The 57671-nt window shown below is 65.1% G+C and carries 49 protein-coding genes and 1 tRNA gene (2 of these 50 cut by a window edge); 20 read left to right on the forward strand and 30 right to left on the reverse strand.

Annotation, left to right across the window (positions count from 1 at the left end):
• Positions 1-253, forward strand: partial view of an outer membrane protein assembly factor BamD gene (locus AAGT95_RS03980; protein WP_110603437.1) — the 3' portion only. 560 nt of this gene lie to the left of the window's left edge; the window shows 253 of its 813 coding nt (coding positions 561-813); its start codon lies beyond the left edge, outside the window; it ends in the stop codon at positions 251-253.
• A 175-nt stretch (positions 254-428) separates the two neighbouring features.
• Here the strand turns inward: AAGT95_RS03980 and AAGT95_RS03985 are convergent, their stop codons facing one another.
• The gene (locus AAGT95_RS03985; RefSeq protein ID WP_342595633.1) at positions 429-2069 is read right to left on the reverse strand and encodes an NAD+ synthase; all 1641 of its coding nucleotides are present in this window, start codon (positions 2067-2069) and stop codon (positions 429-431) included.
• Between the two features lie 94 nt (positions 2070-2163).
• Entirely contained in the window at positions 2164-3246 is a 1083-nt protein-coding gene (thiO, locus tag AAGT95_RS03990) for a glycine oxidase ThiO (RefSeq protein ID WP_110710550.1), read from the reverse strand.
• A 59-nt stretch (positions 3247-3305) separates the two neighbouring features.
• Between thiO and AAGT95_RS03995 the strand changes: the two genes are divergently transcribed.
• The gene (locus AAGT95_RS03995) at positions 3306-3887 is read left to right on the forward strand and encodes a GspH/FimT family pseudopilin (RefSeq protein WP_342595634.1); all 582 of its coding nucleotides are present in this window, start codon (positions 3306-3308) and stop codon (positions 3885-3887) included.
• 16 nt (positions 3888-3903) lie between these two features.
• Here the strand turns inward: AAGT95_RS03995 and AAGT95_RS04000 are convergent, their stop codons facing one another.
• The 16 genes from AAGT95_RS04000 to rplU form a co-directional block, all read right to left on the reverse strand.
• On the reverse strand, positions 3904-4329 hold the full coding sequence (locus tag AAGT95_RS04000; protein ID WP_110603435.1) for a type IV pilin protein: 426 nt from the start codon (positions 4327-4329) through the stop codon (positions 3904-3906).
• A gap of 3 nt (positions 4330-4332) precedes the next feature.
• A complete protein-coding gene (locus tag AAGT95_RS04005) occupies positions 4333-8736 on the reverse strand; it encodes a pilus assembly protein (protein ID WP_342595635.1) in 4404 nt (1467 codons plus the stop codon).
• The gene (locus tag AAGT95_RS04010; RefSeq protein WP_342595636.1) at positions 8726-9262 is read right to left on the reverse strand and encodes a pilus assembly PilX family protein; all 537 of its coding nucleotides are present in this window, start codon (positions 9260-9262) and stop codon (positions 8726-8728) included. Before AAGT95_RS04010 ends, AAGT95_RS04005 begins: the two co-directional genes overlap by 11 nt.
• Positions 9262-10041 carry a PilW family protein gene (locus AAGT95_RS04015; RefSeq protein ID WP_157958289.1) on the reverse strand — a complete coding sequence of 260 codons (780 nt, stop codon included), beginning with the start codon at positions 10039-10041 and terminating at the stop codon, positions 9262-9264. The genes AAGT95_RS04010 and AAGT95_RS04015 overlap by 1 nt, the downstream gene beginning before the upstream one ends.
• Entirely contained in the window at positions 10038-10586 is a 549-nt protein-coding gene (locus AAGT95_RS04020) for a type IV pilus modification PilV family protein (protein WP_342595637.1), read from the reverse strand. Before AAGT95_RS04020 ends, AAGT95_RS04015 begins: the two co-directional genes overlap by 4 nt.
• A 131-nt stretch (positions 10587-10717) precedes the next feature.
• Positions 10718-11674 (reverse strand): 4-hydroxy-3-methylbut-2-enyl diphosphate reductase, encoded by a 957-nt coding sequence (gene ispH, locus AAGT95_RS04025; protein ID WP_110603404.1) that lies wholly within the window; start codon positions 11672-11674, stop codon positions 10718-10720.
• Between the two features lie 51 nt (positions 11675-11725).
• Positions 11726-12193: an FKBP-type peptidyl-prolyl cis-trans isomerase gene (fkpB, locus tag AAGT95_RS04030; protein ID WP_342595638.1), complete on the reverse strand. Its 468-nt coding sequence runs from the start codon at positions 12191-12193 to the stop codon at positions 11726-11728.
• Positions 12190-12747: a signal peptidase II gene (gene lspA, locus AAGT95_RS04035; protein ID WP_342596515.1), complete on the reverse strand. Its 558-nt coding sequence runs from the start codon at positions 12745-12747 to the stop codon at positions 12190-12192. Before lspA ends, fkpB begins: the two co-directional genes overlap by 4 nt.
• Positions 12748-12775: 28 nt before the next feature.
• Entirely contained in the window at positions 12776-15625 is a 2850-nt protein-coding gene (ileS, locus tag AAGT95_RS04040) for an isoleucine--tRNA ligase (protein ID WP_342595639.1), read from the reverse strand.
• Positions 15626-15754: 129 nt separating this feature from the next.
• Positions 15755-16888: a bifunctional riboflavin kinase/FAD synthetase gene (gene ribF / locus AAGT95_RS04045; RefSeq protein ID WP_342595640.1), complete on the reverse strand. Its 1134-nt coding sequence runs from the start codon at positions 16886-16888 to the stop codon at positions 15755-15757.
• Positions 16889-16964: 76 nt separating this feature from the next.
• Complete coding sequence (gene murJ / locus AAGT95_RS04050) at positions 16965-18476, reverse strand: murein biosynthesis integral membrane protein MurJ (protein WP_342596516.1); 1512 nt, start codon at positions 18474-18476, stop codon at positions 16965-16967.
• Between the two features lie 365 nt (positions 18477-18841).
• A complete protein-coding gene (gene rpsT / locus AAGT95_RS04055; protein ID WP_110603393.1) occupies positions 18842-19108 on the reverse strand; it encodes a 30S ribosomal protein S20 in 267 nt (88 codons plus the stop codon).
• A 238-nt stretch (positions 19109-19346) separates the two neighbouring features.
• Complete coding sequence (gene proB, locus AAGT95_RS04060; RefSeq protein WP_110603391.1) at positions 19347-20483, reverse strand: glutamate 5-kinase; 1137 nt, start codon at positions 20481-20483, stop codon at positions 19347-19349.
• A 33-nt stretch (positions 20484-20516) separates the two neighbouring features.
• A complete protein-coding gene (gene obgE / locus AAGT95_RS04065) occupies positions 20517-21710 on the reverse strand; it encodes a GTPase ObgE (protein ID WP_342595641.1) in 1194 nt (397 codons plus the stop codon).
• A 108-nt stretch (positions 21711-21818) separates the two neighbouring features.
• Positions 21819-22076, reverse strand: a complete 258-nt coding sequence (gene rpmA, locus AAGT95_RS04070; protein WP_110603387.1) for a 50S ribosomal protein L27 — start codon at positions 22074-22076, stop codon at positions 21819-21821.
• A 32-nt stretch (positions 22077-22108) separates the two neighbouring features.
• Positions 22109-22420 (reverse strand): 50S ribosomal protein L21, encoded by a 312-nt coding sequence (gene rplU / locus AAGT95_RS04075; RefSeq protein WP_110603385.1) that lies wholly within the window; start codon positions 22418-22420, stop codon positions 22109-22111.
• Positions 22421-22753: 333 nt separating this feature from the next.
• On the opposite strand from rplU, the gene ispB reads away from it, so the two are divergent.
• The 6 genes from ispB to AAGT95_RS04105 all read left to right on the forward strand — a co-directional run bounded on the left by ispB (position 22754) and on the right by AAGT95_RS04105 (position 27338).
• The gene (ispB, locus tag AAGT95_RS04080; RefSeq protein ID WP_342595642.1) at positions 22754-23728 is read left to right on the forward strand and encodes an octaprenyl diphosphate synthase; all 975 of its coding nucleotides are present in this window, start codon (positions 22754-22756) and stop codon (positions 23726-23728) included.
• A 92-nt stretch (positions 23729-23820) separates the two neighbouring features.
• Positions 23821-23897: transfer RNA gene (locus AAGT95_RS04085), tRNA-Pro, on the forward strand.
• 357 nt (positions 23898-24254) lie between these two features.
• Positions 24255-24599, forward strand: a complete 345-nt coding sequence (locus AAGT95_RS04090) for a hypothetical protein (RefSeq protein WP_342595643.1) — start codon at positions 24255-24257, stop codon at positions 24597-24599.
• Positions 24600-24767: 168 nt separating this feature from the next.
• Complete coding sequence (locus AAGT95_RS04095) at positions 24768-25616, forward strand: cytochrome b/b6 domain-containing protein (protein WP_342595644.1); 849 nt, start codon at positions 24768-24770, stop codon at positions 25614-25616.
• A complete protein-coding gene (locus tag AAGT95_RS04100) occupies positions 25603-26385 on the forward strand; it encodes a molybdopterin-binding protein (RefSeq protein ID WP_342595645.1) in 783 nt (260 codons plus the stop codon). The genes AAGT95_RS04095 and AAGT95_RS04100 overlap by 14 nt, the downstream gene beginning before the upstream one ends.
• A 134-nt stretch (positions 26386-26519) precedes the next feature.
• Positions 26520-27338 (forward strand): hypothetical protein, encoded by an 819-nt coding sequence (locus AAGT95_RS04105; RefSeq protein WP_342595646.1) that lies wholly within the window; start codon positions 26520-26522, stop codon positions 27336-27338.
• A gap of 52 nt (positions 27339-27390) precedes the next feature.
• On the opposite strand, the gene AAGT95_RS04110 is transcribed toward AAGT95_RS04105, so the two are convergent.
• Positions 27391-27618, reverse strand: coding sequence for a hypothetical protein (locus AAGT95_RS04110; RefSeq protein WP_342595647.1), 228 nt, complete (start codon positions 27616-27618; stop codon positions 27391-27393).
• Positions 27619-27772: 154 nt separating this feature from the next.
• Here AAGT95_RS04110 and rapA point away from each other — a divergent pair, with 154 nt between their 5' ends.
• Positions 27773-30724 (forward strand): RNA polymerase-associated protein RapA, encoded by a 2952-nt coding sequence (rapA, locus tag AAGT95_RS04115; protein WP_342595648.1) that lies wholly within the window; start codon positions 27773-27775, stop codon positions 30722-30724.
• Positions 30725-30773: 49 nt separating this feature from the next.
• On the opposite strand, the gene AAGT95_RS04120 is transcribed toward rapA, so the two are convergent.
• Positions 30774-31679, reverse strand: coding sequence for a TIGR01777 family oxidoreductase (locus AAGT95_RS04120; RefSeq protein ID WP_342595649.1), 906 nt, complete (start codon positions 31677-31679; stop codon positions 30774-30776).
• 824 nt (positions 31680-32503) lie between these two features.
• On the opposite strand from AAGT95_RS04120, the gene AAGT95_RS04125 reads away from it, so the two are divergent.
• From AAGT95_RS04125 to AAGT95_RS04160, 8 genes are all read left to right on the forward strand, one after another.
• Complete coding sequence (locus tag AAGT95_RS04125) at positions 32504-33421, forward strand: MerR family transcriptional regulator (RefSeq protein ID WP_110603368.1); 918 nt, start codon at positions 32504-32506, stop codon at positions 33419-33421.
• Between the two features lie 126 nt (positions 33422-33547).
• On the forward strand, positions 33548-34984 hold the full coding sequence (gene phrB, locus AAGT95_RS04130) for a deoxyribodipyrimidine photo-lyase (protein WP_342595650.1): 1437 nt from the start codon (positions 33548-33550) through the stop codon (positions 34982-34984).
• Positions 34985-35022: 38 nt separating this feature from the next.
• Positions 35023-35463, forward strand: coding sequence for a nuclear transport factor 2 family protein (locus AAGT95_RS04135; RefSeq protein ID WP_342595651.1), 441 nt, complete (start codon positions 35023-35025; stop codon positions 35461-35463).
• 54 nt (positions 35464-35517) lie between these two features.
• Positions 35518-36306, forward strand: a complete 789-nt coding sequence (locus AAGT95_RS04140) for an SDR family NAD(P)-dependent oxidoreductase (RefSeq protein ID WP_342595652.1) — start codon at positions 35518-35520, stop codon at positions 36304-36306.
• Positions 36303-37631, forward strand: a complete 1329-nt coding sequence (locus tag AAGT95_RS04145) for an NAD(P)/FAD-dependent oxidoreductase (protein WP_342595653.1) — start codon at positions 36303-36305, stop codon at positions 37629-37631. Before AAGT95_RS04140 ends, AAGT95_RS04145 begins: the two co-directional genes overlap by 4 nt.
• The gene (locus AAGT95_RS04150; RefSeq protein WP_110603360.1) at positions 37622-38392 is read left to right on the forward strand and encodes a DUF1365 domain-containing protein; all 771 of its coding nucleotides are present in this window, start codon (positions 37622-37624) and stop codon (positions 38390-38392) included. The genes AAGT95_RS04145 and AAGT95_RS04150 overlap by 10 nt, the downstream gene beginning before the upstream one ends.
• On the forward strand, positions 38389-39666 hold the full coding sequence (locus AAGT95_RS04155; protein ID WP_110603358.1) for an SAM-dependent methyltransferase: 1278 nt from the start codon (positions 38389-38391) through the stop codon (positions 39664-39666). Before AAGT95_RS04150 ends, AAGT95_RS04155 begins: the two co-directional genes overlap by 4 nt.
• A 19-nt stretch (positions 39667-39685) precedes the next feature.
• Entirely contained in the window at positions 39686-40219 is a 534-nt protein-coding gene (locus AAGT95_RS04160; RefSeq protein ID WP_342595654.1) for a DUF2878 domain-containing protein, read from the forward strand.
• Here the strand turns inward: AAGT95_RS04160 and AAGT95_RS04165 are convergent.
• Positions 40210-42045: a putative bifunctional diguanylate cyclase/phosphodiesterase gene (locus AAGT95_RS04165; RefSeq protein WP_110603354.1), complete on the reverse strand. Its 1836-nt coding sequence runs from the start codon at positions 42043-42045 to the stop codon at positions 40210-40212. The two genes, AAGT95_RS04160 and AAGT95_RS04165, sit on opposite strands and share 10 nt — an antisense overlap.
• Before the next feature lie 232 nt (positions 42046-42277).
• Here AAGT95_RS04165 and fabA point away from each other — a divergent pair, with 232 nt between their 5' ends.
• Together fabA and fabB are read left to right on the forward strand one after the other, a co-directional pair.
• The gene (gene fabA, locus AAGT95_RS04170; protein ID WP_110603352.1) at positions 42278-42793 is read left to right on the forward strand and encodes a 3-hydroxyacyl-[acyl-carrier-protein] dehydratase FabA; all 516 of its coding nucleotides are present in this window, start codon (positions 42278-42280) and stop codon (positions 42791-42793) included.
• Positions 42794-42806: 13 nt separating this feature from the next.
• On the forward strand, positions 42807-44024 hold the full coding sequence (fabB, locus tag AAGT95_RS04175; protein WP_110603350.1) for a beta-ketoacyl-ACP synthase I: 1218 nt from the start codon (positions 42807-42809) through the stop codon (positions 44022-44024).
• A gap of 71 nt (positions 44025-44095) precedes the next feature.
• Here the strand turns inward: fabB and AAGT95_RS04180 are convergent, their stop codons facing one another.
• Both AAGT95_RS04180 and AAGT95_RS04185 read right to left on the reverse strand, forming a co-directional pair.
• Positions 44096-44854 (reverse strand): lysophospholipid acyltransferase family protein, encoded by a 759-nt coding sequence (locus AAGT95_RS04180; RefSeq protein ID WP_110603348.1) that lies wholly within the window; start codon positions 44852-44854, stop codon positions 44096-44098.
• Positions 44851-45762: a sugar nucleotide-binding protein gene (locus AAGT95_RS04185; protein ID WP_110603347.1), complete on the reverse strand. Its 912-nt coding sequence runs from the start codon at positions 45760-45762 to the stop codon at positions 44851-44853. Before AAGT95_RS04185 ends, AAGT95_RS04180 begins: the two co-directional genes overlap by 4 nt.
• A 210-nt stretch (positions 45763-45972) precedes the next feature.
• On the opposite strand from AAGT95_RS04185, the gene AAGT95_RS04190 reads away from it, so the two are divergent.
• Positions 45973-46854 carry an SMP-30/gluconolactonase/LRE family protein gene (locus tag AAGT95_RS04190; protein WP_342595655.1) on the forward strand — a complete coding sequence of 294 codons (882 nt, stop codon included), beginning with the start codon at positions 45973-45975 and terminating at the stop codon, positions 46852-46854.
• Positions 46855-46865: 11 nt separating this feature from the next.
• Here the strand turns inward: AAGT95_RS04190 and AAGT95_RS04195 are convergent, their stop codons facing one another.
• From AAGT95_RS04195 to AAGT95_RS04225, 7 genes are all read right to left on the reverse strand, one after another.
• Entirely contained in the window at positions 46866-48935 is a 2070-nt protein-coding gene (locus AAGT95_RS04195; RefSeq protein WP_342595656.1) for an OPT family oligopeptide transporter, read from the reverse strand.
• Positions 48936-49128: 193 nt separating this feature from the next.
• Positions 49129-49590 carry a poly-beta-1,6-N-acetyl-D-glucosamine biosynthesis protein PgaD gene (gene pgaD / locus AAGT95_RS04200; RefSeq protein ID WP_110603340.1) on the reverse strand — a complete coding sequence of 154 codons (462 nt, stop codon included), beginning with the start codon at positions 49588-49590 and terminating at the stop codon, positions 49129-49131.
• Positions 49591-49604: 14 nt separating this feature from the next.
• On the reverse strand, positions 49605-50891 hold the full coding sequence (pgaC, locus tag AAGT95_RS04205) for a poly-beta-1,6-N-acetyl-D-glucosamine synthase (protein WP_110603338.1): 1287 nt from the start codon (positions 50889-50891) through the stop codon (positions 49605-49607).
• Entirely contained in the window at positions 50888-53035 is a 2148-nt protein-coding gene (gene pgaB / locus AAGT95_RS04210) for a poly-beta-1,6-N-acetyl-D-glucosamine N-deacetylase PgaB (protein WP_342595657.1), read from the reverse strand. Before pgaB ends, pgaC begins: the two co-directional genes overlap by 4 nt.
• Positions 53035-55065, reverse strand: a complete 2031-nt coding sequence (pgaA, locus tag AAGT95_RS04215; protein WP_342595658.1) for a poly-beta-1,6 N-acetyl-D-glucosamine export porin PgaA — start codon at positions 55063-55065, stop codon at positions 53035-53037. Before pgaA ends, pgaB begins: the two co-directional genes overlap by 1 nt.
• A gap of 701 nt (positions 55066-55766) precedes the next feature.
• The gene (gene ssb, locus AAGT95_RS04220) at positions 55767-56366 is read right to left on the reverse strand and encodes a single-stranded DNA-binding protein (protein ID WP_342595659.1); all 600 of its coding nucleotides are present in this window, start codon (positions 56364-56366) and stop codon (positions 55767-55769) included.
• A 34-nt stretch (positions 56367-56400) separates the two neighbouring features.
• Positions 56401-57671 carry the 3' portion of an MFS transporter gene (locus AAGT95_RS04225; protein ID WP_110603332.1) on the reverse strand. The gene runs 112 nt beyond the window's last position, so the window shows 1271 of its 1383 coding nt (coding positions 113-1383); its start codon lies off the right edge, out of view; it ends in the stop codon at positions 56401-56403.

Consider the following 57671-nt stretch of genomic DNA (forward strand, 5'->3'; position numbering starts at 1 on the left):
TCTGCGCAAAGGGGCCTATGTCGCGGCCGTCGAGCGCGGCCGCTGGGTGATCGAGCACTATCCCAAGTCCACCGCCACTCGCGACGCCCTGGCGGTGATGGTGGAGGGCTATCTGGGACTGAAGATGCGTGACCGCGCCGAAACCGTGCTGCAGACGCTGATCGAGAACGATCCGGACAATAGCCAGCTCGACGGCGATACCTTCGTGCCCAAGCACGTCAATGTCGACCCGCCGCTGACGGCCAAAGGCTAAAGCCACGAGCCACGAGCCACGAGCCACGAGCCACGAGCCACGAGCCACGAGCCACGAGCCACGAGCCACGAGCCACGTGGCCCAGATTGCGATCTACCAAGAAAAGCGCCAGCGACATTGTCGCTGGCGCTTTTCGTAGCTGCTGTTTAGCGCCCCGAAGCGGCGTAGCCCGTAGCTAGTTTCCCGGCTTCCAGCCGTTGACGATGGGATAGCGGCGGTCGCGCCCGAACCCTCTGAGCGTGACACGCACGCCGACCGGCGCCTGGCGGCGCTTGTATTCGTTACGGTCGACCAGCTTGACCACCTGATAGACGTCGTCGCGCTCGAACCCCGCCTCGATGATCGCTTCCGCGCTCATGTCGCCTTCGATATAGCGTTCGAGAATCGCATCCAGCACGTCGTAGCCCGGCAGCGAGTCGCTGTCCTGCTGATCCGGCGCCAGCTCGGCCGAGGGCGGGCGGCTGATGACCCGCTCGGGAATCGCCGGCTCCTGGGCGTTGCGCCAGTTGGCCAGCCGATAGACCCAGGTCTTGTAGACATCCTTGAGCGCATTGTAGCCGCCGACCATATCGCCATAGAGGGTGGCATAGCCCACCGCCATCTCGCTCTTGTTGCCGGTGGTCTGGACCATCAGTCCCTTCTTGTTGGAGATCGCCATCAGCAGCACGCCGCGCACGCGGGACTGCAGGTTCTCTTCGGTGGTATCCGCCGCCAGCCCGCTGAAGCTCTCGGCCAGTGTCGCGGTGAAGGCCTCGACCATCGGCGCGATCGGCATCACCTCGTAGCCGACGCCGAGCATCCTGGCCTGTTCGGCGGCATCGGCCTGGGATATCTCGGCGGTATAGTGATACGGCATCATCACCGCGTGGACTCGATCCGGGCCCAGCGCATCGACGGCAATGGCCAGCGACAACGACGAGTCGATACCACCGGAGAGCCCCATCACCACGCCCTTGAAACCGCTCTTGTTGACGTAGTCGCGAAGGCCGGTGACCAGCGCGCAGTAGAGATTCTCCTCGGCGCCCAGCAGTGGTTCACGCTCGCCCTCTTGCGGCTCCCAGCCCATGGCATCCCGGCTGAAGCGCACCGGCATCAGCCCGACCTGCCAGAACGGCGCCCGCACGGCGACCTCCCCAGTGGCGACCAGCACCAGCGAGCCGCCGTCGAACACCAGTTCGTCCTGGCCGCCGATGGCGTTGACGTAGACCAGCGGCTTCTCCACTTCACGCGCGCGCTCGGCGAACAGCCGCTCCCGCTCGGCGGGTTTGTCGAGATGGAACGGCGAGGCGTTGAGGGTGACCAGAATATCGGCGCCAGCCTCTGCGGATTGACGCACCGGCGCGCCATCCCACAGGTCCTCGCAGATCAGAATTCCGAGCTTCGCCCCCTTGTGCTCGACGATCAGGGGCTCGTGTCCCGGCTCGAAGTAACGATCCTCGTCGAATACCTGATAATTGGGCAGCGCCTGCTTGGCATATTCGCCGCGCCACTCACCGCCCAGCAGCACCCCAGCCAGGTTGTGACGTCGGCCGTCGCGAACGCCCGGATAGCCGATGATGACGAGGGTCTGCGGCGCGATCCTGTCGATCTTCTGCGCCATCTCTGCCAGGGCGTCCTGCAGTCGCGACTCCATCGCCTCGCGCAGCAGCAGATCCTCCGGCGGATAACCGGTCAGGAACAGCTCGCTGAAGACAACCACATCCGCGCCATGCTCGATGCGTGCCTCACGCACCGCCTCGATGGCCGCCGCGGTATTACCGGCGATATCGCCCACCATCGGGTCCAGTTGCGCCATCACCAGGGTCAGGTCTTGCATGGGTAAACTCGTCTCCAGACAGATGCGGCGCTCAAGCGCCTCGGTGGCCGTCATCCATTTTCGCGCATGCCGGGTACAGAGGCAAAACAGCGCCTCAGATCAGCCGGTACGGGGCCGGATCGACGATCGGCTCGCAGCCGATCAGCTGATCGACCAGCAACCGCGTGGCTGCCGGCGCCAGCACCAATCCGTTGCGATAATGGCCCGCATTGACGTGCAGACCGTCGAAGCCAGGCACCGCGCCGATCGTCGGCACGCCATCCGGCGAGCCGGGACGCAGCCCCGCCCACTGCTGCTCGACCGGACACCGGGCCAACTGCGGGATGATCGACAGGGCGCTGGCATGCAGCGACTCGAGGGCTGCCGACGTGGTCTGCTTGTCGAAGCCGACCTCTTCCAGCGTGGAGCCGGCCAGCACGCGGCCGTCTCCCCGCGGGATCACGTAGCGGCCATCCTTGAGCACGACCCGCTCGACCAGCCCCGCCGGCGCCTTGAAAAGGATCATCTGCCCCTTGACCGGACGCACGGCCAACTCGACCCCGATATCCGCCAGCAGCCCCCGCGACCAGGCCCCCCCGCAGATGATCGTCTGCCCGGCACGAATCGCCCCGGCGGACGTCTCCACCCCCTCGATCACCGATCCGCGCCGGACAAGGCCGGCTACCTCGCACCGCTCATGGATCTCGACCTGCGTCATGCGCTCGAGCCGCGCCCGCAGCGCCTTGACCAGGCGCGGATTGCGGATGCTGCCAAGCGTCGGCATCCACAACGCGTCATCGAAGCCTGGCGCCGCATTGGGCTCTCTGGCGTAGAGCTCCTCGGCGCCGATCGTGGCCAGCGGCTTGGCCACGTCCCGCGCCCAGCGCAGGGCTCGGTCGGCGTCGTCGACGCGCAGGTAGAGCAACCCCTTCTGGCGATACTCCGGGTCGATGCCCGTCTCCTCGAACAGCCGCCCGGCCAGCTCGGGGTAGCGCCCCTCGGACCAGCTGGAAAGGGCCGATATCGCTTTCGAGTAACGCCACGGGTAGAGCGGCGAAACGATACCGCCGCCCGCCCAGGAAGCCTCACGGCCACACTGGCCACGCTCGACCAACGCCACCGAATGGCCGGCATCGGCCAGCTGCAGCGCCGTCATCATGCCGATGACACCGCCGCCCACGATCAAGAAATCCTGCATGGTGTCGATATCCTGACAAAAGGACGATTCTATCATTCGTCCAGAACCCGGACGCCGCAATGGTCTCTCGAGCTTCATCCCTGCAACCCGGCACCGATCATCCGTTGACGAGGCGGCAGCAGCGAGGCTTCACACTCATCGAGCTGATGATCTGCGTGGTCATTCTCGGCATTCTGGCGAGCTGGGCCGCGCCCGGCCTGGCGAACCTGAGCGCCCGCATGACGCTGGACAAGGAAGTGGAACGGGTATGGCAGTTGATAAGAAGGGCAAGACAGGAAGCCGCCACCAGCGGGCAGCCGACCTGGCTCTGCCCGACCGAGGACGGGGTGACCTGCAGCAACAATGGCCAGTGGGACGATACCTTACTGCTGTTCATCGATGGCAATGGCAACGGCCAGCCTGACAATGACGAGCGCATGCTCGCGGTGAGTCGCCCCAACGGGAATCAGGTCAGCATTACCGCCAACAGCTTTGCCAAGGGCATGGGCTACACGCCGCTGGGATTCACCCGGGGGCGACAGTTCGGGACCTTCACCCTCACCAACCCGGCTGCGGCCGGGGGAGGCCACAGGATCGTCGTGCACTTTGCCCGTATTCGGCTCGACACGATCGCTGCCAAGGCAGTGAAAGACGAGAACTAGACCTGACGGGCCAGGCTCAATCGCAACTGCCGGGCGCCGGCGCGCGACTCCCCTGGCTGTCCAGACTCATGATGTCGCACGTTCCACTGGTGCGGCCATCCGCGCGACTGGCAGTGATCAAATAGCGCTGGCCGCCGTCGTCGATCTCCACGACCAGGCCATATCGGGCGGTGCCACTTTCCGGGGACTGACTGGGAGAGAGGCCCAATGTCGAGGGAGAGACGGCATCGCCGGACTCCTCCCCATAGCGGTAGGTCTGCGAGTAGCGCCGCTCCAGGTTCAGCGCCAGAGCCTGCATCGCCGCCTGGGCATCCCGCGCCTGCGCCCGCTCGACATAGCGGAGATAGTTCGGGATGGCGATGGCCGCCAGAATCCCGACGATCGCGACCGCGATCATCAGCTCGATCAGGGTAAAGCCGCGGGCACGCAATAGTTTATTCATCCGTCACTCCAGTCTGCGCCAGGTCACTCGGCCGAGCTGCATGCTGTTGAGCGGGGTCTCGGCAATCTTCGTCAACGCGCCATTGGTGCCGGCGCTCACTTTGGTTTCCTGGCCACCGTCATCGTCGAGCATCACTCGCGGGGTAAAGATCGCGCCATTGGTCGCGATAGCGATCGGCACATAGCGGGTGGCGTCATTCGACGATGGATAGTAGCTGTCCTGGTCGTCGACCTTGCCGTCACCGTTGACATCCAGCACCGGCGTCGGAAAGGCAGAGCCGTACCAGGCATTCAACTCATAGAGGTAGCCGGCATCCTCCGCACCGCAGACGCCATAGCCCGGGATCAACGATGAGAACAGAATCCGGTTGCCGCGTAGCGAGGGGCCATCGACGACCCTCTCGGTGTCCGCTAGATCGAGATACCAACCGTTTTCCGGATAGCGGCTGGTGTCGACGTCATCGAGATATCGCACCATGGGGGAAGAGGCGTCCTGATCGTCGAGCGTCGTCTGGTGGAAAGCGCGCCCGGCCAGATCGGCACGTGTCAGCGTGTCACTTCTGGCGACGCCGCCCACGAAGTCCCTCACCGCGTAGAAGCTGTCGGAGGCCCCGCGGTCCTGAGTGGTAGGCAAACCGTAGTTCTCCCCGCCGCCAGTGCCGAACAGCACCATCAGCCCGCCATCCGGATGTCTACCGACCTCCAGTGTCGAAGTGATGACCTGGCGCTCGCCCGCTCTGACGCCGCTGAAAAGCCGATGGACGCTATCTTCCCAGCCAGCCGGATCAGAAGAGGAGAGGTCGAAGCGCCAGATATTCCCTTGCAGGTCCGCGCCGTAGGCCAGATCGACGCGACCATCTTCATCGCGGTCCAACAGGGAGACGGTCATCATGCCGTTATCACCGCTGTTGTCGGCCACGCTCGGTGTCAACCGCACGACATCCGAACTCGACCAGTCGCCCCCAGCGCCACCATCGACGAAAAGAATGTAGAGACTGGCCTTGCCAGCCTCACTGGCATAGCCATTGCCGACCACCACGGCGAATCGCCCATTCTCCATCCGCACAACACTGGGTTGGTTGTAGATGTAACCCAGTTGCTGGTCATCCTCCCCGAACACGGCAGCGTCATCGGCGGGGTCATATTCCCAGAGTGCGAGCGCGCTGGCATTCGACTCACTGAAGCGAGCCGGATCGGTCACGTCGAGGGCGAACAGGCCCTTGCCGCCCGACCCCAGGCCGCTCGTCAGCAGCGAAAACCAGGCACCGGTGCCCGCCTCGCCATGGCGGGCATCCAGCACCGTCGGACTGCCGTCGACATAATAGCGATGCCGGTAATCGGGATCGGCGAGCTCGGGCAACTGCTCGAGCACGAGCCCGGGCACATACGCAACGCGCTCAACCCCGGTGGCCGCATCGAAGCCGTGGAGCATGCCATCATTGCCACCCACGTAGAGCATCTTGGCCCGCGTGCGTTGAGCAGTCCGGAATTCGGCATAGCTCGTGTCGCCCTCATCCGGCACGTAGTAGGTATTGGGCACGCCGACGAGATACGGCCGCGAGCCAATGAAATCGCCCAGCCTGGCGCTTTCGCGGCCGTTCAACCAGAGCCGGTCACGCAGACCGCCCCCGTTGCGCTGCTCGTTTTCGGTGTCGCCGCGGATGTACCCGACCACATTCTGCAGCCGCTGGGTCATGTCGACGCCGGCGCCCTCGAATGCAGTCGTCGTGAAGGGGATCCCCGCCCCCGTGTCGGGATCATGGGTAATGATCTGGCGATTGCCTGGCAGGGGTAGCTGGTTGCGGGCGCTCCACACACTGCTGATGACGCCATCCTTCCCGAGCTTCACTGCCTGGAGATCGCCGGACCAGCTGTATTGATTGTTGTAGAGCGTCTGGAAGACATAGTCCTCGACGTCGCCGTCATGGCCGATGGTGACGCCCGCTCCTGTGCGATTGGTGTTCTCCAGCACCTGATCCAGCAGTTCGCGCAACGTGTCCGCCAGCTCACCGATACGGTTGACCTCGAAGTAGGCGCCGGGAGATCCGTCTTCGCGGCGGCTGTCGTTGCCGTACTTGGCGGCGTAATACAGTGGTGTCTCGAGCTCCTGTCCCGTGTTGCCCGCGACCCGGTAGGTGGCCGTCGTCGCCGGGCTACCGTTACATGGGTCGCTCGGCGGACAGAGCGATCCGGGATAGCTGTTGGTGTAGTTATTGATTCCGGTGTGGACGTTGAAGCCGTCGCTCTGCTGAACCACGATCCGGTCGGCGCTCTCCCCGGTACCGTAGCGCCCACTGGTGCCGCTGAGAATATAGCCGAGGCCGAGCTTGTGAGACGCCGCGGCGCGGGTCACGCTGGTGGTGATCGAGAGACGCTCGTTCGAGAGCACGTAGCTCAGGCGTACTTCCGCATCGAAATCGTAATCTCCACCGAACTCCGAATCTTCCCAGTCAATCAGGAAGCTACCGCTCGAGCCGTCGGCCGCCTGCGATTCGACGAGGAAGTTGACGATCGCGCACTTGCCTCCCGCCGTGGTGTTGGAACAGGCGGGAATCAGGGAAACGGACTTGCCGGCACCGATAGGTATCGATACAAGCGGGACGTTGGACGCGAGTTGCACGGCATAGGTATCGATCGGCTGGCCATCGTTCCCCTCGGGGCCGCGAATGACGGTATCGTGGTGGGCGAAACGCGCCAGCCCGGCCACGCTGTAGCCGCCCTCCAGGCCCGGGGCATTAGGGCAGAGCCCCTTCGCATCGCTGAGCCCGGAGAGCGTCTTGGCCGTGCAGAACTTGTCACTGTCCGTGCCGGCGCTGGCGGGGGTCTGGCCAATGAAGTAGTCCCCGGAAATGCCCTCGGCCGCGCCGACGGCATTGGTCTGGGTCCGGATCTGGCCGGCCGAAACCGGTGACGAACCGGGAGCCCCCAGATCGTCGTTATCGAAGGAGATTTCGCTGGCATTGACCAGCAGCAACGAGTGTGCGGCACACCACTTGCCGGAGAGATCGTTGTCCCAGGCAGGTGATGTCAGCCCCGGAATATAGCTGGTCTCGACACGACCGGTTCCGACAGAGAACCTCTCCGTTGCCGATGTCTCTCCACCTATATAGCGCAGCGCCTCAAGGGCAATCTCGCCAAATGGGTTCCCCCAGTTGGAGCAACTGCCATTATTGAAAGAGCCTCGCCCCCAGGGGCAATTATCGCCCGAACTTGCGTTGTAGTTGCTGTCCTGATAGCTGTATTTCGCTATCTTCAGCGCATCGAGGTTGCTGACGATACCGCTATAGTCATCTGCGAACACGCCGGTGGCAGCGCTGAACTCGCTCCCGAAACCGCTGAAATTGGCTCTTAACACGCCGCCTTGCTTGTTGTTCTCGTAAGAGCCCGTAAACAGACCGAACTCGATATCGCTGGCATAGTCATGCAGCAAACCCGTGGGCTTCGGGTAGGCAGAGTCTGGATAGGCGGTACAGTTTTCACTCTCATCAGCGGCGGCACAGACTTCGACCCTGGCGCGATACTCCTCAGATCCTCGGGATAACCTGTAAGGGAAATCCCCCCAGTTCTGGCGTTCACCTCGCCATGGGCACTGCCACTGTTCGGTACTCGCCCATTTGGGCCAGCCTACCTTGCTGCCGCTCTCGTTGCCGGTGGCAACGCGAATCAGCGGGGGATCGTTCACGCTGCCAGAGTATATATTTTGTCGTGGATGATACGTCGTATTGCAGAATGTGACGGCGCTGGCGCCATTGAAGGGCGTGTTCTTGTTGATGATATTCGGGTCGGAAATGATTTTACTGAAGCTATGGGAATCCATCGGCAGAAACGCGCGCTCCAGCACCGTCGTTTCTGTCGCACTGTCTCGGTGTCTCTTGCCACCATACAGCGCCTTTCGAATGATATCGATCCGCGTCATTGTCGCCCAGTTGAGCAGATTTCCACTCCAGGATTTATTCCCGCTGCAACTGAATTCGTCATCGCCTGGCTTTCCGTTTCCGTTTCCGTTTCCGTTTCCGTTTCCGTTTCCGTTTCCGTTTCCGTTTCCGTTTCCGTTTCCGTTTCCGTTTCCGTTTCCGTTTCCGTTTCCGTTTCCAGCATTACCGATGCGTCTGAATGCCCCACCGTCAAGGTGAGTGTCGTAGTCATAGCAGCCACGGCTATCGAAATAGCCGTAGTATTCGATGTCGGGGCGGTAGGTGGAATCGATCGCCCCGTCGCCATCGAGGTCGGACCAATCGGTGTAGGCTTTCGAATACCAGTTGTGGTCATTGGAGAGCACCAGCATGCTGCGTGGCGACGTATCGGCCTGGGCGCTCAATGGCGGATAATGGGGCACATCGTCCGCTGCCCACCCCTGGGTCGCGGCTGTCATCAGCAGGCCGCCCAGCACCCAGCCCTTAATAGACATAGCGAGCCTCCAGGCGCTGAATCGATCGACCGCCCGGGCCGAACCCGATGCTGAACACCCGGAAGAAGTAACGCTGCTCTGGATCCTCTTCCGCCTGCCCTTTGACCGCCGGATCGACCTCCTGATAGCCGTCCACCAACGCTGGCGCGACACAGCCGATCATGTAGCGGGGTGCGGGCATGAAACCGCCGCTATCGCTGCTGTAGAGCGTAAAGTTGGCGACGGCTCCCGTACGCTCCAACGATTGCCAGTGAGTGTCATCATCGAGGCCATCCAGCGTCGTGATGCTGTAGCGCTCCCCTCCCGCATTGCAGAACAGTCCCAGGTCCCCGCTATTCTCGATGGCGACCTCGGCGGAGCGCAGTCCTGCCTCCGCGGCCTGGAACGCCATCTGGCGTGCCGCCTCGTTCGCCGAGAGCTGTTGCTGGACACGCGTCGAATCGCTGACTGCCAGTGCGAGCATCGACACCAACGCCACCATCACGAGCGTCACCAGCAGGGCGGCGCCACGTTGATTGCCAGGCATCACTGAGCGGTCTCCGGAAGATTGCGAAGTGCAATGGTCGTCTCCAGGCGTGTGCGCGCGCGGCCATCTTCGAAACTGACGGTCCCTTCTCCCCACGGGAAACTCTGAACGTAGCGCTCGCCGGTCGACTCCGCCGACGCAAGGATCAGCGCCAGCCTGACCGCCCTGACCGTGGTCCAGTTGACGTGCTCCCGCGACTGGAACGCATTGGAGTCATCGAGATATTCCCAGCGCATCGCCTCCACATCGTTGAGCAGAGGCAGCGAACGATGCATTTCGCCACCGGAGAGCGAGACCAGGCAGCGCAACGTGTGGCCATCCAGATAAAGGCCCGTGACGGCAATCGAATCGGCGTCGCTGCCGTCGGAAGACGGAAAAGAGGTACCGTCGCAGTGGGTCAGCGGCTGGCCGCTCAGCTCGGCGGCCCGATAACGAACCCATATTTCGTCATCCGAGTCGGCAGCGGCCAGCTGGCCGGCGGCAAAGGCGGGTATCTGCTTGTCTTCCGCCGGCGTGTAGCTGGGGAACAGCAGGCTCAGATCCTCCCAGCGATCGCTGTAGCCGGACAGCCAGATCTGCTGCTGAATCACGCTCAGCGCGAACCGCCGAGCATCCTGAACATCCTGGTTGGCCACGGAAGTCTGATAGCTTCTGCGACTGGACATGGTGTAGCTGGTCACCATGAGTACCAACATCAGGCCGATCAGCATCGCGACCATCAACTCGACCAGACTGACACCACGCTGGCGGGCCGGGAGAGATGCCAGGACGCGGCTCACAGTATCGTCTCCAGGCGCAGGCAGCCGCCGTCGGCCGCCACCGAGAAGTCGGCATCCTGCGGGCGGCACGTCACCTGAACGTCGTCGTCGGGCAGACGGCGCCAGGCGATGGAGAGATCGGCCTTCAAGAGGTCACCGTCCAGCTTCAGGATTTTCAACTGCGCTGCAGCATGGGGAAGTTGATCGCCCAATGAAGATAACCAGACGGTGATCAGGTCACATAGCCACTGATTGGGCCCCGAGCAGCCAACGGGGGCGCCATCGCGGATTCCTATTCCCTCCGATGCCACCCGGTCCGTTCGCAACTGCTCGATCAGATTGCCGCTCATGGCGACGGCTGCCGAACGCCAGCGCGCCTCGATCTCGTCCCGCTGGGTCATGAGTTGCAACGCGCCCACGCCAAGCAGCGCAATGCTCAGCACGAGCAGCGCAATCAAGGATTCGATCAGCGTGACCCCACGCTCGCGTCCACCGAGGCGAACGGTTGATCGCATCGAGACCGAACGCGGCTCGACAGTGAGACGGTGGGGCGGATTGGCGGACACGCGAGACTCCGCGGCGATTGCGCGGCCACCGGAAAGGATGGCCGACAAGGGTTCGGCAACCAGCGCCACTACGCGACTGGTTACATTTGTTTACCCTATATCGGCTCGAAGCTAAGAAGATTTAGCGCGGATCACGCCTCGCTGGCGATCACCCGCTCGCGGAGTTCCCGCGGCATGGAAAAGGTGATCGTCTCGGCGCGACCGGAGAGCTCCTCCGGCACGCTGGCGCCATGTGCCCTGAGCTTGTCGATGACTCCAGCAACCAGAACCTCCGGCGCGCTGGCACCGGCGGTGATGCCGATGGTGCCGACTCCCGCAAGCCAGGCGGGATCGATCTGTTCGGCATCATCGATCAGATAGGCCGGCGTACCGACGCGCTCGGACAGCTCGCGCAACCGGTTGGAGTTGGAGCTGTTGACGCTGCCCACCACCAGCACCAGGTCCGAGTCGGCGGCCAGCTCGCGGACCGCGTCCTGGCGATTCTGGGTGGCGTAGCAGATATCGTCCTTGCGCGGCCCCTGGATCTCGGGGAAGTGCTCGCGCAGGGCATCGATCACCCTGGCGGTGTCGTCCATCGACAACGTGGTCTGGGTGACGAACGCCAGCCGTGAGGGATCGCGCACCGGTAGCCTGGCGACGTCTTCCTCGTCCTCGACGAGATAGATCGCCCCGCCATGACTCTCGTCGTAGCGCCCCATGGTACCTTCGACCTCCGGATGGCCGGCGTGGCCGATCAGGATGCACTCCTGGCCGCGCTTGGCGTAGCGCAGCACTTCCATGTGCACCTTGGTCACCAGCGGGCAGGTGGCATCGAAGATCTTGAGCCCGCGACGCTCGGCCTCCTGCTGCACCGCCCGCGACACGCCGTGAGCCGAGAAGATCACGATGACGTCGTCGGGGATTTCATCGAGCTCCTCGACGAAGATCGCTCCCCGCTCACGCAGCGAGTCCACCACGAAGCGGTTGTGGACCACCTCGTGACGCACGTAAATGGGCGGTCCGAAGACATCGAGCGCGCGATTGACGATGTCGATGGCACGATCGACGCCGGCGCAGAAGCCGCGGGGATTGGCCAGCTTGATTTGCATAATGACCTCGCTTGATACGCTCGGATGTCGTGGTGAAAAACCGACCCGGGCTCAATGAGTCGTGGCGGGTTTCACGTCCAGGATTTCCACCTCGAAGGTCAGGGTACGCCCTGCCAGCGGATGATTGAAGTCGACTTCGACATGGCGATCGTCGACGCGGGCGATCACGCCGGGCAGTTCGCCACCGGCGGCATCGGCGAACGACATCACAGTACCGGGTTCCACGGCCTCCTCGAAAGCGTCACGTGAGAGGCGCTGCACGTTCTGCGGGTTGTGCTGGCCAAAGGCGTGTTCGGGGGAGATCTCGAAGGCACCGGTGTCGTTCGCCGCCATGCCCTTGAGTGGCGCCTCGAAGCCCGGCGGCAGGTTGCCGTCGCCGAGCTGAAACGTCGCCGGCTGCTTGTCCCGGGTCGAGTCCACCACTTCGCCGTCCTCGAGTTTCACCGTGAAGTGGAGCGTGACTTCCATGCCTTCGCCGACGCGGTAGTCGCGATCGTGCGGGTGGCCGTTCTCGCTCATGAGTCATCTCCTGTCGAGGAAGATTTGTCAGCCGAAGATTTACCCGTCGAAGCAGTCTTGTCGTCGGCGGCGTGAGAGGCCTTCGGTCGACGCGAATCGAGCAGCGACTGCAGGATCAGGCCGACCGCTCCCAGCGTGATCGCCGTGTCGGCCAGGTTGAACGCCGGGTAGTACCAGCCGCCCCAGTGAAACGACAGATAGTCGACCACATAGCCGTGCACCAGTCGATCGTAGAGATTGCCGATGGCGCCGCCGATCACCAGGGTCAGCGAGATCGCGGTCAGCGTCTCGCCGCGCTTGAGTCGCGAGAGCCACACCGTCAGCCCGACGCTGGCGCCGATCGCGATCAGCGCGAACAGCCAGCGCTGCCAGCCGGCGTGCTCGGCCAGGAAGCTGAAGGCGGCGCCGGTGTTGTGCAGCAGCGTCAGGTTGAAGATCGGCAGCACTTCCAGTGGCCGGCCGTAATCGAGATGCGCCGAAGCCAGCGCCTTGATGCCGAGATCGAGCACGATGACCACCAGCGATAGCCACAGCCAGCGCAGCGGGCGATGCATTCGATCGGTGGCGGGGTGGGAAGCGGAATCAGGCAAAGCGGCGTACCTCTCCCGGGCCATCCGGCAGGTTGGCGATGGAGCGCGCCGACAGCGTCGGGTGCTCGGGATTGGCGCCGACATCCGGCCGCCGCTCCCAGCTGCGCTCGTCCTTCTCGTACGGACTCATGCGTACCGCGACCTTGAGCCCCTCCAGCTCGGTGGACTTGGCATCGCCCGCTGCCGTCAACGGCTTCAGCGTGGCTTCGGAAGTGATCAGCACGAAACGCAGTTCGTCCTCGAAACGGGACAGCAGCGCGTGCAGTGCGTCGTCGACGTAGAGCGTCACCTCGCTGTCCAGGGCGCCCTTGATCACGCCCTCGTTGCGCGCATCCTCGAGCTGTTTGTTGACCGCCTGCTTGACCGCGATCACCTGTTCCCAGAACTGCCGCCCCATCTCGGCATTTTCAGGCAGTTGGCTCAGCCCGTCGTAATAGGTCTCGAGATGCACGCTCTCGCCACGCGCCCCGGGGATGTTCTCGTAGATCTCATCGGCGGTGAACGAGAGGATCGGCGCGATCCAGCGCGCCAGCGCCTCGACGATATGATAAAGCGCCGTCTGGCAGCTGCGTCGCGCCAGCGAGTCGGGCTGGGTGGTGTACTGGCGATCCTTGATGATGTCCAGATAGAACCCGCCCATGTCGCGGGCGCAGAAGTCGTGAACCTGCTGGTAGACGTCACGGAACCGATAGTCGCCATAGGCCTGCTGAATGCGCGCCTGCAGTTCGGCGGCGCGACCCACCGCCCAGCGATCCAGCGCCAGCATGTCGTCGAAGGCGACGGTGTCGGTGGCCGGGTCGAATCCGGTCAGGTTGCCGAGCAGAAAGCGCGAGGTATTGCGGATTCGGCGATAGACATCGGCGGTGCGCTTGAGGATCTCGTCGGAGACCGCCATCTCGCCGGAGTAGTCGGTAGAGGCGACCCACAGCCGCAGGATGTCGGCCCCCAGCTTGTCCATCACCTGCTGCGGCGCGACCACGTTGCCCAGCGACTTGGACATCTTGCGGCCCTTCTCGTCCACGGTGAAACCGTGAGTCAGCAGCGCCTTGTAGGGCGGATGGCCATCGATGGCGCAACCGGTCAGCAGCGACGAATGGAACCAGCCGCGATGCTGGTCCGAGCCTTCGAGGTAGAGATCGGCGCGGGGCCCTTGCTCGTGGCCGAGCGCGTGGGAGCCGCGCAGCACGTGCCAGTGGGTGGTGCCGGAATCGAACCAGACGTCGAGGGTGTCGGTCACCTTCTCGTACTGGTCGGCCTCGTCGCCCAGCAGCTCGCGCGGGTCGAGCCTGAACCAGGCCTCGATACCGTCGCGCTCGACATGTTCGGCGACGGTTTCCATCAGCTCGACGGTGCGCGGATGCAGCTCGCCGCTCGCCTTGTCGATAAAGAACGGGATCGGCACGCCCCAGTTGCGCTGCCGCGAGATGCACCAGTCGGGGCGATTGGCGATCATCGCGTGCAGCCGCGCCTGCCCCCACCCGGGAATGAAACCGGTGGCGTCGACACCCGCCAGCGCCTTGTCGCGCAGCGTGCGGCCATCGGCACCCTCGAGATCCATGCCCACGAACCACTGGGCCGTGGCGCGGTAGATGACCGGCGTCTTGTGACGCCAGCAGTGCATGTAGCTGTGGGTGATCCTGTCGTGGGCCATCAGCGCGCCGGCCTCTTCCAGCTTGGCGACGATCTGCGGATTCGCCTTCCAGATCATCTGGCCGCCGAACAGTGGCAGTGTCTCGACGTAGACGCCGTTGCTCTGCACCGGGTTGAGGATCTCGTCGAAGCTCATGCCGTAACGGCGGCAGGAGTGGAAGTCATCCTCGCCGTAGGCCGGCGCCGAGTGAACGATACCGGTACCGGCGCCCAGCTCGACGTAGTCGGCCAGATAGATCGGCGAGAGCCGGTCGTAGCCGCTCTCCAGTGCCGCCAGCGGATGCCGGAAAGCGATGCGCTCGAGACGTTCGCCCGGGGCGGTGGCGATGATCTCGCCGCTCAGGCCGAAACGTTCCAGGCTCGATTCGACCAGTTCCTCGGCCAGCAGCAGCAGACGCTCGCCGGTATCGACCAGGGCGTAGGTGAACTCCGGGTGCACGTTCATCGCCTGGTTGGCGGGAATCGTCCATGGCGTGGTGGTCCAGATCACTGCCGCCGCCGGCTTGGCCAGCGAATCCAGCCCGAACGCCGTCGCCAGTCCGGCATCGTCGACCGCCGGGAAGGCGACATCGATCGCATCGGACTGCTTGTCCTGGTACTCGACCTCGGCTTCGGCCAGTGCCGAGCCGCAGTCGAAGCACCAGTTGACCGGCTTGAGTCCCTTGAACACGTAGCCACCCTTGACCATCTCGGCCAGGGCACGAATCTCGCCCGCCTCGTTGGCGAAGTTCATGGTCAGGTAGGGGTGGTCCCAGTCGCCCTGAACCCCGAGGCGCACGAAGCCTTCCTTCTGCACCTCGACCTGGGCGGCCGCATACTCGCGGCACAGCGCCCGGGCCTCGTCCGCCGGCAGGTGCTTGCCGTGGGTGGTCTCGACCTTGTGCTCGATGGGCAGGCCGTGGCAGTCCCAGCCGGGTACGTAGGGGGCGTCGAAGCCGGCCAGGCTCTTCGACCTGACGATGAAGTCCTTGAGCAGCTTGTTGACCGCATGACCGATGTGAATGCTGCCGTTGGCGTAGGGAGGACCGTCGTGGAGCACGAAGCGCTCGCGCCCCCGACGTGCCTCACGCAGCTTGGCGTAGAGGTTCATGTCGTTCCACTGCGCGATTCGGCCCGGCTCCCGCGCCGGCAGATTGCCGCGCATGGGGAAGTCGGTCGAGGGCAGATTCAGCGTGTGCTTGTAGTCGCTCATGGCTTTTTCGGTCCGCTCAGGGCTGATGTCGTGGCACTCGAGGTTGGTATCGTGGCGCTCGAGGCTATATTCGTGCCGCTCAGGACGCTATCCGCGAGGCCCGAGCGGTATTCGTGACGTTCAAGCTGTTCAGTCGCCGCCGGCGTCATTGGGCGCCGCGTGCGCGGCCCCGCCGGGATTCGACGGTTCGGGTGGCAACGGTGCCGAGGCGAGCGGAAACCGTGCCTGAGGCAACGAGGCGGCGCAGAGTCCACCGGCTGCGGCCTCGATCTCCGCCGGCCCCGGCTCGGGAGCCGAGCCCGACTGCTGTTCCGGCCGCGCAAAATAGCGGCGAGTGTTGTCGAGATCGCGATGGATCTGCGCGACCAGGGCGTCGAATTGGTCGAACTTGGCTTCGCCGCGCAACCGGGCGCAGGGAACGACGGTGAGCATCTCGCCATAAAGGTCGAGCTCGCGATCCAGCAGATGTACCTCCAGCATCGGCTGATCGGCGCCCACGGTGGGACGCCAGCCGATGTTGGCCGCGCCCGCGACCCACTCCCCATTCGCCAGTCGGGTCGCGCAGGCGAACACGCCGCGCAGCGCCATGGGCCGCCGGGTCAGCGGGATGTTGGCGGTGGGCACGCCGATCGTGCGGCCCAACTGGCGGTCGCGGACGACCCGCCCCTGATAACCGTGAGGTCGGCCCAGCATCCGCGCGGCCTGGAAGAAATTGCCGCTGGCCAGCAGCGTACGTACCCGAGTGCTCGAGACGCGCTCGTCGTCGAGGGTGAAGGTTCGGGTATGCTCGACGGCAAAGCCGCGCTCGCGTCCGACGGCCTGCAGTAGCGTGAAGTCGCCGGCCCGGTCGCAACCGAAACGGAAATCGTCGCCCACCACCAGATGCTTCACCTGCAGACCGTCGATCAACACCCGCTCGATGAACTGCCGGGCAGTGAGGCTGCGCAAGGCATCGTTGAACGGCAGACACAGGATCCGGTCGGCGCCGTGAGCCTTGAGCAACGCCACCTTGTCGCGCAGCCGGGTCAGTCGCGGCGGCGCCTGGTCGCCGGCGAAGTACTCGCGCGGCTGCGGCTCGAAGATCACCACCGTGACCGGCAGCTTCTGCGACCGGGACAGCGTCTGCAACTGCTCGAGAATGGCCTGATGTCCAAGATGCACGCCATCGAAGTTGCCGATGGTCGCCACGCAGCCACGCGCCGCCTGGCCCTGCGGATCAGGGCTTCCGGGGGGCAAATTGTGCAGGCCTCGGATCAGTTCCATGGAGTCTGTTCCCGTTTCGACGCGAGCCGCGTCGCTGCCTCGAAAAGCGTCAGTATAAACAAGGCCCCTTCCCCTATCAGCCGTGCAGGCGGAAGTCTCTCAGACGGACGCCGCTGAGCGCCAGCCAGCCAAAATAGATCACCGAACCGCCGATCACCAATGCCGTCAGCATGACGGCGCGATGCAGCGCGCTCCAGGTCACCCAGGTGTGCCACTCCGGCGACAGCCACCATAGCGCGGCGCCCATCAGCAGGCAGCCGCCGACGACCTGGATGGCGTAGCGCCCCCAGCCGGGCTGGAACTTCAACACACCCTGACGGCGCAGTCCCAATCCCAGCAGCCCGGCATTGAGAAACGCCGACAGTGCCGTGGCGAGCGCCAACCCGGCGTGCGCCAACGGCACGATGAGCGCCAGGTTCATCACCATGTTGGCGAACATCGCCACGATGCCGATCTTGACCGGCGTCTTGGTGTCCTGGCGCGCAAAATAGCCCGGCGCCAACACCTTGATCAGCATGAACGCCAGCAACCCCAGTGCATAGGCCCGCAGGCTGCGCGCGGCCATGACCACGTCGTGATCGGTCATCGCGCCGTAGTGGAACAGGCTGACCAGCAACGGTTCGGCCAGCAGTATCAGCGCCAGCGCGGCCGGCAGCCCGATCAGCAGCACCATCCGCAACGCCCAGTCCAGCATGCGCGCGAAATGTTCCCGGGATTCGTCGGCATGCCGCTTGGAGAGCGCCGGCAAAATCACCGTGGCGATGGCGATCCCGAATACGCCCAGCGGCAGCTCCACCAGCCGATCGGAGTAGTAGAGCCAGGAGACACTGCCGGAGACCAGAAACGATGCCAGCACCGTATCCAGCAGCAGATTGATCTGCGAGACGGACACGCCGAACAATGCCGGGGTCATCAATCGCAGAATGCGCCGGACGCCGGGGTGCCGGAACCGCGCCCGCGGCCGTGGCATCAGTCCCAGCCGGGCCAGGAACGGAAGCTGGAACAGCAACTGGGCCGCGCCGGCGATCAATACCCCCCAGGCCAGGCCCATGGCCGGGTCTTCCATCCAGGGCGTCAGCCAGACCGCCGCGCCGATCATGCAGACATTGAGCAGCACCGGCGTGAAGGCGGGTATCGCGAAGCGCTCCCAGGTGTTGAGCACGCTACCCGCAAAGGCTGTCAACGAGATCAGCAGCAGATAGGGAAAGGTCAGCCGCAGCATGTCGGCGGTCAGTGCCAGTTTGCCGGGGTCCGCCTTGAAGCCGGGCGCGAAGAGCCATACCAGCCATGGCGCGGCAGCGATGGCCAGCGCCGTGATCAGCGCCAACACCACGCTGAGGCTGCCGGAGACCGCATCGAGCAGTTCGCGAACCTCGGCCCGGGTGCGCTGGGTGGCGTACTCCGAGAGCACCGGCACGAAAGCCTGGTTGAATGCCCCTTCGGCGAACAGGCGACGCATGAAGTTGGGAATCTTGAACGCCACGAAAAACGCGTCCGCCCCACTACCGGCACCCAGCAGTGCGGCGATCACCACATCTCTCGCCAGGCCGAGCACGCGCGACAGCAGCGTCATCGTGCTGACGACCATGCCGGAGCGCAGCAGCCCGCGGCGAGAGACCGGGGTCGCGGTTCCCGCCGCCACCGCGTCGGCCACCGTCGTCTTGTCCGTCGTACCGTCCGCAGGTCCGTGCTGTTCGCTCATGCCGCGCCGTCGCTCACTTCAGGAAATCCCCCATCGCCCGCTGCGCTGCTCCCGTGGCGATCTCGAGCCGTTGCTACCGAGACCCTGACTTCGACATCGAGACCTCGACGCCCGGGCCACGAAAGGCAGCCACAAAAAATCGCCGGGAGCGATTCTTGGCGTCGCGCAGCGACAGCCCGCAGGGTGGCCACCATGGATGGCAGGCCACAAAAAAACCGGCCGAAGCCGGTTTTTCGTCAAGCGCGTCCGGCTCAGGCAGCCAGCGCCTTAATTCGCTTGTTCAGGCGACTCTTGATGCGCGCGGCCTTCTTCTTAGACATGGCGTCCTTGTCGGCGATGCGATCGATGACCGGCTGAGCGGCCTTGAACTCGGTGTTCGCCTGCGCCTGATCGCCAGACTGGATAGCCTTGATCACACGCTTGATATAGGTACGAACCATGGAACGCTGACTTGCGTTGAGCTTGCGGCGGTCTTCCGCCTGACGTGCGCGCTTACGCGCCTGCTTGGTATTCGCCACCGTCGACTCCTTGGAGATGTTGACAGTCAATTCTGTAAGTTAAATCACCCAGGACAGCCTCGAAACCGCTTCAGGCAACCCTGAATGATTCGGCCGAATGTTCAATGGCTCCCGAGCAACGCTTGGGGCCATTTTCGACTGCGTTTAGGCAGTCTTAACGGGCCATGTCTGAGAGGATGCGGGATTCTATCACAGGACCCACGGGGTATCCAGCAGCAACTGGTGCATCCGGAGTGTTTCAGATCACCACCAGATTGTCTCGATGGATCAGCTCCGGCGCCTCCATGTAGCCCAGGATTTCGGCGATGCGCTGACTGGGCTGTCCAACGAGCCGAGCAGCGTCGGCGCTCGAGTAGTTGACCAAACCCTTGGCCACTCGCGCGCCCCGCTCGTCGACACACACCACCATGTCGCCACGTCGAAAGGTGCCCTCAACTTGCTTGACACCCACCGGCAACAGGCTCGACCCCTGGCCACGCAGCACCTTGACCGCGCCGGCATCCAGGGTCAGTGTGCCGCGCACCTGCAGCTGTCCGGCAAGCCAACGCTTGCGAGCCGCCAGCGGCGCGTGATCCGGATACAGCAGCGTCCCCAGCGACTCGCCCTCGAGCAGCCGGTTGAGCACCGCCGCCTGGCGCCCGCTGGCGATCGCGGTGACCGCGCCGGAACGGGCCGCCAGCCGGGCCGCCCGCAACTTGGTCGCCATGCCGCCTCGGCCCAGTACACCTCCACCACCAGCGACCGCATCGAGGCCGGGATCGTCCGCCCGAGCTTCGTCGATCAGTCTGGCATCGGCGTTGTGGCGCGGATCGGCATCGAACAGCCCCTCCTGGTCAGTCAGGATCAGAAGCGCATCGGCCTCGAGCAGATTGGCCACCAGCGCCCCCAGGGTATCGTTGTCGCCGAAGCGGATCTCGTCGGTCACCACGGTGTCGTTCTCGTTGATCACCGGGATCACGCCGAGCTGCACCAGGGTGCGCAGCGCCGAGCGCGCATTTAGGTAGCGCTTGCGGTTAGAAAGATCGTCGTGGGTCAGCAATACCTGGGCACTGCGCAGGTCGTGGCGGGCGAAATGCGTTTCGTAGCACTGGGACAGCCCGCTCTGGCCGACGGCGGCGGCCGCCTGCAGCTCGTGCACGGCCGTCGGCCGCGCGTGCCACCCCAACCGCACCATGCCTTCGGCGATGGAGCCGGACGAGACCAGCACGACCTCGACGCCGCGCCGATGCAGCTCCGCCATCTGGTCGACCCAGCCGCCAATGGCCGCATCGTCGAGCCCGCGCCCATCGTTGGTCAGCAAGGCGCTGCCGATCTTGACCACGACCCGCCGCGCGCCTTCGAGGACACCGCGCCCCATGCGTCCATCCGTCGCCATCTCAATCTCCGTCCGACATGACCCACGAAGGGTTCAACGCGTATATTCCACTTCGACATCGTGGTCGTCGTCGTCATCGTCGAACTCCTCGACGACTTCGCCACGCTTGACACGCAGACGGGTCTGATGCGCTTCCACCCGCTCCACCGACTCGGCCTCCATGCGCCGACGCATCTCGCGCTCGCGCTCCGCGGCCTCTTCGTCATCGTGTTCCAGCTGTCGCTGTTCGGTGAGCCAACGGTGCGCCGACTGCACCAGGTCGTCCGTGCCTTCGCTGGAGATCGCCGAAATCCGGAACACCGGCCCCTGCCAGTCCAGTCGCGAGACGATGTCCGCCACCCGCGCCTCGCGATCCTCCGCCGGCAGCAGGTCGAGCTTGTTGATCACCAGCCAGCGCGGCAGCTCGGCCAGCGTCGGCGAGAACTGCGACAGCTCCCGGGCGATCGCCTCGACCGCCGCCACCGGATCGGACTCGTCGAACGGCGCGGCATCGACCACATGCAGCAGCAGTCGCGTGCGGGTCAGGTGCTTGAGAAAGCGCAGCCCGAGCCCGGCACCATCCGAGGCCCCTTCGATCAGCCCGGGCACGTCCGCCATCACGAAGTGCTCATGCGTGCCGAGCTTGACCACTCCCAGATTGGGCACCAGCGTGGTGAAGGGGTAGTTGGCCACCTTCGGCTTGGCCGCGGAGACCGCCCGGATCAGTGTGGACTTGCCGGCGTTGGGCAGCCCCAGCAACCCCACGTCGGCCATCACCTTCATTTCCAGGCGCAGCTTGCGCCGCTCGCCGTCGGTGCCCGGCGTGGTCCGGCGCGGCGAGCGATTGGTCGAGGACTTGAAATGGATATTGCCAAGCCCTCGGCGCCCACCCTGGGCCACCAGCACGACCTGACCCTCGGAGGTCACGTCGGCAATCACTTCGAGAGTGTCCTCGTCGATCACCGTGGTACCCACCGGCACCTTGACGTGCAAGTCGTCGCCGGCCTTGCCGCTCATCTGGCGCCCCTGCCCCTGCTGGCCGCTCTGGGCCTTGTAGAAGCGCTGGAACTTGAAGTCGATCAGGGTGTTCAGCGACTCGTCGCCGATCAGGTAGACATTGCCGCCATGGCCGCCGTCGCCACCATCGGGGCCGCCCTTGGGCACGTACTTTTCGCGCCGGAAGCTGAGACAGCCGTTGCCGCCCCTGCCAGCTTCGACGGTGATCGAGGTTTCATCGACGAACTGCATGTCACTCTCCCGGCGGCGAGCGCCGCGCGCGTGGATACCGCATGATATTGCCGCAACAACGAAAAAGCCCCGCCTGAGCGGGGCTTTTCACACAAGGTCCGTGATGTCTCAGGCGGAGACTACACTCACGAACTTGCGGTTTCTCGGGCCTTTCTGTTCGAACTTGATGACGCCGTCATTCAGTGCGAACAGGGTGTGGTCCTTGCCGATACCCACACCGCTACCCGGATGGAACTTGGTGCCGCGCTGACGGACGATAATGTTACCGGCCGTAGCCTTCTGTCCACCGTACAGCTTGACACCCAGGCGTTTGGATTCGGAATCGCGACCGTTGCGCGTACTACCGGCGGCCTTCTTATGAGCCATGGCGAATACCTCTCTCTGGGGGAATGTCCCGCTTAAGCGGAGATTCCGGTGATCTTGACTTCAGTGAACCACTGACGGTGGCCCTGACGCTTCATGTGATGCTTACGACGGCGGAACTTGATGATCTGCACCTTGTCGCCGCGGCCGTGAGAAACGATTTCAGCGGCCACCTTGGCGCCGCCGACCAACGGTGCGCCGACCTTGATGTCGTCACCGTCGGCGACCAGCAGAACCTGATCGAATTCCAGGGTCTCGCCGGTCGGCACTTCCAGCTTCTCAAGCTTCAGTGTCTGACCTTCCTGCACGCGGTATTGCTTACCGCCGCTCTTGATAACAGCGTACATAACTCTTTCTCCAGGGCTTTTGGAGCCGAAGCTCGTCGGCCAAGCTCATCGGTACGAATCGCTCTTTCATCGACCTGCGTCGAGTGGTGCCCCTTCCGGCAACCATCTGACAGGGAGCATGATGAGTTGGGCGGCGGATTATAACGATTGCAGCGAAACCAGGCAAGCCCTTGCGCCGCCAATATTCGTCGATGTCGGCGAAGGCGGGAAACGGGCCCGTCGCCGTGCCTCCGTCGGTTGACGCACCTGTAGGCGCCACCTAGCATACCCCCTCACATCGCCTCTCTCGGCCCGACTCAGAGCGGCCCCACCCGATTCATTGACAAGCCGACCATGCAATCCAACGCTGCATCCATCCATGCATCGGTGGCTGAGGACTTCGCCGCCGTCAATCGCACGATCCTCGCTCAGTTGGCGTCGCGAATACCGCTGGTCGAGACCATCGGCCAGTACATCATCGAAAGTGGTGGCAAGCGGCTGCGTCCGTTGCTGGTGCTCCTGGCGGCGCGCGCACTCGACTACCCCGGCGACAAGCACGTCACCCTGGCGACCCTGATCGAGTTCATGCACACCTCCACGCTGCTGCACGACGACGTCGTCGACGAGTCCAGCCGGCGGCGTGGCAAGGCCACCGCCAACGACACCTGGGGCAATGCGCCCTCGGTACTGGTCGGCGACTTCCTCTACTCGCGCTCGTTCCAGATGATGGTCGAGGTCGGATCGATGCGGATCATGCAGGTACTCTCCGGCGCCACCTGCGTGATCGCCGAAGGCGAAGTCCAGCAGCTGACCAATATCGGCAATGCCGACATCGAAGAGTCGGATTACTTCGATACCATCCAGGGCAAGACCGCGATGCTGTTCGAGGCGGCTTCCCACAGCGGCGCCATCCTCGCCGACGCCAGCGCCGAGCAGGAGCAAGCGCTCAAGCTTTACGGCCGTTACCTGGGGCTCGCGTTCCAGTTGATCGACGACCTGCTCGACTATCAGGGCGACGCCGACACCATGGGCAAGAACGTGGGCGACGATCTCGCCGAGGGCAAACCGACGCTGCCGCTGATTCACGCCATGCGCGAAGGAACGCCGGAGCAGTCGGCACTGATCCGTCAGGCGATCACCGACGGCGGCCTGGAGCAACTGGCGGACGTGCTGGCGATCGTGCGCGAAACCGGCGCTCTCGACTATACCCAGCGTCGCGCCGAGGAGATGGCCGAGAAGGCCCGGGAACAGCTGGAAATCCTGCCGCCGAGCCCTTATCGAGACAGCATGGAAACACTGACGCGGGTGGCCGTCGAGCGGGACGTCTAAAAGGCAGCACGATCAGGGTTGCACCGCGCCCTTTGATGAGTATAATTCACCTCCGTCGAACAGCCCCAACCGGCACGAATCGACGATTTGATCGGAATATAGCTCAGCTTGGTAGAGCGCTGCCTTCGGGAGGCAGAGGTCGTAGGTTCGAATCCTGCTATTCCGACCACAAAACATCGTGAAAACCGCCACTTAGGAAATCCCTTCGTGGCGGTTTTTCTTTGCGCGCTCGTCTAGGTTCCAAATAGGTTCCCAGTGAACCGTTAGCGCATTGCGGCTTGGATCGCGCCGGGGGCTCACCGAAGGCTGCCGGCCCCACCTAAGAAGCATGGGCAAGCGCGTCTACACTCCCTAAAGTGATACAGGAGAGTGATGCCGGAAACTGGCTGGAGCAAATCAAGGCACTCCAGCTCGGGTAGCACGGGCAGAGTCGACAGAGCCGGCGCCTTGGGGCGCCGCCCATCGGACAGAATCTTTACCTCTCGCCACCAGCGCTCGCCAGGGCCCGCCCGCCAGGAGAATCCTCATGTTCACATGGCTTCGCACCACCACCACCATCGCGCTCTGTCTGGCCTTGGCCAGCGCCGCTCAGGTCAGCGCACAGGACAGCGAGGCACCGCCCCCCTGGCCGGCGAAAGCCATCGAGGCGTCCCAGGCGCAGTGCCGCGCCAACATCACCGCCAGTGGCATCGAGGGGCCCAAGGTCGAGCGCTACTGCGAATGCGCCACCAAGGCGCTGCAGGCGCGTTTTTCCGCGGCGGAGGTCCGCAAGATGCAACGCAACTACGACCCAGGCGATGGCGAAGATAGCCGCCCCCCCGAGCTGGACAAGACGCTCGACCAGTGCTCGCCGGTTCTCGAATCCCAATAGCCGCCGGGCTGCCCACGCCTCGCAGCCGCGACGCGATTGTCCTGAAGATGAGAGGGTGAGTAGGTAAGCACAGCGAGCCGCGCCACCGCAGCGGCCATCTTGGAACGCCCCGCCTGTCGGCACGCCATGGCAGGCGCCAGCGACCGTCGACCTCGAGGACACGATGTCATGACGCACGATACCGCACGCCGGTCGCACCGGGATCGGCGCCATCGGCTTCCCGTCCGGCTCTGGCACTGGTTCAACCTTTGGTGCCTGATCGTACTGCTGATGAGCGGCCTGCAGATATTCAACGCTCACCCTGCCCTCTACTGGGGCAGCGCTTCGGATTTCTCCGATCCCTGGCTGGAGATGTACGCCATCCGCGGCGCCGACGGCGAGATCCAGGGCCAGACCGCGCTCGGCCCCTGGGTCTTCGATACCACCGGCGTGCTCGGCTACTCCGGCCACGGCGATCAGGCCAGCGTGCGCGGATTCCCCGCCTGGCTGACCCTGCCGAGCTATCAGTACCTGACCATGGGACGACTCTGGCATTTCTTCTTTGCCTGGCTGTTCGCCGGCGCTGGCGCGATCTTCGCTCTCTACGCCCTGTTCAGTGGCCACCTGAAACGGGATCTCTGGCTGCCGGCGGCGCAGTGGCGCGGCCTGGGCCGCGATATCCTCGATCATCTCCGCCTGCGCTTCCACACGGCGCACGGGCACTACAACGGGCTGCAGAAACTCAGCTATCTCGGCGTGCTGTTCGTCGCCCTGCCGCTGATGATCCTGACCGGCCTGTGCATGTCGCCCACTCTCAACGCTGCCGCTCCCTGGCTGCTCGATCTCTTCGGTGGCCGCCAGAGCGCACGCTCGATCCACTTCATCGTCGCCGGCTCGCTGGTGGCGTTCGTGGCGATCCACCTGCTGATGGTGATACTCAGCGGCCCGATTCGCCAGGTCCGCGACATGGTCACCGGTGGCAGGCGTCAATCCGGCGCCACCGACACGGTTCGAGGAGATCGTCATGAAACACCGTGATACCGGCTCCCGCGGGCTGCCGCGAAGGCGCTTCCTGCAGCGGATGACGTTGGGCGCCGCCACGCTGGGGCTGGCCGGCTGCGATCGACTGTCAGGTAACGACCGCGTGGTGGAAACCCTGGGTCTGGCCGAGCGGCTGAACCTGCGCGTGCAACGCTTCCTGGCCGGGGAGCGCGGCCTGGCGCCGGAGTACCCGGCCTCGATGATCGACGAGACCTTTCGCCCCAACGGCTCCACCGACCCGCAGGCACCACGCTATCGGGAACTGGCCGCCAACCGGTTTCGCGACTGGCGCCTGGAGATCGGCGGCATGGTAGACAACCCGCTGTCGCTATCGCTGGACGCGCTGCAGGCGCTACCGGCCAGGACCCAGATCACGCGCCACGACTGCGTCGAGGGCTGGAGCGCCATCGGCCAGTGGCGCGGTCCGGTGCTGGCCGACCTGCTCGACCGCGCCGGCGTCGGGCCTCGGGCCCGCTACGTGGTCTTCCACTGCATGGATCAGTTGGGCGGCGAGGACTATTACTACGAGAGCCTGGATCTGAGCGAGGCGCGTCACCCGCAGACGATACTCGCCTACTCGCTCAACGACGAGCCGCTCCCCATCGCCAACGGCGCACCGCTGCGACTGCGCGCGGAGCGCCAGCTAGGGTACAAGATGGCGAAGTATCTCTCCTCGATCACGCTGGTCGAGAGCTTCGAGTCCATCGGGAGAGGCGCGGGCGGCTACTGGGAGGACCGAGGCTACACCTGGTATGCCGGCATCTGAGGGCGGCGATACCGTCGTGCCCCGCCGGGGGCGATGCTTGACAATCCCGCACGATCGACTGAACTCGAGATAGCGGCTTTCTCAGAAAAATTAGCCCGATGGCCGCCCCACGATTCGCAAGGAGAAGGATTCTCATGCCAGCTATCCACGCCACTCGCGCGCTTCGCCTGGCGCTGTTCGGCCTGACCGTCGGCTGTTTCGCCGCCAGTGCCCTCGCAGCGCAGGACACCCCCAACCATCTGCGCGGCACCATCACGGCCGTCGACGACGACGGCATCACCGTCGAGTCCCTCACCGATGGCAGCAGCCATCGGGTGACAATCGGCGATGACACCCGACTCGCCGCCGTCAGCAAGAGTAGCCTCGACGAAATAGAAGAGGGAACGTTCATCGGCACCGCCAATATGCCCGGCGAGGACGGGCAGCCGGCGAAAGCGCTGGAGATGGTGATCTTTCCGGAATCGATGAAAGGCACCGGCGAGGGCGACTACCCCTGGGACATGCCACGTGGCGCCACCGAGGGCGGATCCGGCGGTGAAAAACTGGGCGGCAGCGGCAGTGGCTCGACCATGACCAATGGCACCGTCAGTTCCACCGACGGTGGTGACAAGATGGGTGGAACCTCCAGCGGCTCGACCATGACCAACGGCACCGTCAGCGCCACCGACGGCGGTGGCAAGATGGGCGGAGCCTCCAGTGGTTCGACCATGACCAATGGCACCGTGAACCGTGCCGCCGACGAAGACGGCATGATGACGCTGACCGTCGACTATGGCGATGGCAGCAAGCAGATCCGCGTGCCGAGCGATGTTCCCACCGTGAAGGTCAGCAAGGGCTCCAGGGACGATCTCAAGCAGGATGCGGCGGTCTTCGTCGCCGGAGACATCACCCAGGACCCGATCGAGGCCAAGGTGGTCATCGTCGGGCTCGATGGTACCGTGCCCCCGATGTAAACCGCTGCCGCAGCCGGCCACGCCTTCCCGCCTGGCCGCTGACGAGACTCGCTCAGACGTCGTCGCGCATCCCCTGCCGGCGACGTTCCCTGTTGCGCCGATAGCGCCTCACCAGCGCCAGCCAGCCGGCAGCCACCAGCATGGCGGCAAGCGTCACGCCCTGCCACGGTCTCGCCTCATCCCCCAGCACGGTTTCCAGCGTGATGATCAGGATGAAGCCCGTGGCCTGGCTGGCGATGGCCATTCGCCGCAGGCCGTCCCGTTGACTTGTCCCCGCCATGCCTTCTCCTCTAGCCCCGGAATGGACGCTGGCGCAGTGTAACGCCGTTGACCGGGCATGCCGAATCCTTCAGTGCTTAAGGCCGCCCCCGGTTTAGGCTAGAATGCGTCGCCCATTCGATCCGTTCCCGCAGCGTACACACGACCGAGGCACCATGAGCGACTTCTCTCCCGGCCAGCGTTGGATCAGCGACGGCGAAACCGAGCTCGGACTCGGCACCATCCTCACCGTCGATGCACGCAGCGTTACCGTGCTGTTCACCGCCAGTCAGGAAACCCGCACCTACAGCGCCCGCCAAGCCCCCCTGACCCGCGTCGTATTCGGGCCTGGCGATCGCATCGATACCGCCGACGGCGGACAACTGGCCGTCGAGCACGTCGAGGAGCGCGATGGGTGCGTGATCTATCATGGCCAGAACGACGACGGCGAGACCGTGTCGCTCAGCGAAGCCAAGCTCTCCGACAGCATGCGTTTCCACCAGGCCCAGGACCGCCTGCTGACCGGGCAGGTCGATCGCAATGACTGGTTCGAATTGCGCTACCGCTCGCTGCATCACCACCAGCGCATCGCCCGCAGTCCGGCGCTGGGGCTCGCGGGCCCCCGTATCGATCTGATCCCCCACCAGCTGTATATCGCCGACGAGGTGTCACGGCGTCACGCGCCGCGGGTGCTGCTCGCCGACGAGGTCGGGTTGGGCAAGACCATCGAAGCGGGCTTGATCCTGCATCGCCTGCTGTTGACCGGTCGCGTCGATCGCGCCCTGATCCTGGTGCCCTCCAGCCTGACGCATCAGTGGTTGATCGAATTGCTGCGCCGCTTCTCGCTGTCGGTCACCCTGCTCGACGAAGCCCAGAGCGAGGCGTTCGACGAAGAGAACCCGTTCGAGAGCGGCCAGTGCATCTTGGCCAGCCAGGAGTGGCTGTTCGCCAACCCCCACCGGCAACGCCAGGTCGAGGAGTGCCAGTGGGACCTGCTGATCGTCGACGAGGCGCATCATCTCGACTGGTCCCCGCAGGCGGAAGGGCCGGGGTATGCCTGCATCGAGAGGCTCTCGGCGCATATCGCGGGCCTTCTGCTGCTGACCGCGACGCCGGAACAGATGGGGCTGGAGAGCCATTTCGCCCGACTGCGTCTGCTCGACCCGGACCGCTATCACGATCTGGAGCGTTTCCGTGAAGAGGAGGCTGGTTACACGGCCGTGGCGGCGGCGATCGAGGCCCTCGAGCAGCTACCGGGAGATGCCGCCGCACGCGATCGCATCGGCGCCATCATCGACGACGGCGACAGCCGCGCGCTGCTCGAAACGTTGCTGAATCCCGAAAGCGATATCGATCAGCAGCAGAGCGCCCGACGCCAGCTGCGCGAACAGCTACTGGATCGCCATGGCACCGGTCGCGTCATGTTCCGCAACAGTCGACGTCATGTGGGAGGGTTCCCCGAGCGTCACCTCCATGTCGCTTCGCTGCCGATGCCCACGGCCTACCGTGAACAGTTTCAGGAGCTGCGCGAGGGCAATGACCATTTTGCCGCCCGCCTGACCGCTGCCGATCTGGGCACCCACGACGCTCGCCTCTATCCCGAAGCGGCATACCGCGCCCTGCACGATGACGCGATCCACGCCGACACGCCATGGTGGCAGTTCGACCCCAGGGTCGAATGGCTGATCGACCAGCTCGAAGCACTGGGCAGCCAGCAGAAGGTCCTGGTGATCGCCCATCGACGTCAGACCGCCGTGAATCTGGCCGAGGCGATGCGGGTGCGAGCCGGCATCCAGGCGCCGGTCTTCCATGAAGAGATGAGTCTGGTCGAGCGCGACCGCGCGGCAGCCGCTTTCGCCGACGACGATAGCGGCTGCCAACTGCTGATCTGCTCGGAGATCGGCTCGGAGGGGCGTAACTTCCAGTTCTGCCACCACTTGGTGATGTTCGATCTGCCGTGGCACCCCGATCTCCTCGAGCAGCGCATCGGACGGCTCGACCGCATCGGCCAGCTGCACCCCATCGATATCCATGTTCCGGTGATCGACGGCAGCCCCTCCGAGGTGTTGCTGCGCTGGTACCGGGATGGACTCGCTGCATTCGAGGCCCCGCACGCCGCGGGCGGTGACGTGCTCGAGGCCTTCGGCGACGCCCTGCGCGAAAGCCTCGACGACGGTCATGAAGAGAGTAACGGCCTGGACTCCCTGATCGAGGAGACTCGCGCCTTCAACGACGCCCGCCTCGCCGAGCGCGAAGCCGGTCGCAACCGCCTGCTGGAGTGGAATGCCTGCCGCCCCGAGCGGGCCGACGCGGTGATCAGCACGGTCGTGGAGCAGGACAACGACAGTGCCCTGCCGCGCTACGTCGACCAGGCGCTGGATGTATTCGGCGTCGATGGGCGGGATCTCGGCAATGGGCTGATGCATCTCGCCCCGGGGTCACACATGATCGACAGCCTTCCCGGTCTGGCCCAGGGCGACGAGGGATTTACCGTCACCTACTCGCGGACCAGAGCGCTGGCACGCGACGATATCCAGCGTCTTTCCTGGGAACACCCGCTGGTCATGACCGTGATGGAGCGCGTGCTCGACTCCAGCCTCGGCAACACCGCGCTCGCCCTGCTCAAGCACCCCAGCATCCCCGGCGGCAGACTGATGCTCGAGCTGATCTATCGCACCCACTGCCCGGCGCCGCGCAGACTGCAGCTGGGACGCTTCCTGCCGGATACCGGGATCCGCGTTCTGCTCGACGAGAGCGGTACCAACCTGTCGGACAAGGTCACGTTCAGCGGACTCTCCCGCAACCTCCAGCGGGTCAAGAAAGGCGTTGCCAGGGAGCTGCTGAAGTCGCGCCACGATCAGCTCCGGGAACTGCTGGCAGAGGGGGAGCGGGAAGCACGACGCGAGTTGCCGACGCTGGTCGAGCGCGCCCAGCGGGAGATGCGGGAAACGCTGGACCTGGAACTCTCGCGGCTCAAGGCACTGGCGCGACACAACGGCGCCATCCGCGACGATGAGCTACGGGCGATGAGCGACGAGCGGCACGCACTCGACACCGTCATCGAGAGCGCAACGCTGCGTCTCGATGCGGTGCGCGTGATCGTCACCGTCGACAAGGATGCGCGCTAGTCGGCGCCCGCGACGCCCTGCCAGGAAAGCGGCAATCGCCACCCGCCGGTCAGCGGGAAACGATGGCCGCCAGCGCCTCGTCCAGGGTGGGATAGCGGAAGGTGAAACCGGCTTCCTGCAACCGTCGCGGCAGCATGCAGGCGCCGGTCAGCAGCAGTCGGGACATCTCTCCCAGCCCGAGCTTCAGGAGCGGCGCGGGAACGCATAGCGCTGCGGGGCGATGCAGATGGCGCCCCATGGCACGGGTGAATTCGGCATTGGTCACCGGGTTGGGCGCCGAGCCGTTGAAAGCCCCGCTCAACGCGGATTCCTCGAGCAGGAATTCGATCGCGCCGACCAGATCCTCCCGATGGATCCACGGCATGTACTGCCGCCCGCTGCCGAGACGTCCGCCCAGCCCCGCCTTGAACGCCGGCATCATCTTGGCCAGCGTGCCGCCGCCGGCATCCAGCACCAGCCCGGTGCGCAGGCAGGCGACTCTCACCCCGAACGCTTCGGCCTTGACGGCTTCCGCTTCCCAGGCCCGACACAGGCGATGGGCGAACTCATCGTGGGGCGGGGTTTCCTCGGTCACCTCGCGGTCGCCCTGATCGCCGTAGAACCCCATGGCCGAACCGGAAACGAGCACCCGCGGCGCCTGTCCTTGCTGCGCCAGGTGCTCGCACAGCGCAACGACATCCCGCGTGGCGTGCCGCCGCGATTCGACCAGGCGCGTCTTCTGAGGATCGCTCCAGCGCCGGTCGGCGATCGGTTCGCCGGCCAGATTGACGATGGCCTCCGGCGAGGAAGATGCGAAATCCGTGGCATCGTCGCCTATGCGAACGTCATGGGGAAGCCGCTGGCGGGCCCGCTCGGGGTCTCGGGAGACCACCATCACCTCATGGCCGGCCACCAGGGCCCGCTCGATCAACCGTCGTCCGACGAACCCCGTGCCACCCGTGATCAACAAGCGCATGGTCGTTACTCCCGGTCATATCGAAGTTGTACAACATTCACAGGTTAGCAGCCGGGACGCCTACACGCGCTCGTCGACGCCGATCTGCTCCCCTAGCGGACTGGAAGCGGCCCTACCTCATCCGCCACGACGCTTCCGCCACGCCGTACCAGCGACACCCACTGGCGAGCGCCCTTCGAGTCGCCAGGGCAGGAGCTCCAGGCATGGGTCGCCCTCCCATCGCCCTCCCATCGCGTTCGCCTCCAGGGAGACGAACGAGTCCTGCCTCGAAACGCCCCCGAAGCGATAGCCGTCGAACTGGCCGGCCAAGGCGTCATCCGGACCTGATCCCCGCCCCCCTTTCACCGCGGCTGGCGGGCACCCGCGGGCTAGGCCCCGGGTCAGATCGAGGAGGTCGCGAGACGACACCCGGTTTGTCTGGGATGACCCGACTCGGTCGCCCAGCCACCCGCGTTCATCGCCACCGCCGAATCGCGAGCATCGCTTCGGTCAGCCGCTGTACATTGCATCGATGTTGTACAAAACACTTGAACCGTACAACATCTTCACCCATCCTTGGAGCATCGAGACGACATCCATCGTCTCGTCACGACTCGTCGAAGTCATCGGCTGCGTGGCGCCCGGCGCCCAACCAGGGTGACGGTGACAAGGCATCAGGGCATCATTGCACGTTGAAACGACTGCAGATTGATGAGGTGCGGCCCCGATAGATGACCGCGCCGATGTTCTGGACCGCTCTAGCCCGCGATGATGACTCGCTATATTGATATGGACCAACCAATTCGACGAGACGGCGCACGCAGAGACCTCATGGGAGGACTTGCATGACTTATCAGGCAATGGATTCCAGTGCCGCGCCGCTCTACCCGATTCGTGAAGTATCGCGACTCACTGGAGTCAACTCCGTCACGCTGCGCGCCTGGGAACGGCGCTACGGCTTGATCCGTCCCCAGCGCACGCCGAAGGGCCACCGCCTCTACGGACGCAACGATATCGAGCGCGTCGAGCGCATTCTGCAATGGCTCAACCGGGGCGTCCCGGTCAGTCAGGTGCGCGAGCTGCTCGACCAGCCAGAGACCGTGGAGACGCCCGCTCCCCAGATGGGAGATTGGGCCAGCCAGCGCCAGCATGTGATTCAGGCCGTCGAAGCGCTGGACACCGGCCGACTGGAAGTGCTGTTCAATCAGAGTCTGTCGCTCTACCCGGTCGGCCTGTGCATCGCCGAGCTGTGGCAGCCCGTCGTTTCCCAGCTCGAGGAGCGCTGGGGAGAGCAGTACGGCGCCACACTGCAGCGCCGCCTGCTGGAGTCCTTCCTGCGTACCCGCATCGGGACGCGAATCTACCATGCCAACCAGTTGAGCAACGCAGGCACGGTATTGGTAGCGCGGCTGCCGGATGACGACAGCGGATTCTGGTCACTGTTGATGGGTCTGGCGGCGTCGGCCTCGGGCTATCGCGTTCAGTTGATCGATGGGGAGATGCCGTTGAGCGAGTTCCCGCTCGCCGTCGAACGCCTCGACACCGAAGCGCTCCTGCTTGCCAGCGGCCACGCCGAGCGCAGCGACGTCATCCGCCGCCAGCTGCCGCGTCTGGCGGAACAGTGCGAGGCACCGGTGTGCCTGGTGGGCCCGGTTGCCCGCATTCGCGCCAGCGACCTCGAGAACACCGCCGTCGCCGTGCTCGGCGAGGACATGAGCCAGGCGTTGAGTCGGATGCGAGCGATGATCGACTCCCGCACCTGACTGGTAGCGCCGGCCGGGAGCTCGCCGACATGACCGGTACCGGGGGTGGCAGTGCCATTGCCACGCGGGCAGGCAGCACACGGCGCATGGATGCGCCGTCCATTTACCGGTAACAGGGAAGTGCCCATGTCAGCGACGCAACTGGTCTGGTTCCGCAATGACCTCAGGACTCTCGATCACACGGCGTTGAGCGCGGCGGCCATGAAAGGACCCGTGGTCGGCATCTATCTTGCCTGCAGGCAACAGTGGCGAAGCCATGGCCATGGCGCCAACAAGATATCGTTTCTGCATCGTGGCGTCATCGCGCTGGCGGAGGAGTTGAAAGCGCTCAACATTCCGCTGCTGTATCGCGATATCGATGATTTCGATGCCGCCCCCGGGACACTGCTGGAGGCGGCTCGTCGAATCGACGCCCAGGCGCTCCATTTCAATCGTGAGTATCCCCTCGACGAGCAGCGCCGTGACGAAAGGGTGACCGACGAGTTCACCCAGGCGGGTCTGGCCCTCTTCGACTACACCGATCACATCGCCTTCGAGCCAGGCGAACTGCTGACCGGACAAAATGAGTACTACAAGGTCTTCACGCCGTTCTCCAGGGCCTGGCATCAGCGCGTCGGTGCCGATCAACTGGCGCTGCGCGACACGCCCCGGCGTCAGGCCAGGCTGGACATCGCCAGTGACCGGATTCCGGCGCTCGCCGAGCGGGACCGCTCCGACATCGTCCCCCCTCAACCGTCGAAGATCCAGGAGGCGCCCTGGCCGGCTGGCCAGGAAGCGGCCGCCGATCGTCTGGCCGATTTTTTGCGGCAGCGGGCGCGCCGCTACAACGACGATCGCGATTTTCCCGCCATTGCCGGTACCAGTGAGCTCTCCGCCTATCTCGCTACCGGCATGATCTCTCACCGCCAGTGCCTGCAAGCGGTGATGGCCAACAACGGTGGCCACCTGGCCGATGGGGACGCCGGCCTGGCGAGCTGGACCAATGAACTGGTCTGGCGCGAGTTCTATCAGCATATCGCGGTCGGTTTTCCCCGCGTCTGTCGCCACCGGCCCTTCAAGCTCGAGACCGACAAGTTGAACTGGCGCCACAGCGACAAGGATTTCGCAGCGTGGTGCGAAGGCCGTACCGGCTTTCCGCTGGTCGATGCCGCGATGCGCCAACTGGTCGCCACCGGCTGGATGCACAACCGGCTGCGCATGGTGACGGCGATGTTCCTGAGCAAGCACCTGCTGCTCGACTGGCGGCGGGGCGAGGCCTTCTTCATGGAGCATCTGGTGGATGGCGACTTCGCTTCCAACAACGGCGGCTGGCAGTGGGCCGCATCGACCGGTACCGATGCTTCGCCCTACTTCCGGATCTTCAACCCGACGACGCAGTCGCGGCGCTTCGATCCGGAGGCGACATTCATCGCCCAATGGCTTCCGGAGCTGGCCGATCTACCGGCCAAGAACCGCCACGAACCCAGCGCGGAACAGCGCCACAAGACAGGCTATCCCCCGGCCATCGTCGACCACAAGTTCGCCAGAGAGCGGGCGCTCGAAGCGTTCAAGAATCTAGGCTGATACCGACACGACGCCAATCACGATTCAGGAAGCCTCCAATGACAGCATCCGAAGCGCCCACCATCGAATCGTTGACACATTTCTGCACCCTCTTCCAGCCCCTGACGTCCAGCGGCTTGCCCGCCCTCGAAGAGTGTTACAGCGACGATGTCGATTTCGCCGACCCCCTGCACCGCCATGTCGGCCGCGACAACCTGATGGCCTATTACGCCGACCTGATGGAAGGCGTCCGCCACTGCCATTTCGAATTCCATGACCGCCAGCTTCTCGGTGCCACCAGTTTTTTGACCTGGACCATGGAGTTGGCGCATCCAAGGTTGCGTGGCGGACGTAACATCAGCGTGGCTGGCTGCTCCCACCTGCAGTGGCAGGGTCAACGGGTCTGCCGTCATCGCGATTACTTCGACGTCGGAGCCATGCTCTACGAACACCTGCCCGTGGTGGGATGGATGGTCAAGGGCGTCAAGAAGCGGCTCTGAAGCATCGGCCACCACGACAGGCGATCGGTTTTTTCAAACCAAAGAGGAAGGGGCATGGCGAGTCTCTCGGGAACCCGACGGATCTGGCTGACGGGGGCGACTTCGGGCATCGGCGAAGCCCTGGCCAAGCGGCTGCTCGCCGACGGTCATCGCGTCGCATTGACCGCGCGCCGGAAAGAGGCGCTGCAACAGTTGGCGGAGGGCTTTGACAATGCGCTGGTGGTACCGGCCGATCTCACCGACCGTGACGCCACGCGTCGCGCCGGCAACGCCATCGACGATGCTTTCGGGGGTCTCGATATCGCCCTGCTCAATGCCGGCACCTGTGAATACCTGGATGTCGCCCGCTTCGATGTCGAGCTGGTCGGTAGAGTGTTCGCGACCAACTTCCACGGCACACTCCATGCCATCGATGCTGCGCTACCCTTGCTGCGGCAAGCCAGGGGCGGCGAACGACGACCGCTGCTGGCGGGCGTTTCCAGCGCGGCCGCCTATCTGCCGCTGCCGCGTGCGGAAGCCTACGGCGCCTCCAAGGCAGCGATATCCCATTTCCTCGAATCCCTGCGCCTCGACCTCGACGCCGAGTCGATCGACGTCAGCGTGATCCATCCGGGTTTCGTCAAGACACCGCTGACCGAGCGCAACGACTTCTCGATGCCGATGCAGATCGAGGTGGAACAGGCCGCCGACTACATCATCGACGGTCTCGAGCGAGGTCGGCTGGATATCCACTTTCCACGTCGCTTCACGTTTCTGGTCAAGGCGCTGGGCATCCTCCCGCCGGGACTGCGGCGCCGCTTCGGCCTGCGCATCGCCAACCGCCGCCGGGGAGAGTCGGCATGACCCAGCCCCCGCAGCGGATCGCCGTGGTCGGCAGCGGCATCGCCGGCATGACCGCCGCCCACTATCTCTCCCGTCGCCATCAGGTCTCTCTGTTCGAGGCCGACTCACGACTGGGTGGCCATACCGCGACCTTCGATATCGATACCGGTACCGAACGCCACGCGATCGATACCGGCTTCATCGTCTACAACGATCGCACCTATCCGCTTTTCGAGGCGCTAATGGCCTCGCTGGGCGTCCCGGGCCAGGCGACGGAGATGAGCTTCTCGGTCCACGAGAGCGATCGCGACTTCGAGTACAACGGCCACACCCTGACCAGCCTGTTCGCCCAGCGCCGCAACCTGTTGCGCCCGCGCTTCTACCGCCTGCTCAACGACATCGTCCGTTTCAACCGCCGGGCGACCGGCGATTTCCTGGCCGACCGCCTGTCGCCGTCACTGACCCTGGGTGACTACCTGGCCGGCGAGAATTACGGTGAAGATTTCCAGCGTCGCTATCTGCTGCCCATGGGGGGCGCCATCTGGTCCGCCAGCGAAGCCGGCATGCGCGACTTCCCGGCCCGCTTCTTCGTGCGTTTCTTTCATCATCACGGCCTGCTGTCGCTGACCGACCGCCCTCAGTGGCACACCATCATGGGAGGCTCGCGGGCCTACATCGCCCCGCTTACCGAGCCCTACCGCGAACGCATCCATCTCTCGACCCCCATCCTCGGCCTGGTCCGGGACGATGACGGCATCAGCCTCCACACGACGGCCGGTGAACGGCATTTCGACCAGGTCGTGCTCGCCTGCCACAGCGATCAGGCGCTATCCATCCTGGGCCCTCAGGCGAGTCGCGCCGAGCGGGAGGTGCTGGGGGCGATCGGTTACCGTCGCAACAGTGTCGTGCTGCACAACGACACCGGCATGTTGCCGCGCCGCCGCCGGGCCTGGGCGAGCTGGAACTATCGCCTCGACGGCCGCGATGCAGAGGCGTGCGTGCCCGTCACCTACAACATGAACATTCTCCAGCGGTTGAAAAGCGACACCACCTTCTGCGTGACGCTCAACGATGAGCAGAACATCGACCCGGCCCGCGTGCTGGGCCGCTACGAGTACGCCCATCCTCAGTTCACGCTCGCCGCGCAGCAGGCCCAGGCCCGCCACGGCGAGATATCCGGCGCTTCCCGACGCACCCATTTCTGCGGCGCCTACTGGCGCAACGGTTTCCACGAAGATGGCGTGTGGAGCGCGCTGCGCGTGGTCGAAGCGATCGACGGCAGCCGACCGTCACCCGCAGCGACAGCGCCCGCGGCAGATCACCAGGAAGGGACACCATGCCATTGAACGATGCCTGTCCCCGCAGTCGTCTCGCCGTGGGCCATCTGCGCCACCGGCGCTTCCTGCCGCGCTGGCACGCCTTCGATTATCGCGTGTGGATGCTGTGGCTGGATCTCGATGAGCTGCCGGCGCTGCTGGCGCGAACGCCAGGTTTCGGCACTCGGCGTGGCGCGCTGGCCCGCTTTCGTCGCGAGGACTATCTGGCGCCGCATGACCTGCCGCTCTCCGACGCTGTCCGGGCGCGCCTCAGGGAGGAACTGGGCAGCGCTCCGACCGGCCCGATCCGCATGCTCAGCCAGGTCCGGCTGTTCGGCATGCTGTTCAATCCGTTGACGCTCTATTACGCCTACGATGACGAGGAGAGGCTCCAGGCGGTTCTCGGTGAAGTCACCAACACGCCATGGCGCGAGCGCCAGGTCTACGCCTGCCGGGTCGATCCGACGCGCCACACGCAGCAGGCCGCATTCGACAAGCGCCTGCACGTCTCGCCCTTCAATCCGATGCAAATGCGTTACCACTGGCGCTTCAACTCGCCGGAAGCACGTCTGCTGATGCACATGGAGACATGGCACCAGGACGCGCGCCATTTCGATGCCACGCTGACACTCACGCTCAAGCCAGCGACGCGAGGCGCGCTGGTGATGGAGTTGATCAAGCATCCCGGCATGACGCTCAAGACCATCGTCACCATTCACTGGCAGGCGCTCAGACTCTGGCTCAAGCGCACGCCGATCCACGACCATCCCGGACGGGAGACTTCGTCATGACAGCCGCCCGATCACCCTCCACTCACCCCGCCGCGGACGCACCGAGGCTGTCACGCTGGCTGCGCCTCCGCATGCTCAGGGCGCTGGACGACCTGGAGGGCGGCAGGCTGACGCTGCGCGAACGAGATAGCGTCCACCACCTGGGGCGTGGCGATACTGGCTCATCGACGGTCCATGTCGACATCACCATCCATGATCCGAACGTGTGGCGCCGCTTCGCCCTGGGCGGCACCGTCGGCGTCGCGGAAGCCTATATGGATGGCGCCTGGGAGGTCGACGATCTGGTCGGCCTGGTGCGTCTGTTCGCGCGCAACATCGAGCGCGTCAACGATGGCATGGAAAACGGCACCGCACGCCTGCGCCGCTGGGCCTTGACGGCGCTTCACGCCCTCCAGCGCAATACCACGCGGCGCTCTCGGCGCCATATCGCGGCCCATTACGACCTGGGCAACGAGCTGTTCGCGACATTCCTGGATCGGGAGCACTGGATGTACTCGAGCGCGGTGTTCCCGCGCGCCGAGGCCACGCTGGAAGAGGCGTCGACACACAAGCTCGATCTCATTCTCGACAAGCTCGCGATCGAGCCGCACCACCATCTGCTGGAGATCGGCACCGGGTGGGGCGGACTGGCGATCCACGCTGCCAGGACGCGAGGTTGCCGCGTCACCACCACCACCATCTCGGAAGAGCAGTACGCCTTTACCGCCGAACGCGTCCGCGAGGCCGGACTGGCGGACCGGGTCACCCTGCTGAAGGACGATTACCGGGACCTGGAGGGTCGCTTCGATCGGGTGGTCTCGGTGGAGATGGTGGAGGCCGTCGGCCATCAGTACCTGGGCACTTACTTCGCCTGCATCGACCGACTGCTGAAGCCGGACGGCCTGGCGCTGCTCCAGTGCATCACCATTCGCGACCAGCGTTTCGAAACCGCCAAGCGCGAGATGGACTTCATCAAGCGCTATATCTTCCCGGGAGGCTTCCTGCCTTCCCATACGGCGATGCTCAACGGACTGAGCCGGCACACTCAGCTCAACCTGCTCGACCTGGACGAGATCGGACTGCACTACGCCCGCACGCTGCGGGAATGGCGCCTGCGCTTCGAATCCCGTCTCGACAAGGTGCGTGCGCTGGGCTACGACGAGCGCTTCATTCGCATGTGGCGCTACTACCTCTGCTACTGCGAAGGTGGCTTCCTGGAACGAACCATCGGCACCAGTCATCTGCTGCTGGCCAAACCGGGAGCCAGGCGCGCACCGCTCACCGGCAGCGTGTAGCCGCCGGCCGATGAGGGTCATGACCCGCGGTGGGGCGCTCGCCGTCAACGCCCTGCTGTTCCAGGGCGGCTGGTTCCTCTGCGTGCTCGGCGGCTCGCCCTGGGCCCTCGTCGCGACCCCACTCATCCTTCTGGTGCACTGGCGCTGGCTGGCGCGGCCGGGGGAGTGGCGCTGGTGGCTGGGGTTGCTGCTGGCCGGCATCGTCGTCGACGGCGGCCTGGTCGCCGTCGGCGGCATCGAGATGGAAGGGAGTCTTCCCCTCTGGCTATGGGCACTCTGGCCGCTCTTCGCCACCACACTTCATCACTGCCTGGCCTGGCTGTGGCGCTACCGGGCGCTGGCTATCGCCTGCGGCGCCCTGGGCGGACCATTGAGCTATCTCTCGGGGGCGGCGCTGGCCGGGGTCGAGATTCGTCCCTGGGCGCTCGCTATCGAGGCAATTGTCTGGGCCGGTCTCTGCGCTGGCCTGGCGCAGTATCTCGGCAGGCGGCGAGCGTCCGGGCACCGCAGGCGGGCAATCGGGTCGAGTCGGGACGACGCCGATCAGGAGTAGACGCTGGTGACCGATTGGCGCAGTCGCGTTTCGACCTCGCCGGCGGGCTGCGGCCGCGCGTAGAGATACCCTTGGACATGGCGACACCCTCTCGCCAGCAGGAAATCGCGCTGCTCGGCGGTTTCCACTCCCTCGGCAATGACATCCAGATTCAACCCCTGTGCCATCGCCAGCACCGCCGAGGTGATCGCCGCATCGGCGTGGTCGTGGGGCAGCGCACGAATGAACTCCCGGTCGAGCTTGAGCTTGTCGACCGGCAGACGCTTGAGGTAGGCCATCGACGAGTAGCCGGTACCGAAATCGTCGATGGCGATCTGCAGCCCTTCACGCCGCAGCGCTTCCAGCCGCGGCGAAATGTCGCCAGCGCGCTCGTCGAGCAGCACCGACTCGGTCAGTTCGAGGCCGAGCAGTCGCGCCGGCACCCGGTACTGGTTCAGTGTCGAAATCAAGTGGGCTTCGAGGTCGCCCTGAATCAGTTGCAGCGCCGACAGATTGACCCAGACGGGCAGCACGCTCAGCCCCTGGCTTCGCCAGGTCGCCAGTTGAGCCACGGCCTGCTCGATGACCCAACTGCCCAGCGCGGGCATCAGTCCGTGGCGCTCGGCCAGCGGAATGAACTCGTTGGGCAGGATCAGCCCATGTTCGGGGTGGTGCCAGCGCAGCAACGCCTCCATCCCCACCATGCCACCATCGTCGAGACGATGCTGGGTCTGGTAGTAGAGCTCGAGCTGCGCCCCCTGGGCCAGGGCCTGGCGCAGTTCGTTGAGGATGATCAGGTGGCGGTCCGACTCGACTTCCAGAGAGGGGCGGAAACGCCGGTCATGGTTGCGCCCGTGTCGCTTGGCGCTGTAGAGGGCCGACTCGAGCCGCTGGAACAGGACGTTGGGATCGTTGCCATCCTCGGGGGCGCGACAGCTGCCGATGGTCAAGCCCAGGTGCAGCGAGTTGTCGTCGATCTCGAAGGGTTCGCTCAGGTGATGACGCAGGCTGGCGACCCACTTCTCGTGGTCGTCGAAGGTGGTGGTGCGGATGACCATGAACTCATCACCCCCCAGCCGCCCGACGATACCACCGGCCACCTGCGCCGCCAGGCGCTGGCCGAAGCGCGACAGCAGGCGATCCCCGCTATCGACGCCGAGACTGTCGTTGATCGCCTTGAAGGCATCGATATCGACCAGCGCCAGGTCCAGACCTTCTCCCGCCCGCAAGTGGCGCAGGCGCGAGGCCAGCAGATCGTGCAGGCGCCGCCGGTTGGGCAGGCCGGTCAACGGATCCTCGAAGCCGATGCGACGCAGGTCCTGTTCGCGAGCCTTGTGCCGGCTGATATCGGTGAACAGGCCGACATAATGGGAGACCCGTCCCTTGCGATCGTGGCAAGCCTGGACCCGCAGCCACTCGGGGTACTGGTCGCCATGCTTGCGCTGGTTCCAGACCTCGCCTTCCCAGCGACCGGTGGTCTTCAGCGTCTGCCAGTAGCGATCGTAGAAGGCCTTGTCGTGGCGCCCGGAGGAGAGCGAGGAGGGGTTGAGCCCGCGAACCTCCTCAGGGGTATAGCCCGTGATCTGGGTAAAGGCGGGATTGACGGTGACGATGCGGTTGGCGGTGTCGGTGATCATCACGCCATCCGGCGACAGCTCGAGGGCCTGCTCGCTGAGGCGGCGTCGCTGGTGCTCCAGCCGGGTCTGGCGCCAGACGTCGGCGACCCCCACCATGACCAGCGCCAACGCCACCAGCCGCAGCGTCAGCAACGGCAATACACTAGCGGCAGCCAGTGCCGCTAGGCCCAACCAGGTCAGCGGTCGATTCAGCGTGAAGGAAGGCCACATAAGATGTCGTTTATCGTCGTTATGGTTTGCCTGGCGGCTATCGGATAGATTCCGTTCCCGTCCCGCATCATGCCCCGGCGACGATCGCCAGGGCAAGCGCCGCGGGGCCCATTGCACCCTGGTTCGCACGAGACTAGGCTTTGGCCGGCGTGCATTCGGTGTCCGCAGCCTTTAGACTGGCCGCGCCTCGGGATGACGAGGCAAACTCTTCTTCGATTCTCGGAACGATCCAGTGACCAGACAGCACTCTTTCAGCCAAGACGATCTGCTGAGATGCAGCCGGGGGGAACTGTTCGGCCCCGGCAACGCCCAACTGCCAGCGCCCAACATGCTGATGCTCGACCGCATCACGCAGATCAACGAGGATGGCGGCAAGTACCACAAGGGCGAGATCATCGCCGAGCTGGATATCCATCCCGACCTGTGGTTCTTCCAGTGCCATTTCCCGGGCGATCCGGTGATGCCGGGCTGCCTGGGCCTGGACGCCATGTGGCAGCTGGTGGGTTTTCATCTCGGCTGGCTGGGGAACCCCGGTCGCGGCCGGGCATTGGGCTGCGGCGAGGTCAAGTTCTCCGGGCAGATCCTGCCGAGCGCCGGTCAGGTTTCGTATCATATCGAGATCAAGCGCGTGATCACGCGCCGCCTGGTGCTGGGCATCGCTGACGGCACGCTGTCGGTCGATGGCCAGGATATCTACCAGGCCAAGGACTTGCGCGTCGGTCTGTTCACTAACACTGAGAAATTCTGAGCGGGAGGCTTCCATGAAACGAGTGGTAGTCACCGGCCTGGGTATCGTTTCCTGTCTGGGCAACGACGCCCAACAGGTGCTCGACTCTCTGCGCCAGGGGCGTTCCGGCATTCGCTTCAAGCCGGAGTATGCCGAACTCGGCTTTCGTAGCCAGGTCGCCGGTGTCGTCGACATCGACATCGAGTCTCTCGTCGATCGCAAGCAGCTGCGCTTCATGGGAGACGCGGCGGCCTATGCCTATATCGCCATGCAGCAGGCGATCGACGATGCCGGACTCGACGCCAGCGACATCTCCAATCCTCGCACCGGCCTGATCGCCGGCTCCGGCGGCGCGTCCAGCGCCAACCAGGTCGAAGCGGCCGATGTGATGCGAGAGAAGGGGCTGCGTCGCGTCGGCCCCTATCGAGTGACCCGGACCATGGGCAGCACGGTTTCCGCCTGCCTGGCGACACCGTTCAAGATCAAGGGTGTCAACTACTCCATCTCCTCCGCCTGCGCCACCTCGGCGCACTGCATCGGCAGCGCCGTCGAGCAGATCCAGCTCGGCAAGCAGGATGTCGTATTCGCCGGCGGTGGCGAAGAGGAGCACTGGACGCTGTCGTGCCTGTTCGATGCCATGGGCGCATTGACCACGCACTACAACGACACCCCGGAAAAGGCCTCGCGCCCCTACGACGTGGATCGCGATGGATTCATCATCGCAGGCGGGGGCGGCATGCTGGTGATCGAGGAGCTCGAGCACGCCAAGGCACGCGGCGCCAGGATCTACGCAGAGGTCACCGGGTACGGCGCGACATCCGACGGTCACGACATGGTCGCCCCCTCCGGCGAAGGCGCGGCACGCTGCATGCGTCAGGCGCTCGCCGGGCTGGAAGGCAAGGTCGACTACGTCAATACCCACGGTACCTCGACGCCGGTGGGCGATGTCGCCGAACTCAAGGCGATCCGTGAGGTCTTCGGCGACAGCACGCCGGCGATGAGTTCGACCAAATCGCTGACCGGTCACTCGCTGGGCGCCACCGGCGTTCAGGAAGCGATCTACTCGTTGCTGATGATGGAGAACCGCTTCATCTGCGCCTCGGCCAATATCGATACGCTCGACGAACAGGCCAGTGGATTCGACATCGTCCGTCAGCGTCGTGAAGACGTCGACATCCGGCGCGTGCTCTCCAACAGCTTCGGCTTCGGCGGCACCAACGCCTGTCTGGTGCTGGATCGCTACGAGAGCTGACCGTCGGCGCGCTCGTCGTCGACGAAAAAGGCGCCCCGCGGGGCGCCTTTTTCATGGCCGGATTCACGGTTTCAGGAGGGCAGCTCCGCCGGTGCGGCCTTGTCCGGCGAGGCCGGGCGCGGCACCTCGGAAATCTCGTTCAGGGCGCTCTCGATCCACGCCTCCATCTCGGCCATCACCTCTTCGGGCTTGCGCCCCACCGTCTCGATCGGCTCACCCACCACGACGTGGAGCACGCCCGGCTGCTTGACCCAGTGCCGTCCCCATCGCTCGCCGGCATTGTGCGCCACCGGCAGTACCGGCACGCCGGTGCGGCAGGCGATGACCGCGCCGCTCTTGTTGAAACGGCGTCGCTGCCCAGGCGGAACCCGGGTCCCCTCGGGGAAGATCAGCACCGACAACCCCTCCTCCAGGCGCTGCTTGCCGTGGGAGAGCACCTGGCGCATGGCGGCCGACGGCTTCGAGCGATCCAACGGAATCGGCCGCAGCAGTCGCACCCCCCAGCCGAACAGTGGGATGTTGAGCAGCTCTTTCTTGAGCACGGTGCAGATCGGCGTCTTGAGCAGTTGCAGGTAGACGGTTTCCCACTCGCTTTGATGGTTGGCCAGCACCACACAGGGCCCTTCCGGCACGTGCTCCCGCCCGGTCACCTGATAGCGGATGCCACAGGTGATGGCGAGCCAGCCGACGATGAAACGGTTGTGCCAGTTGAACAGCCTAAAGCGCGAGCGTATCGGCAAGGCAAAGCCCACCGGCAGCATCAGCAATCCCGAGACCAGGATTGCCAGGAAGTAACCGATATAGAAGATGATGCTACGAAAGACTTTCATGTGTCGGCCGCTTCCTCTCTGCTGCGACGTTGATCGCCTGTGTCGACCTCATCGTGAGCGGGATAGCGCTCCTGACACCACGCATCCAGCATCAGCCCTAGCTCCAGGCGCCAGGACTTCTGATGGATGCCGAAGACATCGAGTAGCCGACGACAATTGAGTACGCGCCGCAGCGGCGTATCATGATGCTGGTCGAGCCCCTCCAGTCTTCCCAGCGTCGGCGACTCTCCCACCCCCGCCAGCCGCGTCTCCAACTGCGTCCGTACCACCGAGCAGAAGGTGAAGACGCTGACCGGCTCCGTGCCGCAGAGATGATAGGTGCCCCAGGCGTTGGCGCCACTCTCGAGCTGCAGCAACACGCCCGTCAGGGCGCGGGCCACGGCCACGACGGAGGTCGGGCACACCACCAGGTCCCTGGCCGCCCTGACCGACTCGCCACGCATCAGCGCGTCGATCAGTTCGCTCAGCCAGGCGTCCTCGCCCTCGCGCCCGAACAGCGGCCCCAGTCGCCATATCAGATGCCGGGGATGGCGGCGCACGAGCTCGCCGACGGCGACCAGACGGCGCATCGCCTCATCCCGCGGTCGGGGCAGGACATCCTCGTCGATGGGGACGTCGGCGCCATCCTCGTACAGCGCATCGGAGACACACCAGACCAGTGGAATCTGCCTTGCCCGGCACGCCGCCAGCAACGCCTCCACCCGGTCGGCATGGGAGTAGACCACCGCCGGCTCGCAGCGCCCCGGATCCGCCAGCGGCGGCACGATCACGACATCGGGCTCGACCACCGCCAGTGCCTCGGCATCTCCCGCCGGCCACGAGACATAGTCGATATCACCCCGCTGCGCGGAGATGGCGTGCAACGCCCGGCTCAGGCAGTGCTCCGCCTGCAACACCAAACACTTCACGATGGCACCTCGGAACGCCTCATCGCTCTGGAATCCTTACTTTGCTGAGAACTACACTGCCCTGGCCGATCCCGGACTATGATAGAAGACGCCTTGTCCGCTCTAGGCTCGATGACGGGGAAGTGCCGATCGTGGCGGACACCGATAGTGGCAGACATCGAGGCCCGCAGGAACCGCTCGACCATTCGCTCATCCATGGAGAGAGTCAACATGAACAAGGATGTCGCCGTCGCCTGGGAGATCAGCGCCGAACTCGGCGAAGGCCCCATCTGGTCCGACACCCTTCGCGCCCTGGTGTTCGTCGATATTCGACAGGCCAGGCTGCACGTCTATCATCCCGCAGACGGCGAGCGTCGGAGTTGGGATCTCGAGGAAGCGTGCTGCTGGCTGCTGCCTCGAGAAGGGGGCGGCTTCGTTGCCGGCCTGCGCTCCGGGGTCGTGGGGCTCGAACTCGATGAGCGTGGCCCCCGCATCGGCAAGCGTCTGACCCCGATCGAGTGGCTGTCGGCAGGCGACCGCCTCAATGATGCCGGAAGCGATACGCACGGCCGCCTCTGGTTCGGCTCCATGGATGACGCCGAAAACGAGGTACGCGGTCATCTGTTCCGCCTCGACAGCCGTGGCGTTACCCTGATGGACAGTGAATACCACGTCACCAACGGGCCCGCCATCAGCCCGCACGGCGACACACTCTACCATAACGATAGCGCGCGCCAGACCGTCTTTGCCTTCGATCTCGACGCTGATGGCGAACTGTCTAACCGTCGCGAGCACATACGCTTAGCCCCGGGCGCCGGCTATCCGGACGGCATGACCTGCGATCGCGAGGGCGGGCTGTGGATCGCACTGTGGGACGGCGGCCGTATCGCCCGATTTCACGCCGATGGCTCGCTGGACCGGGAGATCGCCCTCCCCGTCTCCCGCCCCACCTCCTGCATCTTCGGCGGCGACGCACTGGACCGGTTGTTCGTCACCTCGGCGGCGACCGGCTGCCATGACGAACCGCTGGCCGGGGCACTGTTCGAGGTCGCGGTCGAGATCGGCGGCATCGCCACCACGCCAGTGATCCTGCCCAACGACCCGGGGCTGTAGCACGGCCGGGGTCACCCGGCCGCGGGGGCTGCCAGCACGCGGCGGTAGAAGCCGAGGCAGACGGCGACGAACACCGCCAGCCCCAGCCACCGGGCGATACCGGCGAAGCCGTCTCCGACCAGCGCCAACGGGGCCGGCGCCCCGCTCAGGCCGATGACGCCGGCCAGCAGCACGCCGACCAGGCTCTCGCCGACGATCAGCCCGGAGGCGAGCAGCACGCCACGTCGACGCGGCCGCTCCGAGGCACGCTCGACGTCATCGCCCCGTGCCAGCGCGCGGGCGCGGAGCCGGCGATCGATCAGCCAGCCCAGCACGGCGCCGATCACCAGCGGCATGTTGATACTCGGGGGCAGGTAGATACCGATCCCCACCGCCAGTACCGGTAGACGTGCCTTGCCCCCTCGCCGGCGCAGCCACTCGTCGACACCGATCAGCACGGCGCCGATCGCCAGACCGATGATGATCATCGTCCATTCGAGATCGTGGGAGAACACACCGCGCACGATGGCGGTCATCAGCGAGGCCTGGGGCGCCCCCAGGGCCTGCCCGGGGTCCATCCCCTCCCGTGGCATCGCCCCGGCGAAGCCGTAGGCGTTGTAGAGCAGCGAGAGCACTGGCGGGATGACCAGCGCCCCGACCACGCAGCCGATGATCAGCGCGACCTGCTGGCGCCACGGCGTGGCCCCCACCAGATAACCGGTCTTGAGATCCTGCAGGTTGTCGTTGGATATCGCCGCCACGGCGAGGATGACAGAGGTCACGAATAGCGCCAACGCCGTCGGCAGCATGCGCGCCACCGCCGGGTCCAGCACGTCGAACGCATCACTGACGGCGGTGAAGCCCAGCAGCAGCAGCGACACCAGGATGACCGCCACGATGCCGATGCCGGAGATCGGACTGCTGGAAGATCCGACCAGCCCGGCCATGTAACCGCAGGCGGCCGCGATCAGGAAGCCGAACACGCCCGCGAACAGCACGCTGCCCAGGGTCAGCGTCCAGAACGCGGCGCCGGCCAGCTGCGGTGCCGCACCGTGGAGAAAGATCGCGAAGACCACGGTCAACAGCACCAGCAGCGCTACCGTCAACGCCAGGATGATGCCCGCCGGCAGGTCGCGCTCGGTTCGCGCCTGGTCACGGAACGCGCCCTGGTCGCCGCGCATCGCCCCCAGTGACGTACGAATGCCGATCAGCATCGGCTTGAACAGGGTCGCCAGTGTCCAGACCGCGGCGATCCCGATGGTGCCGGCGCCGATGAAGCGGACCTTGTCGGACCACAGCGCCATGCCGGCATCGGCCAGCGACTGCCCCGCCTCCATCGGGGTGACGCTGGTCAACCAGGGGACCGCGATACCCCAGGCGATCAGCGTCCCGATCAGCATTGCCATGCCGCCGACGATGCCGACCAGGTAGCCGGCGCCGACCAGCGCCAGCGAAAACCCGGTCGAGAGCTGGAATGCCGCGCGACCGACCGAGAACCACACGCTGATGCTATCCGCCAGCAGCCGCAAGCCGCCGCTGGCGATCGAGAAGCCGGCCGCGACGATGCCGCCCAGCAGAATCTCCCGGGCACCGGGTTCATTCCTGGCGCCACCGGCGTCTCCGTCGCCACGCTGACCCTCATCGGCATCGCGGCTGCCGACCTCGAGGATCTCGGCCGCGGCGATCCCCTCCGGATAGGGCAGATCGCTCTGTACCACCATCACCCGGCGCAGCGGGATCGTGTAGAGCACGCCGAGAATGCCGCCGATGGCGCAGATCGCCGTGGTCTGCCAGAACGGAAAGCCCTGCCAGTAGCCGATCATCAAGAGCCCCGGCAGCACGAAGATGATCGCGGAGAGCGTTCCTGCCGCCGAGGCCTGGGTCTGGACCATGTTGTTTTCGAGCTTGTTGGCGCCGGCCACGCGTCGCAGCACGGCCATGGAGATGACCGCGGCGGGAATCGCCGAGGCGAAGGTCAGCCCGACCTTGAGCCCCAGATAGACATTGGAAGCGGTGAACAGCAGGGTGATGACGGCGCCCAGCATGACGCCTCGCAGCGTCAACTCGGGCAGACGGGCGTCATCGGGGATAGGTTGTGGCATGGAGACACTCTTGAGGTGAAAGGCCGGCGCAGGATCGAGGCGCTGCCGCCGCGATCGTCGGGGCCACCATCGCCCGCGGAAACTGGCAGTACAGGCAAATCGTTAGATGGCTATCTAGAAGGCCATTCTAGAATTCCCACGCTCTTGCGTCGAGGCGGCCGGGCTCCCCCGGCGGAGATTGAGCACGCCGCGCTCACCGCGCCTCGATGATGTTGCCCTGGGCATCATGGGTGAGCGTCACCCGGCGATGGCGCTGGAGCGCGGCCACCTGGTCCGAATTCATGCCGAACGAGAGCGCCAGCCGCTCGGGGGTCAGCGGCAGCGCCGGCTGGCGCCGATCGACGTGTCGGAAGCGGCGGTAGTTGTAGAACGCCCATACCAGCAGCGTGGCCCCCGCGAGCACGGTGATGACCGCGTAGAGTGTCAGCGAGGCCCAGCTATGGTCTTGGCTGTCGATCACGTAGGACTCGAACCGTCCCACCCCGAAAATCCAGCCGCCAATCGTCGCCAGCGGTAGCAGCAGATAGAGCCACAGCAACCAGCCGATGCCCGCCAGCAGCGCGAACACACTGCGCTGGCGCCGTGACTGCAGGTCGGGACGGTGGATGATTCGAGGCAGCCCGGCGGCGCCTCGCTGGTTGTTCGCCTTCGGCATGTCGAGCTCTCCTGTCAGGGTTGGATACCGCGGTCCGGGCTGCTCCAGCGCGCCCGCTGACGCCGCGAGGCCAGCAGGGCCCTGGGCACGGCGACCACTGCCGTGAGCGTCGAGAGCACCCAGTAGAGCAGCGGATACCAGATGACCCAGAAATAGTGGCGAAGAAAGCCGGCGCGTTCGTAGCGCTGGTCGATGCTCAGACTGACCAGGAACTGGATCAGGCAGGTGGCGCCCAGCAGCAGTCCGTTCCATTGCGGCAGCAGCGTCGCGATCTGCCAGCGTGGCGGCAGCGGTACGAACCCGCCGATGCAGAACAGCACGGCGATGGCCAGCATGACGTAGGCCCACACCAGGCTGGTGAGATACTCCAGCGCCACCCCCCAGAAGCGGCGCTGGCGCCAAGCCAGCAGTCGCCCGCCGTAGCGCAGCATCACCTCGACACCACCCTGGGCCCAGCGCAGGCGCTGCTGCCACAGGCCCTTGAGGGTTTCCGGCATATAGATGTAGCAGAGCGCCTCTGGCTCGAAGCGGATGTCCCAGTGATGGATCTGGAGACGCCAGGAGACATCGATGTCCTCGGTCACCATGTCGGCGCGCCAGTAGCCGATGCTGTCCAGCGCCGCCCGGTTGAAACCCGTGATCACCCCGGAGACGGTGAAGATACGCCCGTAGGTGCGTTGCGCCCGCTTGATCAGGCCGATGATCGAGGAGAACTCGCCCACCTGGATCTTGCCCAGCAGCGTCGAGCGGTTGAGGATGCGCGGATTGCCGGTCACCGCGCCGACACGCGGCCCCCCGGTCAGATGCTGCATCATCCAGTAGACGGCGAAGGGATGGAGCAGCGCATCACCATCGATACAGACGAGGTAATCCGAAGGGGCCGCCAGCGCACCGGCGCGCAGCGCCACCGCCTTGCCCTGATTGGCCGCGAAATGGATCACCCGCAGCCGCTCGTGCTTCTCGGCCAGGCGATCGAGGATCTCGCCGGTCTCATCGTGGCTACCGTCGTTGATGGCGATGACATCGAACTGCGGGTAGCGCGTCGCCAGAGCGTAGCGAATCGTCTGCTCGACCTGATCCGCTTCGTCGAAACAGGGCACCACGATGCTGACGTGAGGGGAGTCGGGATCCAAGGTCTCCAGCCTTGGCGTCATGTCCTTGCCACGCTCGCGGCGAAGATAGAACCAGAGGCCACCGATGATCCACATCCAGGCCATGAAGATCGGGTAGTAGAAGGCAAAACCGAACATCACGTCCCGCCAATCGATGGCCGAGACCCAGGCTTCGATATCGGCGATCATGGTTGACTCCGAAGACGAGAGGTCGAGTAGGGAAATTCGTTGAGGCTCATGCCCTCGAACGTGGGCTGGAAGGCCGGCATGCCGGTGATGAAGTCGTCCGGATAGTAGGCGAGGTTCAGCCCGCCCCGGCGCACCAGCTGATGCATCCACGCCTTGAAGCGCCCGGGCTCGATCCAGCGATCCCGTGCCCAGTCGTAAGCCTGCAACTCGAATACCGTCTTCCTGAGCCCGTCGGGCTGGCGCATCACCTGGTCGATCAGGTCATCCAGCCAGCGGCTGGCCGAGCGGTCATCGCGCGCCATGTCCGCGTCGTCGAGGTAGGGCATCGCCATCAGCGCCACTTCGTCGTAGTTGTCGAGGAAAGGACCCAGCGCCTGGGCAAAGCGCGACTCGGCAGCGGGGTCGAGCACGACCCGCGCGTAGATATTGCGCGCCACCCGGAAGCGGTTGCTGAGATTGGCGTACTCGCGCGCGGCGGCGACCGCCTGATGACTGAAGTCGATCAGCGCCCGGGTCTTGTCACGCGCACTCAGGTCGCAGTCGGTAAGCGCCCGCTGACCGCCGGGCCACCGCGCCGCGGGGTTGCAGGCCTGAGCATCTTCGTCCGCGGCGAGATAGGCGTCATCGTGAATCAGGATGCCGTCGATCCCCGGGGTGTTGCGGGCCAGATCGCCATAGATCCCGCGAACGAGCGCCAGTGCAGCCGGGCGGAACGGACTCAGCCGGCGGTAGTCGCGATCGGCGATCCGGCTCTTGCCGTCGCTCCCCCTGGCTCGCACCGCCAGTTGCTGCTGTCGTTCGGCGTCGGGCAGGTCGAAGGCGAGCAGCGGTAGCCAGGCGTAGACATCGACCCCGGCCCGGGTCTTGAGCTGCCAGGCGACACGGTTGAACAGATCGGCGCGCATCGGCAGGTAGTCGTTGGGGAAGTAGAGTGCCGAGGCAGTGCCATCCCCATCCGGATCGGCAAAGGCCTGCAGATAGACCGTGCGCACCTGCATGGCCTGAATCCGATCCAGCAAGGCGCTGAGATTGGCATTGACCTGATCGGGGTCGGGATCGTAGAGATAGTCGAGGTCGACCTGCACGGCCCGTTGAATGCGCCTGGGCGGATCGACGGTCTGCGCGACCTGGGATTCTACGGCCACCGGATCGGGATCATTCATCACCAGGAAGCGACCGAAATCGGGTCCGCTCGACGGGGTCGAGAGACGCTGATCACCGAGACTGAAGGTGAACCGGTAACCCGCCTCTCTCGCTATCCTTTCGGTAACGGGGTTGGTCGCGCCGTAGGGCCAGACCAGGGTGCGCGGCCGAACCCCGGTGTGCCGCTCGATGATCTCGGCGCTGCGGACCAGGTCGGCGTGAACGCGCCGCCGGTAATCGGCGTCGCTCTCGTACGCGCCACTGGCGGCATCGTAGCGTCGTGTCAGCGCTGCGGGTTCCACGTTACCCTGCGGATTGGCGAGGATCCCGTGGTGGAGGTCATCGGTGTGCGAAGCCACTTCCACCAGCCCCGAGGCCTGCATCTCGCGGACCTGGCCCCAATCCACGAAACCCTCTGCCCCTCTCGCGCGGCCGTTGTAGAGAACTTCGTTCGCCGCCCCAGCGTCGCCGTCCCCACCGATGACCGCCCCCTCCTCGAGCCGCGAGGCCACCGGATCGGTAGCGGCTGCCGTCACCCTGTCGCCACGCCCGACCCGCTCGATCCAGCCGGTCTCCACCGCGAACAGCGCCGGATAGCCGAAAGCCCGTAGCAGCGGAAAGACGCGGCCGTAGAAGCTCGCCAGCCCGTCGTCGAAGCTCAGCAGCACCGCGTTGGGAGGCAGCGGCCGCCTGCCCTCCCGGGCCGCCTCGATGTCGTCCAGGGAGATCGGGTGCCAATCGTTGGCCGCCAGCCAGTCGAACAGCGACGCCAGGCGTTCGGTGCTGACGGCGTAAGGGTCCCGATCCACGGCGGGCCGGGTATCGTCCCGCACATCGTGAAACCCGAGCGTCACGAAATGACCGGCGGGGATCTGCAGCGTCGTCACATCTCCCGGCAGGCCGGTCGTCGGCGGAGATGACGGCGCTCCCCGAGCCTGCGCTGCCGTCGACAGCGCGCCCAGTAGCGCGACCAGCGCGAAATGGAGCAGGGTCGATCGCATCACAGCACTCCCTCGAAACCTAACTGTCCGAACCAGCGCGCTTCGCGCTCGCCCTCGTACTCATGACTGCCCCAGCCGACGCCGTAGTTGACCGACCAGGTCCGCGTCAGCTGCCAGACGTGGCCGTAGCGCGCGTCGTAGCCCGGCGCGCTACCGTGGCCTCGCTCCCACTCGGAGGCCGTGCCCAGCGAGACGTTCTGCGTGAAGGCGTGATCGTAGCGCCGCCAGGTCAGCCAGTCGTGCTCGAGAGTCACTCCGGCGGAACGGGTATCCTCGGGGCTGTAGTAATCCGTTTCGCTCTGGCTGTTGTGCTCGGCGGAGAGCGAGCCGAGCAGGCGGGTCCGATGATGCGCGCTGGCCTGCACGCGCTGGGTCAGCTCGGCGGAGATGTCGCTGCGCAGGTTGCCGTCGCTGATGTCCAGGGCGCCCAGCGTCAGCGTCGCCTGGCGCGACTCGTTCTGACGCCAGGTCACCTGCGCCTGGTAGAGGCGTCCATCCCGATCGCTGCGCTCGGCGCGCAGCGGGGTCTCCGGCGACTGAAACTGGGTCAGCAACTGGTACTGCCAACGATCGTCGAGCCACTGCGACCAGCCGAGCTCGACGCCGGGTTCGTCGCTGGCGTTCTCGCCACTCACGCCGGCCCACCAGTGCCGGCGCAACCATCGGCGTTCGACGCCGACACCCCAGCGATCCCGGCGCTCGGCCCCACCGTCGTAGTCACCCCAGCGCCAGGATTGTTCGATGTAGGCGCGGTAGCCATCCTCGCGCCAGGGCGAATTGAGGCGCAGCCGGTATTCACCGTCGCGGCTGCCGTTGACGGCGCTCCCGCCGCGAGAGCGACCGAAGCTGCCCTCCCCCTCGAGGGAGAAGTGCTGACGATCCTGCCATTCGAGGTGGTTGCGCCGAATCGCGCTGTCGGTGGGAAACTGCGACGCCAAGGGTTCGATAGTGCGCTGCCAGCGCGGGAAGTTCTCGAGGTCCTGGGCATTCTCGGCAATGTTGAGCCGCGTGGCCTGATCCCTGGGCGCATAGGCCGCTGCCAGTTCGGCGGTCGACTGCGCCTGTTCGTACCAGCCTCTCGAACGCTGTGCGGTGGACAAGCCATTGATCACGTCGGTATTGCGCGGCGCCTGCCGATAGAGCGCACGGGCCCGTTCGAGCGCCTCTCCATCATGACGACGATAGGTGGCATCCAGCACCCGCAGGCGGTCGACCTCGCTGCGCTCCCAATTGGGCACCGGAGGCGTCTTCGGATTCGGCCGCGAGCGCCAGATCGGGGTGTCGGCGTCCAACTGGGCGAGCACCTCGGCCGCAGCGGCGTACTCTTCGCTCTCGATCAGGGCGTAGTAGTAGCCGGTCCGCACTGCCAACGATGGCCGCGCGCCCGACTCGATCACCTCGCGGTAGAGGCGTGCGGCCTGCTCCGGCTGCCGGCGAGCCAGATGGGCATCGGCAACGGCGGCCTTGGCGTAGACGGGCACATCGACCGATTCCCGCTGCAGCGCCTGATAATCGGCAACCACCGCCTCGAAGCGGTTCAACTGGCGCAGCACCACCAGTCGATCGACGCGGGTCCGATGGCCGGCGTCGCTGCCGGGAGGGAAGCGTTCCAGATTGGCATTCAGGCCATCGAGCGATGCGGTCAGGGCCGCGTTACGCGCTCCGTAGCGCTGCCGCCGCTCGTGACGCGCCTGCTCCTGCACCCCATTGCGGATCCGGGCCGTCGCGGCATCGGCCCGAAACCGATCCTGCGTGGCCTGCGGCCACGCCGGCCGGTAGCGCTCGCGTAACCGCTCGGCACGGCGATAGGCCCCGAGATTGGACAGGCTGGAGATCGTCGTCTGGAGGGCCTGACGATTGTCCGGGGCATACGTCAGCACTCGCTGCGCCAGTTGCAGCGCGATGGCCGGATGCCCCTGCTGACGCTGGCGTTCCGCAATGCCCGCCAGATCGTCGGCATTGGGGCGCCCCGACGGCCCTGGCCGCACGTCTTCGCCATAGGCCGAGGCCGGCGCCTCGGCGGGCGGCAAGCGCCCATCCGGAAAGCGCTCGGCTGCCTGGGCTGAATAGGCGAAGAGCGACAGCAGGCAGAGTGCGAGGGGGAATCGAGTTGAACAGGCGCGGCAGCGACCGTTGCCGGCGGCGTACGGCCTCGTCGAGAAGCCAAAGCCTTCGCCGGCCTTCGCGACTCGGCCGCGGAAGCGAGATATTCGCATTACAGGACAGGACCACCGTTATTTCCGTTAACACTCTGTTGCGAGAGCACTCAATTCCGTTGAGTGGGGTGCTAAAAGCCAAGTAAAACTAGAGATAAAATGGCGGTCTTACAAATTAGTAAATATTGATATGTTTGATTGTTTCATCGGCTCCCAAGGTCGATGAACGTCAACCTGCCATGACGCGGCCTTGGTACGAAAGCTGAACATGGTTTCCAGAAATTTGCTTTGAAAGACAATCCGCGGGAGCTCAAGCCACGGGTGCTGGGTCATGGCGAGAGAAGAATCTGCCTGCGCGCCGAACCTCGAGGCCGCGCTTGTCGATGGCCATCGCTGTCACACCGATACCCGGCCGAGACGCCGTTTTTCACCTGCGGATCTTGCCGGGATGGTCCACGCCCGAAACGCAAGCGCCCCGCGAGGCGGGGCGCTCTGATGACGGCCGGTGCGGCACGCCGGGGGTGCACTGACTCGATGCCCGCAAGGACGAGCCGTTGGACGCCGGTACCTGAGTGCTAGAACGGAATCTCGTCGTCGAAGTCGTCGAAGCTACCGGGGTTCGGCGCGCCGTAGTTCGGATTCTGGTTCGGTTGCGAGGCGGGCTGGCCCTGCTGCGGCGGGCGCTGCCCCTGAGCCGGGCGCTGCTGCGGTTGTTGCGGCTGTTGCGGGTTGCCGCCGTAACCGCCCTGCTGCGGCGGCTGGTCGTAGCCACCATTCTGCGGCGCACCGCCATACTGCCCCTGGGGCTGGGCGTAATCTCCGCCGCCCTGGCCGCCGCCACGAGAGTCCAGCATCTGCATGTCGTTGCCGACGATTTCGGTCGAGTAGCGATCCTGACCGTCCTGGCCCTGCCATTTGCGAGTCTGCAGGCGGCCCTCGATATAGATCCGCGAACCTTTCTTGACGTACTGCTGGGCGATCTCCGCCAGCTTGTTGAACAGCACCACGCTGTGCCATTCAGTACGTTCCTGGCGCTGGCCGCTCTGGCGATCGGTCCAGCTATCGGTAGTCGCGATGCGCAGGTTGCACACCGGATTCCCCGAGGGCAGGAAGCGCACTTCCGGATCCTGTCCCAGGTTGCCGATCAGGATGACTTTGTTTACACCTCGGGCCATCGTTGTCTCCTCGCATTCCTGCGTTGCGACGCTATCATGCGTCGGTTCGTTGCCATTGGTTGCCCGCGATACGGGCCAGCGCCTCGACATCCAGGCGCTGTCGGTCGACCTTGAGATAGGCGACCTGTTCTTCGGGTACGACCACGGCGTCCTCGACCCCGGTCACCGCGACGAAACGCTCGAGTAGTGTATCGAGCATGCCCATGGATTGCTCGTCGAGTGCGATGATCTCGCTGGAGAGATGGCGGGGCGCCGGCATCTTCCAGACCACCGCCAGCCAGATCGCCCCGACCACCGCCGTGCCCAGGAAGACACTCTGGACGCCGAAGCCCTGGGACAGGGCGCCGCCCAGCGTACCGCCGAGAAAGGCGCCGAAGAACTGACTGGTGGAGTAGACGCCCATGGCAGTGCCCTTGGACCCGGCCGGTGCCAGTTTGCTGATCATCGACGGCAGCGTCGCCTCCAGTAGATTGAAGACGACGAAAAAGCCCCAAAGTAGGATCAGCAGGGCGACGCGATCATTCGCCAGCTCGCCGAAGCCGAGCAGAATCAATGTCATCGCCGCGACGGCGCCGACGAAGACCGGCTTCATCTTGCGATACTTCTCGGCCACGATGACCAGCGGGATCATGCCGACGAAGGCCAGGGCCATCACCGGCAGATAGACCCAGCCATGATCTGCCGGGGCGAATCCCAGGGCCTCGAGCCGAAACGGCAGCGCCGTGAAGCACGCCGTCAGAATCAGGTGGAGGGCGAAGATCGAGAAATCGAGCCGGAGCAGGTCGCCCTGGCCCAGCGTGGCGCGCAGTTGACGGCGATCGATGCCGACATCCCGGTGGGGCATTCGCTTCGGTGCTCGCGGCACCAGTTTCCACAGGATCAGCAGGCCGCAGGCGGAGAGCGCCGCGGTGAACCAGAACACGCCGGCGAGCCCGCCGACATCGGCGATCAGGGGCCCCACCACCATGGCGATGGCGAATGCGACGCCAATGGAGAGTCCGATGGTCGCCATCGCGGCGGTGCGGATCTCCTCGCGGGTCTGATCTGCCAGCAGCGCCATGATGGCGCCGGCGACGGCGCCGCTCCCCTGCAGGCAGCGCCCGATGATGATGCCGGTGATGGACGTGGCACTGGCAGCGACGATACTGCCGATGATGAACAGCAGCAGGCCCCCGGCGATGACCGCCTTGCGACCGATCCGGTCGGAGAGCAGCCCGAAGGGAATCTGGAGAATGGCCTGGGTCAGGCCGTAGCCGCCCAGCGCCATGCCGACAAGCAAGGGAGTGGCGCCGTCGAGATGATCGG

Origin of the sequence: Salinicola lusitanus, from assembly GCF_038648475.1 — a bacterium.
Lineage (GTDB): Bacteria > Pseudomonadota > Gammaproteobacteria > Pseudomonadales > Halomonadaceae > Salinicola > Salinicola lusitanus.

Coding starts and splice junctions, on each gene's coding strand:
- AAGT95_RS04110 (WP_342595647.1), bottom strand. CDS start 27,618: ATGGCGGGGACAAGTCAACGGGACGGCCTGCGGCGAATGGCCATCGCC.
- rplU (WP_110603385.1), bottom strand. CDS start 22,420: ATGTACGCTGTTATCAAGAGCGGCGGTAAGCAATACCGCGTGCAGGAA.
- lspA (WP_342596515.1), bottom strand. CDS start 12,747: ATGCATCGCCCGCTGCGCTGGCTGTGGCTATCGCTGGTGGTCATCGTG.
- AAGT95_RS04165 (WP_110603354.1), bottom strand. CDS start 42,045: ATGTGGCCTTCCTTCACGCTGAATCGACCGCTGACCTGGTTGGGCCTA.
- rapA (WP_342595648.1), top strand. CDS start 27,773: ATGAGCGACTTCTCTCCCGGCCAGCGTTGGATCAGCGACGGCGAAACC.
- obgE (WP_342595641.1), bottom strand. CDS start 21,710: ATGCAGTTCGTCGATGAAACCTCGATCACCGTCGAAGCTGGCAGGGGC.
- AAGT95_RS04140 (WP_342595652.1), top strand. CDS start 35,518: ATGGCGAGTCTCTCGGGAACCCGACGGATCTGGCTGACGGGGGCGACT.
- AAGT95_RS03995 (WP_342595634.1), top strand. CDS start 3,306: ATGGTCTCTCGAGCTTCATCCCTGCAACCCGGCACCGATCATCCGTTG.
- pgaC (WP_110603338.1), bottom strand. CDS start 50,891: ATGATCGCCGATATCGAAGCCTGGGTCTCGGCCATCGATTGGCGGGAC.
- AAGT95_RS03985 (WP_342595633.1), bottom strand. CDS start 2,069: ATGCAAGACCTGACCCTGGTGATGGCGCAACTGGACCCGATGGTGGGC.
- AAGT95_RS04105 (WP_342595646.1), top strand. CDS start 26,520: ATGCCAGCTATCCACGCCACTCGCGCGCTTCGCCTGGCGCTGTTCGGC.
- AAGT95_RS04125 (WP_110603368.1), top strand. CDS start 32,504: ATGACTTATCAGGCAATGGATTCCAGTGCCGCGCCGCTCTACCCGATT.
- AAGT95_RS04120 (WP_342595649.1), bottom strand. CDS start 31,679: ATGCGCTTGTTGATCACGGGTGGCACGGGGTTCGTCGGACGACGGTTG.
- rpmA (WP_110603387.1), bottom strand. CDS start 22,076: ATGGCTCATAAGAAGGCCGCCGGTAGTACGCGCAACGGTCGCGATTCC.
- AAGT95_RS04135 (WP_342595651.1), top strand. CDS start 35,023: ATGACAGCATCCGAAGCGCCCACCATCGAATCGTTGACACATTTCTGC.
- AAGT95_RS04160 (WP_342595654.1), top strand. CDS start 39,686: ATGACCCGCGGTGGGGCGCTCGCCGTCAACGCCCTGCTGTTCCAGGGC.
- AAGT95_RS04150 (WP_110603360.1), top strand. CDS start 37,622: ATGCCATTGAACGATGCCTGTCCCCGCAGTCGTCTCGCCGTGGGCCAT.
- ispH (WP_110603404.1), bottom strand. CDS start 11,674: ATGCAAATCAAGCTGGCCAATCCCCGCGGCTTCTGCGCCGGCGTCGAT.
- AAGT95_RS04155 (WP_110603358.1), top strand. CDS start 38,389: ATGACAGCCGCCCGATCACCCTCCACTCACCCCGCCGCGGACGCACCG.
- pgaB (WP_342595657.1), bottom strand. CDS start 53,035: ATGCGATCGACCCTGCTCCATTTCGCGCTGGTCGCGCTACTGGGCGCG.
- ispB (WP_342595642.1), top strand. CDS start 22,754: ATGCAATCCAACGCTGCATCCATCCATGCATCGGTGGCTGAGGACTTC.
- pgaD (WP_110603340.1), bottom strand. CDS start 49,590: ATGCCGAAGGCGAACAACCAGCGAGGCGCCGCCGGGCTGCCTCGAATC.
- AAGT95_RS04190 (WP_342595655.1), top strand. CDS start 45,973: ATGAACAAGGATGTCGCCGTCGCCTGGGAGATCAGCGCCGAACTCGGC.
- ssb (WP_342595659.1), bottom strand. CDS start 56,366: ATGGCCCGAGGTGTAAACAAAGTCATCCTGATCGGCAACCTGGGACAG.
- AAGT95_RS04000 (WP_110603435.1), bottom strand. CDS start 4,329: ATGAATAAACTATTGCGTGCCCGCGGCTTTACCCTGATCGAGCTGATG.
- thiO (WP_110710550.1), bottom strand. CDS start 3,246: ATGCAGGATTTCTTGATCGTGGGCGGCGGTGTCATCGGCATGATGACG.
- fabB (WP_110603350.1), top strand. CDS start 42,807: ATGAAACGAGTGGTAGTCACCGGCCTGGGTATCGTTTCCTGTCTGGGC.
- phrB (WP_342595650.1), top strand. CDS start 33,548: ATGTCAGCGACGCAACTGGTCTGGTTCCGCAATGACCTCAGGACTCTC.
- AAGT95_RS04005 (WP_342595635.1), bottom strand. CDS start 8,736: ATGTCTATTAAGGGCTGGGTGCTGGGCGGCCTGCTGATGACAGCCGCG.
- AAGT95_RS04090 (WP_342595643.1), top strand. CDS start 24,255: ATGTTCACATGGCTTCGCACCACCACCACCATCGCGCTCTGTCTGGCC.
- proB (WP_110603391.1), bottom strand. CDS start 20,483: ATGGCGACGGATGGACGCATGGGGCGCGGTGTCCTCGAAGGCGCGCGG.
- murJ (WP_342596516.1), bottom strand. CDS start 18,476: ATGGTCGTCAGCACGATGACGCTGCTGTCGCGCGTGCTCGGCCTGGCG.
- AAGT95_RS04095 (WP_342595644.1), top strand. CDS start 24,768: ATGACGCACGATACCGCACGCCGGTCGCACCGGGATCGGCGCCATCGG.
- AAGT95_RS04145 (WP_342595653.1), top strand. CDS start 36,303: ATGACCCAGCCCCCGCAGCGGATCGCCGTGGTCGGCAGCGGCATCGCC.
- ribF (WP_342595640.1), bottom strand. CDS start 16,888: ATGGAACTGATCCGAGGCCTGCACAATTTGCCCCCCGGAAGCCCTGAT.
- AAGT95_RS04180 (WP_110603348.1), bottom strand. CDS start 44,854: ATGAAAGTCTTTCGTAGCATCATCTTCTATATCGGTTACTTCCTGGCA.
- AAGT95_RS04100 (WP_342595645.1), top strand. CDS start 25,603: ATGAAACACCGTGATACCGGCTCCCGCGGGCTGCCGCGAAGGCGCTTC.
- AAGT95_RS04010 (WP_342595636.1), bottom strand. CDS start 9,262: ATGCCTGGCAATCAACGTGGCGCCGCCCTGCTGGTGACGCTCGTGATG.
- ileS (WP_342595639.1), bottom strand. CDS start 15,625: ATGAGCGACTACAAGCACACGCTGAATCTGCCCTCGACCGACTTCCCC.
- AAGT95_RS04195 (WP_342595656.1), bottom strand. CDS start 48,935: ATGCCACAACCTATCCCCGATGACGCCCGTCTGCCCGAGTTGACGCTG.
- fkpB (WP_342595638.1), bottom strand. CDS start 12,193: ATGAGCGAGAACGGCCACCCGCACGATCGCGACTACCGCGTCGGCGAA.